General features: G+C 68.2%; 52 protein-coding genes, 1 tRNA gene and 1 pseudogene (2 of these 54 cut by a window edge). 26 read left to right on the top strand and 28 right to left on the bottom strand.

Annotation, left to right across the window (positions count from 1 at the left end; all coding sequences use genetic code 11):
- On the bottom strand, nucleotides 1-93 hold the 5' end (the start) of the coding sequence (locus L324_RS17260; RefSeq protein WP_173426378.1) for a TM0106 family RecB-like putative nuclease. It extends 1,590 nt beyond the left edge of the window; 93 of the gene's 1,683 nt are visible here — the first part of the coding sequence; the start codon lies at nucleotides 91-93; the stop codon falls past the left edge of the window.
- Nucleotides 94-147: 54 nt separating this feature from the next.
- On the opposite strand from L324_RS17260, the gene L324_RS17255 reads away from it, so the two are divergent.
- Nucleotides 148-612, top strand: coding sequence for a DUF6474 family protein (locus L324_RS17255; RefSeq protein WP_037308883.1), 465 nt, complete (start codon nucleotides 148-150; stop codon nucleotides 610-612).
- An 89-nt stretch (nucleotides 613-701) separates the two neighbouring features.
- Here the strand turns inward: L324_RS17255 and L324_RS17250 are convergent, their stop codons facing one another.
- From L324_RS17250 to L324_RS17235, 4 genes are read right to left on the bottom strand one after another with little or no spacing between them, the layout of a single operon-like run.
- Nucleotides 702-1,661, bottom strand: coding sequence for a glycine betaine ABC transporter substrate-binding protein (locus tag L324_RS17250; protein ID WP_037308880.1), 960 nt, complete (start codon nucleotides 1,659-1,661; stop codon nucleotides 702-704).
- A 1-nt stretch (nucleotide 1,662) separates the two neighbouring features.
- Nucleotides 1,663-2,439 carry an ABC transporter permease gene (locus tag L324_RS17245; RefSeq protein WP_037308878.1) on the bottom strand — a complete coding sequence of 259 codons (777 nt, stop codon included), beginning with the start codon at nucleotides 2,437-2,439 and terminating at the stop codon, nucleotides 1,663-1,665.
- Nucleotides 2,436-3,620 (bottom strand): ABC transporter ATP-binding protein, encoded by a 1,185-nt coding sequence (locus L324_RS17240; protein ID WP_438938457.1) that lies wholly within the window; start codon nucleotides 3,618-3,620, stop codon nucleotides 2,436-2,438. Before L324_RS17240 ends, L324_RS17245 begins: the two co-directional genes overlap by 4 nt.
- A complete protein-coding gene (locus tag L324_RS17235; RefSeq protein ID WP_037308875.1) occupies nucleotides 3,607-4,254 on the bottom strand; it encodes an ABC transporter permease in 648 nt (215 codons plus the stop codon). The genes L324_RS17240 and L324_RS17235 overlap by 14 nt, the downstream gene beginning before the upstream one ends.
- Nucleotides 4,255-4,557: 303 nt before the next feature.
- On the opposite strand from L324_RS17235, the gene L324_RS17230 reads away from it, so the two are divergent.
- From L324_RS17230 to L324_RS17205, 6 genes are all read left to right on the top strand, one after another.
- Nucleotides 4,558-5,049 carry a hypothetical protein gene (locus tag L324_RS17230; protein ID WP_152546890.1) on the top strand — a complete coding sequence of 164 codons (492 nt, stop codon included), beginning with the start codon at nucleotides 4,558-4,560 and terminating at the stop codon, nucleotides 5,047-5,049.
- Between the two features lie 68 nt (nucleotides 5,050-5,117).
- Nucleotides 5,118-5,882: a YcnI family copper-binding membrane protein gene (locus tag L324_RS17225; protein ID WP_037308872.1), complete on the top strand. Its 765-nt coding sequence runs from the start codon at nucleotides 5,118-5,120 to the stop codon at nucleotides 5,880-5,882.
- Entirely contained in the window at nucleotides 5,883-6,446 is a 564-nt protein-coding gene (locus L324_RS17220; protein ID WP_037308870.1) for a copper resistance CopC family protein, read from the top strand.
- The gene (locus tag L324_RS17215) at nucleotides 6,443-7,474 is read left to right on the top strand and encodes a CopD family protein (protein WP_037308867.1); all 1,032 of its coding nucleotides are present in this window, start codon (nucleotides 6,443-6,445) and stop codon (nucleotides 7,472-7,474) included. The genes L324_RS17220 and L324_RS17215 overlap by 4 nt, the downstream gene beginning before the upstream one ends.
- An 89-nt stretch (nucleotides 7,475-7,563) precedes the next feature.
- Complete coding sequence (locus L324_RS17210) at nucleotides 7,564-8,100, top strand: hypothetical protein (RefSeq protein ID WP_051173935.1); 537 nt, start codon at nucleotides 7,564-7,566, stop codon at nucleotides 8,098-8,100.
- A 350-nt stretch (nucleotides 8,101-8,450) separates the two neighbouring features.
- The gene (locus L324_RS17205; RefSeq protein ID WP_037308864.1) at nucleotides 8,451-10,532 is read left to right on the top strand and encodes an ATP-binding protein; all 2,082 of its coding nucleotides are present in this window, start codon (nucleotides 8,451-8,453) and stop codon (nucleotides 10,530-10,532) included.
- A 214-nt stretch (nucleotides 10,533-10,746) separates the two neighbouring features.
- Here the strand turns inward: L324_RS17205 and L324_RS17200 are convergent, their stop codons facing one another.
- Together L324_RS17200 and L324_RS17195 are read right to left on the bottom strand one after the other, a co-directional pair.
- On the bottom strand, nucleotides 10,747-11,634 hold the full coding sequence (locus tag L324_RS17200; protein ID WP_037308861.1) for an aminoglycoside phosphotransferase family protein: 888 nt from the start codon (nucleotides 11,632-11,634) through the stop codon (nucleotides 10,747-10,749).
- A gap of 10 nt (nucleotides 11,635-11,644) precedes the next feature.
- Nucleotides 11,645-13,054 (bottom strand): helix-turn-helix transcriptional regulator, encoded by a 1,410-nt coding sequence (locus L324_RS17195; protein WP_037308858.1) that lies wholly within the window; start codon nucleotides 13,052-13,054, stop codon nucleotides 11,645-11,647.
- Nucleotides 13,055-13,372: 318 nt separating this feature from the next.
- On the opposite strand from L324_RS17195, the gene L324_RS17190 reads away from it, so the two are divergent.
- Together L324_RS17190 and L324_RS17185 are read left to right on the top strand one after the other, a co-directional pair.
- Nucleotides 13,373-13,747: a hypothetical protein gene (locus L324_RS17190; RefSeq protein ID WP_034309365.1), complete on the top strand. Its 375-nt coding sequence runs from the start codon at nucleotides 13,373-13,375 to the stop codon at nucleotides 13,745-13,747.
- 13 nt (nucleotides 13,748-13,760) lie between these two features.
- Nucleotides 13,761-14,186: a hypothetical protein gene (locus L324_RS17185; RefSeq protein WP_037308853.1), complete on the top strand. Its 426-nt coding sequence runs from the start codon at nucleotides 13,761-13,763 to the stop codon at nucleotides 14,184-14,186.
- A gap of 353 nt (nucleotides 14,187-14,539) precedes the next feature.
- Here the strand turns inward: L324_RS17185 and L324_RS17180 are convergent, their stop codons facing one another.
- A complete protein-coding gene (locus tag L324_RS17180) occupies nucleotides 14,540-15,796 on the bottom strand; it encodes an MFS transporter (protein ID WP_037308850.1) in 1,257 nt (418 codons plus the stop codon).
- Nucleotides 15,789-17,111 carry a GH1 family beta-glucosidase gene (locus L324_RS17175; protein ID WP_037309018.1) on the bottom strand — a complete coding sequence of 441 codons (1,323 nt, stop codon included), beginning with the start codon at nucleotides 17,109-17,111 and terminating at the stop codon, nucleotides 15,789-15,791. The genes L324_RS17180 and L324_RS17175 overlap by 8 nt, the downstream gene beginning before the upstream one ends.
- 127 nt (nucleotides 17,112-17,238) lie before the next feature.
- Here L324_RS17175 and L324_RS17170 point away from each other — a divergent pair, with 127 nt between their 5' ends.
- Entirely contained in the window at nucleotides 17,239-17,883 is a 645-nt protein-coding gene (locus tag L324_RS17170) for a TetR/AcrR family transcriptional regulator (RefSeq protein ID WP_044849572.1), read from the top strand.
- 571 nt (nucleotides 17,884-18,454) lie between these two features.
- Here the strand turns inward: L324_RS17170 and L324_RS17165 are convergent.
- Nucleotides 18,455-19,639: an amino acid deaminase/aldolase gene (locus L324_RS17165; protein ID WP_037308847.1), complete on the bottom strand. Its 1,185-nt coding sequence runs from the start codon at nucleotides 19,637-19,639 to the stop codon at nucleotides 18,455-18,457.
- Between the two features lie 92 nt (nucleotides 19,640-19,731).
- On the opposite strand from L324_RS17165, the gene L324_RS17160 reads away from it, so the two are divergent.
- Nucleotides 19,732-21,036, top strand: coding sequence for a D-arabinono-1,4-lactone oxidase (locus tag L324_RS17160; RefSeq protein ID WP_037308844.1), 1,305 nt, complete (start codon nucleotides 19,732-19,734; stop codon nucleotides 21,034-21,036).
- Here the strand turns inward: L324_RS17160 and L324_RS17155 are convergent.
- The 5 genes from L324_RS17155 to L324_RS17135 form a co-directional block, all read right to left on the bottom strand.
- Complete coding sequence (locus L324_RS17155; RefSeq protein ID WP_037308842.1) at nucleotides 21,033-21,980, bottom strand: ribose-phosphate diphosphokinase; 948 nt, start codon at nucleotides 21,978-21,980, stop codon at nucleotides 21,033-21,035. The genes L324_RS17160 and L324_RS17155 overlap by 4 nt on opposite strands.
- A gap of 61 nt (nucleotides 21,981-22,041) precedes the next feature.
- A complete protein-coding gene (locus L324_RS17150; RefSeq protein WP_037308839.1) occupies nucleotides 22,042-22,692 on the bottom strand; it encodes an NAD(P)H-binding protein in 651 nt (216 codons plus the stop codon).
- A gap of 19 nt (nucleotides 22,693-22,711) precedes the next feature.
- Complete coding sequence (locus tag L324_RS17145; protein ID WP_037308836.1) at nucleotides 22,712-23,362, bottom strand: hypothetical protein; 651 nt, start codon at nucleotides 23,360-23,362, stop codon at nucleotides 22,712-22,714.
- 353 nt (nucleotides 23,363-23,715) lie between these two features.
- Nucleotides 23,716-25,986, bottom strand: a complete 2,271-nt coding sequence (locus tag L324_RS17140; RefSeq protein WP_235783555.1) for a serine/threonine-protein kinase — start codon at nucleotides 25,984-25,986, stop codon at nucleotides 23,716-23,718.
- A gap of 11 nt (nucleotides 25,987-25,997) precedes the next feature.
- Nucleotides 25,998-28,250, bottom strand: a complete 2,253-nt coding sequence (locus tag L324_RS17135; protein ID WP_037308830.1) for a protein kinase domain-containing protein — start codon at nucleotides 28,248-28,250, stop codon at nucleotides 25,998-26,000.
- Between the two features lie 117 nt (nucleotides 28,251-28,367).
- On the opposite strand from L324_RS17135, the gene L324_RS17130 reads away from it, so the two are divergent.
- The 6 genes and pseudogenes from L324_RS17130 to L324_RS43600 form a co-directional block, all read left to right on the top strand.
- The gene (locus tag L324_RS17130; protein WP_037308828.1) at nucleotides 28,368-29,438 is read left to right on the top strand and encodes an HpcH/HpaI aldolase/citrate lyase family protein; all 1,071 of its coding nucleotides are present in this window, start codon (nucleotides 28,368-28,370) and stop codon (nucleotides 29,436-29,438) included.
- A complete protein-coding gene (locus L324_RS17125; protein WP_037308825.1) occupies nucleotides 29,435-30,289 on the top strand; it encodes an HpcH/HpaI aldolase/citrate lyase family protein in 855 nt (284 codons plus the stop codon). Before L324_RS17130 ends, L324_RS17125 begins: the two co-directional genes overlap by 4 nt.
- Nucleotides 30,290-30,416: 127 nt before the next feature.
- Nucleotides 30,417-31,544 carry an AAA family ATPase gene (locus L324_RS17120; RefSeq protein WP_037308822.1) on the top strand — a complete coding sequence of 376 codons (1,128 nt, stop codon included), beginning with the start codon at nucleotides 30,417-30,419 and terminating at the stop codon, nucleotides 31,542-31,544.
- Nucleotides 31,537-32,202, top strand: coding sequence for a DUF4276 family protein (locus L324_RS17115; RefSeq protein WP_037308819.1), 666 nt, complete (start codon nucleotides 31,537-31,539; stop codon nucleotides 32,200-32,202). The genes L324_RS17120 and L324_RS17115 overlap by 8 nt, the downstream gene beginning before the upstream one ends.
- A 123-nt stretch (nucleotides 32,203-32,325) precedes the next feature.
- The gene (locus tag L324_RS42400; protein ID WP_152546881.1) at nucleotides 32,326-32,961 is read left to right on the top strand and encodes a hypothetical protein; all 636 of its coding nucleotides are present in this window, start codon (nucleotides 32,326-32,328) and stop codon (nucleotides 32,959-32,961) included.
- Between the two features lie 41 nt (nucleotides 32,962-33,002).
- Nucleotides 33,003-33,131 (top strand): annotated as a pseudogene (locus L324_RS43600) (CoA ester lyase); the annotation flags it as partial.
- Nucleotides 33,132-33,221: 90 nt separating this feature from the next.
- Here L324_RS43600 and L324_RS17110 read toward each other — a convergent pair.
- From L324_RS17110 to L324_RS17075, 8 genes are read right to left on the bottom strand one after another with little or no spacing between them, the layout of a single operon-like run.
- Nucleotides 33,222-34,601, bottom strand: a complete 1,380-nt coding sequence (locus tag L324_RS17110; protein WP_037308817.1) for an amidase — start codon at nucleotides 34,599-34,601, stop codon at nucleotides 33,222-33,224.
- A gap of 10 nt (nucleotides 34,602-34,611) precedes the next feature.
- Complete coding sequence (locus L324_RS17105; protein WP_037308814.1) at nucleotides 34,612-35,370, bottom strand: SDR family NAD(P)-dependent oxidoreductase; 759 nt, start codon at nucleotides 35,368-35,370, stop codon at nucleotides 34,612-34,614.
- Entirely contained in the window at nucleotides 35,367-36,785 is a 1,419-nt protein-coding gene (locus L324_RS17100; protein WP_037308811.1) for an aldehyde dehydrogenase family protein, read from the bottom strand. Before L324_RS17100 ends, L324_RS17105 begins: the two co-directional genes overlap by 4 nt.
- Entirely contained in the window at nucleotides 36,778-37,548 is a 771-nt protein-coding gene (locus L324_RS17095; protein ID WP_081736370.1) for an ABC transporter ATP-binding protein, read from the bottom strand. Before L324_RS17095 ends, L324_RS17100 begins: the two co-directional genes overlap by 8 nt.
- Complete coding sequence (locus tag L324_RS17090) at nucleotides 37,545-38,291, bottom strand: ATP-binding cassette domain-containing protein (protein ID WP_037308808.1); 747 nt, start codon at nucleotides 38,289-38,291, stop codon at nucleotides 37,545-37,547. The genes L324_RS17095 and L324_RS17090 overlap by 4 nt, the downstream gene beginning before the upstream one ends.
- The gene (locus tag L324_RS17085; RefSeq protein WP_037308806.1) at nucleotides 38,288-39,100 is read right to left on the bottom strand and encodes an ABC transporter permease; all 813 of its coding nucleotides are present in this window, start codon (nucleotides 39,098-39,100) and stop codon (nucleotides 38,288-38,290) included. The genes L324_RS17090 and L324_RS17085 overlap by 4 nt, the downstream gene beginning before the upstream one ends.
- Nucleotides 39,100-40,044 (bottom strand): ABC transporter permease, encoded by a 945-nt coding sequence (locus tag L324_RS17080; RefSeq protein WP_037308803.1) that lies wholly within the window; start codon nucleotides 40,042-40,044, stop codon nucleotides 39,100-39,102. The genes L324_RS17085 and L324_RS17080 overlap by 1 nt, the downstream gene beginning before the upstream one ends.
- Entirely contained in the window at nucleotides 40,041-41,531 is a 1,491-nt protein-coding gene (locus tag L324_RS17075) for an ABC transporter substrate-binding protein (RefSeq protein ID WP_037308801.1), read from the bottom strand. The genes L324_RS17080 and L324_RS17075 overlap by 4 nt, the downstream gene beginning before the upstream one ends.
- Nucleotides 41,532-41,591: 60 nt before the next feature.
- Here L324_RS17075 and L324_RS17070 point away from each other — a divergent pair, with 60 nt between their 5' ends.
- Together L324_RS17070 and L324_RS17065 are read left to right on the top strand one after the other, a co-directional pair.
- Nucleotides 41,592-42,335, top strand: a complete 744-nt coding sequence (locus L324_RS17070; RefSeq protein ID WP_037308799.1) for a FadR/GntR family transcriptional regulator — start codon at nucleotides 41,592-41,594, stop codon at nucleotides 42,333-42,335.
- A 54-nt stretch (nucleotides 42,336-42,389) separates the two neighbouring features.
- Nucleotides 42,390-43,433 (top strand): patatin-like phospholipase family protein, encoded by a 1,044-nt coding sequence (locus L324_RS17065; protein WP_037308797.1) that lies wholly within the window; start codon nucleotides 42,390-42,392, stop codon nucleotides 43,431-43,433.
- 79 nt (nucleotides 43,434-43,512) lie between these two features.
- On the opposite strand, the gene L324_RS17060 is transcribed toward L324_RS17065, so the two are convergent.
- The 4 genes from L324_RS17060 to L324_RS17045 form a co-directional block, all read right to left on the bottom strand.
- Nucleotides 43,513-44,115 carry a class F sortase gene (locus L324_RS17060; RefSeq protein WP_051173933.1) on the bottom strand — a complete coding sequence of 201 codons (603 nt, stop codon included), beginning with the start codon at nucleotides 44,113-44,115 and terminating at the stop codon, nucleotides 43,513-43,515.
- Between the two features lie 3 nt (nucleotides 44,116-44,118).
- Nucleotides 44,119-44,790 (bottom strand): hypothetical protein, encoded by a 672-nt coding sequence (locus L324_RS17055; RefSeq protein WP_037309006.1) that lies wholly within the window; start codon nucleotides 44,788-44,790, stop codon nucleotides 44,119-44,121.
- 657 nt (nucleotides 44,791-45,447) lie between these two features.
- Complete coding sequence (locus tag L324_RS17050; protein ID WP_037308795.1) at nucleotides 45,448-46,488, bottom strand: trans-sulfuration enzyme family protein; 1,041 nt, start codon at nucleotides 46,486-46,488, stop codon at nucleotides 45,448-45,450.
- 21 nt (nucleotides 46,489-46,509) lie between these two features.
- Nucleotides 46,510-49,746: a penicillin acylase family protein gene (locus L324_RS17045; protein WP_037308793.1), complete on the bottom strand. Its 3,237-nt coding sequence runs from the start codon at nucleotides 49,744-49,746 to the stop codon at nucleotides 46,510-46,512.
- Between the two features lie 141 nt (nucleotides 49,747-49,887).
- Between L324_RS17045 and L324_RS17040 the strand changes: the two genes are divergently transcribed.
- Nucleotides 49,888-50,262 carry an FKBP-type peptidyl-prolyl cis-trans isomerase gene (locus L324_RS17040; protein ID WP_037308791.1) on the top strand — a complete coding sequence of 125 codons (375 nt, stop codon included), beginning with the start codon at nucleotides 49,888-49,890 and terminating at the stop codon, nucleotides 50,260-50,262.
- A 190-nt stretch (nucleotides 50,263-50,452) separates the two neighbouring features.
- Here the strand turns inward: L324_RS17040 and L324_RS17035 are convergent.
- Nucleotides 50,453-50,535 (bottom strand) — tRNA-Leu (locus L324_RS17035).
- A gap of 129 nt (nucleotides 50,536-50,664) precedes the next feature.
- On the opposite strand from L324_RS17035, the gene L324_RS17030 reads away from it, so the two are divergent.
- The 6 genes from L324_RS17030 to L324_RS17005 all read left to right on the top strand — a co-directional run.
- The gene (locus L324_RS17030; RefSeq protein ID WP_037308788.1) at nucleotides 50,665-51,921 is read left to right on the top strand and encodes an FHA domain-containing protein; all 1,257 of its coding nucleotides are present in this window, start codon (nucleotides 50,665-50,667) and stop codon (nucleotides 51,919-51,921) included.
- Between the two features lie 160 nt (nucleotides 51,922-52,081).
- Complete coding sequence (locus tag L324_RS17025; RefSeq protein WP_007030429.1) at nucleotides 52,082-52,549, top strand: FHA domain-containing protein FhaB/FipA; 468 nt, start codon at nucleotides 52,082-52,084, stop codon at nucleotides 52,547-52,549.
- Nucleotides 52,546-53,943: a PP2C family protein-serine/threonine phosphatase gene (locus L324_RS17020; RefSeq protein WP_037308783.1), complete on the top strand. Its 1,398-nt coding sequence runs from the start codon at nucleotides 52,546-52,548 to the stop codon at nucleotides 53,941-53,943. Before L324_RS17025 ends, L324_RS17020 begins: the two co-directional genes overlap by 4 nt.
- Complete coding sequence (locus tag L324_RS17015) at nucleotides 53,943-55,421, top strand: FtsW/RodA/SpoVE family cell cycle protein (RefSeq protein ID WP_037308781.1); 1,479 nt, start codon at nucleotides 53,943-53,945, stop codon at nucleotides 55,419-55,421. Before L324_RS17020 ends, L324_RS17015 begins: the two co-directional genes overlap by 1 nt.
- Nucleotides 55,418-56,881 (top strand): peptidoglycan D,D-transpeptidase FtsI family protein, encoded by a 1,464-nt coding sequence (locus L324_RS17010; protein ID WP_037308780.1) that lies wholly within the window; start codon nucleotides 55,418-55,420, stop codon nucleotides 56,879-56,881. Before L324_RS17015 ends, L324_RS17010 begins: the two co-directional genes overlap by 4 nt.
- A gap of 3 nt (nucleotides 56,882-56,884) precedes the next feature.
- Nucleotides 56,885-57,671 carry the 5' portion of a protein kinase domain-containing protein gene (locus L324_RS17005; RefSeq protein WP_037308778.1) on the top strand. The gene runs 503 nt beyond the window's last position, so only the first 787 of its 1,290 coding nucleotides appear in the window; the start codon lies at nucleotides 56,885-56,887; its stop codon lies beyond the right edge, outside the window.

The raw sequence follows: 57,671 nt of genomic DNA, 5'->3' as shown, positions 1-57,671 counted from the left end.
CACGCGACGCCGGCAGCGGCTCACCGCTCCCGCGTCCAGTAGCACCTCGTTACTCACAGACAACACTCTAGAAGGCGACCGGCAAGCCGACATGCCCGCCACTTCGGGGACCAGTAAGTTCGTCTGTGACACAGCGTGGGAGGTGCCATGGCGCGCAAGGCCAAAGCCGTCGAGGGCGAAGGCAGGTTCACCCCGAAGAAGGCGAAAAACGCCGTCGCGGTGGCCAAAGTGCTCGGACCGGCCGTACTGCCGGTGATCGCGCCGTACGCCGTTCGTGCGGCGGGTGCCGCACGAGAGCTATACGACCGTTACCAGGCGAAGAAGCTCGGAGTCGCCGTCGACCAGCTCGGCGAGTACAGCGGACGCGGTGCCGCACTGCACGCGCGGATCGCGGGGTTGACGCAGGGACTCGCGGAGCTGAAGAAGTCCGCGAAGGCGACAGACGCCGACGTGGCCTTCGCGAAGGACACTCAGGGGACACTGGAGCAGCTTTCGGCGACCGTTCGTGCTTCGGAGCGGATGCCCGCCGCACGGCGCAAGGCGGCGCACCGGGCCGTGGCCGGGGAGCTGGACCAGCTGGAGGGGAAGCTGCTGCACCGGTTGGGGGTCTGAGCGAGCTGAAGGGAGCTTTCCCCGCATGAGATGCGAGGAAAGCTCCCTTCACCGCGTGGGATGCGGGGAAAGTCCCCTTCAGCTCCCGCCTAGGAGATGAAGCCCTTTTTCTTCATCCATTCGTAGGCGACCTCGCCCTGGTCACGGCCGTCGACGTCGACCTGTTTGCACAGTTCGATCATCTGCTCGTTGTCGATGGCCGCGCTGACGGCTTCGAGCGGGCCGCGCAGCTCCGGGTGCTGGTTCAGGAACTCCGTCCGCAGCGTCGCCACGGCGTTGTACTGCGGGAACGCCTTCTTGTCGTCTTCGAGGACGCGCAGGTTGAGCCCGGCGATACGGCCGTCGGTCGTGAAGATCTCGCCGATCGGGCAGGTCCCGCTCGCCACGGCCGAGTAGATCGTGCCGATGCCGAAGTTCTTGATCACCGGGTTCTGGAACCCGTACGCCCGCACGGCGGCGGGGAAACCGTCCTGACGGCTGGTGAACTCGGTCTCCAGGCAGAACACGTTCTGGTCGGGCTTCCCCTTCAGGAACGCCGCCAGATCCGACGTCGTCTTCAGGTTGTTCGCCGCCCCGTAGGCCTCGGTGACCGCGAAGCCGTACTGGTCGTTCAGCGGCGAGTAGTTCAGCCAGGTGATACCGAACTTCGCCTCGTCGGCCGCCTTCGTGGCTTCGTACTGCGCCTTTTCGCCGCCGGGGACGGGGAGTTCGTTGCCCTGGTAGTTGATCCAGCCAGTGCCGGTGTACTCCCAGGCGACGTCGGTCTGGCCGGTGAGCAACGCCTGGCGCGACGAGTTCGAGCCCTTGATGTCGGTCAGGTCGATGACGTCCGCGCCCGCCGCGGAAAGCGCCATTTCGGCCATATAGCCCAGAATGATGTTCTCGGTGAAGTCCTTGGAGCCCACCGTCACCTCGACGCCCTTGAGCGACGGGATGGGCTGGATCGAGCCGGGTTCGATCTTGTAGGGCAGCGCGGTGTTGACCTCGAGCCCGCACGCGGAAAGCGTGCCGCACAACAGGACCGCACCGAGAATCGCTTTCAGTCGCATGTCAGCGGAGTCCCTTCGGTCCGAAGAACTGTTCCGCGACCGCGCCCAGCCAGTCCACCAGCAGTGCCAGCGCGACGGCGAGCACCGAGCCGGTGATCAGCACCTTCGTCAGGTTGAGCTTGTAGCCGGTGTCGATGAGCAGGCCGAAGCCGCCGGCGTTGACGAACATGCCGAACGTCGCCGTGCCGACGGCCAGCACCAGCGAGGTCCGCAGGCCCGCCAGGATCAGCGGGATGGCCAGCGGGAACTCGACCCGCCACAGCACCCCGGTGGCCGACATGCCGATACCGCGGCCGGCGTCGATCAACGCGGGGTCGATCTGCTGCAGGCCGACCATCGTGTTCCGCAGCACCGGAAGCAGCGAGTAGAACGCCAGCGGCAGCGCCGCGACCCACAGTCCGCCGGTCGCACCGGTGACGATGAACCACAGCACCAAGACGCCGAGCGCGGGCGCGGCCTGGCCGATGTTCGCGACCGCCAGGAACACCGGCGCCGCCCACCTCGCCCAAGGCCGCGTCACGAGCACCCCGAGCGGTACCGCGACGGCGACCACGATCGCGGTGACCACGATGGTCATCGCGAGATGGTCGCGCAGCGCCGCGAGCAGCCCGGCGGCGTTGAGCGTCTCCTTCTCCGTCGCCGTCAGATCACTGGCGAAGACCCAGATCAGCACCCCGGCGACGATCAGCAGCACCGCCGCGGGCTGGGCGAACAGCCGGACCCGTTCGGCGCCTCTCGACGAGGATTCGGTGGAGAACCCGGTATCGACGGCCGTCATGCGGTCACCCCTTCCGCCGGGTTGTCGTCCGCGTGCTCCTCGCGCAGTTGCTGGATCGTCGAGATGACGGTGTCGAGCTCGATCGTCCCGGCGTACTCGCCGCGCGCGCCGGTCACCGGGACGCTGCCGCCCTCGGCGAGCATCGCCTCGAGCGCGTCCTGCAGCGTCGACTGGAGACTGACGTAGTCGCGCAGCGGTTTGCCCGCGGTGGACAGCGACGTCGCCTTGGTCAGGTCGCGCACGTGGACCCACCGCATCGGACGGCGGCGCTGGTCGAGCACCAGTACGAAATGCTTGCGCTGCTGAGTCAGCTTCTCCCGTACGGCCGACGGCGATTCGCTCACGGTCGCCGTCAGCGCGTCCTGCTTCAGCTCGACGTCGCGGACCCGCAGCAGCGTCAGCTGCTTCAGCGAGGCACCGGCGCCGACGAAACCGGCGACCGTGTCGTCGGCCGGGTTCGCGAGGATCGCGTCCGGGGTGTCGTACTGGAGGATCTTCGACTGGTCGCCGAGCACCGCGATCTTGTCGCCGAGCTTCACGGCCTCGTCGAAGTCGTGGGTGACGAAGACGATCGTCTTCTTCAGTTCGGTCTGCAGGCGCAGCAGTTCGTCCTGCAGGTTGCCGCGGGTGATCGGGTCGACCGCGCCGAACGGTTCGTCCATCAGCAGGACCGGCGGGTCGGCCGCGAGCGCCCGCGCGACGCCGACGCGCTGCTGCTGCCCACCGGAGAGCTGACGTGGGAAGCGGTCGCGGAAGTCGGCCGGATCGAGACCGACCAGGTCCATCATCTCCTCGACCCGGTCGTTGACCTTCTTCTTGTTCCAGCCGAGCAGTCCGGGCACCACCGCGATGTTCTGCGCGACGGTGAAATGCGGGAACAGCCCGGCCTGCTGGATCGCGTAGCCGATGCGACGGCGCAAGGTGTCGACGTCGAGCTTCAACGCGTCGTCGCCGCCGATGGTGATCCGGCCGGACGTCGGCTCGATCAGCCGGTTGATCATCCGCATCGTCGTGGTCTTGCCGCAGCCGGACGGGCCGACGAAGACCACGATCTTGCCCGCGGGCACCACCATCGAGAAGTCGTCGACCGCGGGCTCACGGGTGCCGGGGTAACGCTTCGTGACGTTCTCCAGCTCGATTTCGACGCCGGATACGGTTTCAGCGTGCTCAGCCACGGACACCCCTTGAGACGGTCAAACGGTTGATCAGGACGTAAACGGCGTCGAGGACCAGCGCGAGGACGACCACACCGAGCGTCCCGGTCAGCGCCTGGTTGAGGGAGTTCGTGCTCCCCGCGTTGGTGAGGCCGGAGAAGACCTCCGAACCGAGGCCTGGGCCCTTCGCGTAGGCCGCGATGACCGCGATGCCCATCAGCATCTGCGTCGCGACCCGCATACCGGTGAGAATGGCCGGCCAGGCGAGCCGCAGCTCCACCCTGGTCAGCACGCCGAACCGGCTCATGCCGATGCCGCGCGCCGCGTCACTGACCGCCGGATCGACGCCGCCCAGCCCGACGATCGTGTTCCGCACGATCGGCAGCAGCGCGTAGAGCACGAGTGCGATGACGGTGGTGTTCACCCCCAGGCCGAAGACCGGGATGAGCAGGCCCAAGAGGGCGAAGGAGGGGACGGTGAGGATCGTGCTCGCCAGCGCCGTGGCCACGGCCGACCCGATCGGGCTGCGGTAGACGGCGACCCCGATCACCACGCCCAGGACGGCGGCGATGATCGTGCACTGCACGACCGCGCTGACGTGGAGAAGCCCTTGGAGGGCGAGTCTGTCCCACCGATCCGAGATGTACTCGAAGAGGTTCATCGCGTGCTGGTTCTCCCGCCGCCTCTGAGTGAGAGTGCTCACCCATTCGGAGTAGCTGTATCGGGAGCCTGACTACCCAAAACCCGCGCGGTCAAACCCCGGTTTACCGCTTCTTTGCAGCCAACAGTTCCCCATTCGGCGTAAAGCGGCAACCGCACGCGTCGATCCGGCGGCCACTTTCCCACCGCTCACCAGCCGGGAGGACGTCGACCGCTCCGCCGCACGTCGCATACGCTTCACCCCGTGAGCAAGGGAAGTCATCGCCGAGGCGCGTTACGCGCTGTGCGTGGTGGCTTGCTCGGGGTGAGTTCCGCGGCACTGGCCGTGACCGCGCACGTCCTCGGGGACGGTGAAGTACCCGATACGGCGATGACGCTGTTGCTCACCGTGCTCATCGGCTGGAACGCCGCCGCGCTCGCCGCCAAGGCGCGGGGACCGGTGGCCACGATCATCGACCTCGGCGCCGGCCAGGTCGTGATGCATCTCGTGCTCAGCTCCCTGAGCAGCCACGAACTCGCCCACAACGCTCCCGCACCCGCCTCGGGCGGGCTCGCGATGACCGTGGCCCACGTCGTGGCGACGCTGGTCACCGCGCTGCTGCTTGCCAAGGCCGACGGACTGCTGCTCGGCGTCCTCGCCTGCCTGCGCGCGCTGGTCCCGTTCATCCTCGGCGCGCTTCCCGTTCCCGCCCGTCCGACGGCCCCGGTACTCGGCCGTCCGGCCGGCCCCGGTCACCTCGTCCGCGTGGACCTTCGCCGGGTCCACGGCAGGCGCGGTCCACCGCTCTTCTCCTGAATCCGGCTCATCCCCCGTAATCCGGCGAGGTCCCCGAACCCGCCGTTCGATCCTGTTCAGGAGTATTCGTGTCCAAGCACGTCTTCAAGCGCGCCGGTTTCCTGGCCGCCACCGTCGGTATCACCGGTCTGCTTTCGGCCGGGATCGCCTCGGCCCACGTCACCGCCAACGTCTACGGCCCCCAGCCCGAGAAGGGCGGCTACGGGTCGATCTTCTTCCGCGTCCCCAACGAGGAGAAGGACGCCGGCACGGTCAAGGTCGAGGTCACCATCAAGCCCGAGTACGCGCTCAGCTCGGTGCGTACCAAGCCGATCCCCGGCTGGAAGGCCGAAGTCGTCAAGTCGAAGCTGCCCGCCCCGGTGACCACCGCGTCCGGCACACAGATCACCGAGGCCGTGACCAAGGTGTCCTGGACCGCCGAGCCCGGCACCAAGATCGCCGCCGGTTCGAGCGAGTTCCAGGAGTTCCAGATCAGCGCGGGCCAGTTCCCCACCACCATCGACGCGCTGGAGTTCCCGGCCACCCAGACCTACGAGAACGGCAAGGTCGTCAACTGGGACCAGCCGACCCCGGCTTCGGGCGAGGAGCCGGAGCACCCCGCGCCGAGCGTGAAGCTCGCCGAGAAGAGCGGTGACGGGCACGGCGGCGGACACGGCTCCAACGCGAAGGCCGCCGAGGAGTCGCACGCTTCGTCGTCGTCCGACAACACCGCCCGCTGGCTCGGCGGCGCCGGTCTGGCCGTCGGCGCGCTCGGACTCGGCGTCGGCGCCGGGGCCACCCTGCGCGCCCGCCGCGCCACCGCCACCGCCAAGAACACCGAGGGAACCGAGTAAATGCGTAAGGCGCTCATCGCGCTGGCGATCACCGGGGTGGCGTGGCTCGCCACCGCCACCCCGGCGCTGGCGCACAACGTGCTGATCTCGTCCGACCCGGCGAAGGGCGCTTCGATCGCCACCGGGCCGGCGAAGGTCACGCTCACGTTCGACCAGTACGTCCAGAACGCGAACGTCAACCAGATCGCGGTCATCGGACCGGGCGGCGGCCAGTGGGCCGAAGGCCAGGTCGAGGTCCGCGACAGCGTCGTGACCGTCCCGCTGCGGCCGCTCGGGCCGGCGGGCGAGTACAAGATCGGCTACCGGATCCTCTCCGCGGACGGGCACGCCGTGACCGGCGAGGTGCCGTTCACCGTCACCACCGCGGGTACCGGGACACCGGCGACCGTGGACGCGGCCAAGAGCGGCGGCGGGGAAGCCGCGAAAACCCCGGCGACCGGCGGCGAAGGCTCGTCCGGGGTGCCGATCTGGGTGTGGATCGCGGGTGCCGTCGTGCTCCTCGCCATCGGACTGACCGTCGCCCTGCGCACCGGCGCCGGTGACAAGGAGAAGAGCGGGTCATGACCCAGGCCGAGACCACCTCGCGCGCTCGCGTCGCCGTCCTGTTCTGCGTGGTGACGGCGGGGATCGTCGGCGCCCTGATCGGCGTCGCGCTGACGGCCACCGCCCCGGTGCCCGGGGTCGCGCAGGTCAGCGAGGTGGTCTCGGTCGCCATCCCGATCGTGCGGGTATTGCTGGACATCTCGGCGGTCGCCACCATCGGGCTGGCGCTGCTTTCGGTGCTGGTCGGCTACGACCGGCCGAAGCTCTCCGAGCCGATCATGCGGCTCGCGCGGCCCGCGAGCGTCGCGGCCGCGCTGGTCTGGGCGACCACCGCGCTCGTCGCGCTGATCCTCCAGACCGCCGAATACCGGCCGGGCTCCAGCACGCTGTCGATGTCGGACGTCGGCGGCTACATCGCCGACGTCGGCGCGGGGAAGGCGCTGCTGATCGTCGCGGTGCTGGCCCTGCTGCACGCCGGACTCGGCATCCTCGCGCTGAAGCACGGCGAGAAGGTGCCCGCCGAGGTCCGCGTCGGGCTCGGCTTGTTCGCGCTGCTTCCGCTGCCGGTCACCGGGCACGCGTCGAACTGGAACTACCACGACTACACGATGATCTCGATGGAGCTGCACGTGATGAGCGCCGTCGCCTGGACCGGCGGGCTCGGCGCGATGGCGGTGCTGCTCGTCGGCAACCGGACACTGCTGGCACACGCGCTGCCGCGGTTCTCCAAACTGGCGACGCTCTGCCTGCTCCTCGGCGCGGCGACCGGCCTGTTCAACGGGCTGATCGAGATCACGCTCAACCCGTCGATCGGGTTCTGGGAAGGCCTGTTCACCACGCCGTACGGACAACTGGTGCTGCTCAAACTGTTGTGCACCGGCGTGATCGCGGGACTCGGCGCCTACACTCGCTGGAAGCTGATGCCGCGGATCATCCGGCACAACCGGACGGCGCTGGCCGCGTGGGCGACGCTGGAGCTGACCGTGATGGGGCTGGCGTTCGGTTTCGCCGTCGTCCTCACGCGGGCGCCTGTGGTGCCGACGACATAGCGGCCGTTCGCAGGTATCTCCACCAGTGGAAGAACGGCAGCCCCGCGTCGCTGAAAAGTGTTGTCAGGGCAGCCGCATACGCTCAGTGGATGTCCCCGCCGCAGGCCTTCGCCGACGAGTCGTTCCACGAGGACATCTTCGGAGGCTTCTACGTGCTCGCGGCTGCGGTCCTGCCGGTCGCCCGACACGCCGAGCTGCGCGAAGTGATGCTGGATGTTCGCGGTAGCCGTCGTAGTAGCAAGCTGCATTGGTATCCGATGGATCACCAGGAGAAGCTCGAGGTCGCCAAGCGCATCGCCGACTTCGATGAACTGCACGTGGTGACCGTCGGCACTCCAGTGCGGCCGAAGAGGCAGGAGCGCAGTCGCGCGATGTGCCTGCAGCGGCTGGTCGTCGAGCTGCACGGCGTCGGCGTCGACACCCTCGTCGCCGAGGCGCGGCAAGCCGACCTGAACAAGCGCGACATCGACAGCGTCCGGCACGCGGGCTGCACCTGCCCAAGTGGACGGCTTTTCGCATCGAACACCGCTTCGGCAAGGATGAGCCGCTGTTGTGGATCCCCGACGTCGTGGCCGGGGCGGTCCGGGCCAGGCTCACCGGCGACGACGCTTTCTTTCAGCCGTTGAGCGGCTGTGTGCACGAGGTCCGGCTGGATACGCCGACCTGACCGGCCCTGGGAATGCGTAAGGCCAGGCTCCCGGTCATGCCCCAGGTCACCTGGCCTTGCGACTCGCGCGACGTCCACGACGGCACGCTCTCAACGAGTGGGTACCAGCCCCTTGCTGTCGCACCGGCAAGCCGATCCGACGTGTCGAGCGTAGCTCATGAATGCGCGCATCTGCACTTCGTCCCGACGACATAGCTGTTACAGCCCTTGCTCCATCCGGCCGCATTTGGCCGGTTTCGCTGTCCTCTTCGGACCTCCGCCGGGATGCTCTACGCGATCGCTGGGGTTAACCCGAAAAGGGGATGGTAGATGGGCAGCCCGATGCCGGGTGACGGTGAAGTCAGCACGCCAGTGGTACCGCGCCAGCGTTCGGCGGCCCCGCTCACCAGGCAGGTGAGTTCGGGTCCGCGTCAGCTCCCGCCCGCACCGGCGCATTTCACCAACCGCGCGGCCGAACTCACGCGGCTCGAGAACCTGCTGGCCCAGGACGACGCCGACGTCGACCGGCCGTCGGTGCACCTGATCAGCGGCCAGGGCGGCATCGGGAAGACGGCGCTGGCGACCGCGTGGGGCCGCCGCCTCGGTGAGCGGTTCCCGGACGGGCAGCTCTGGGCGGATCTCGGCGGCTTCAGCACCAACGGCCCGCTCTCCCCTGGCGAAGCGCTCGGCCGGTTCCTGCGCGCTTTGGGCGTCCCACCGGAGGGCCTGCCCGCGGACGTCGAGGAACTCGCCGCCCTGTACCGCTCGACGACCGCCGACCGGCCCCTGCTCGTGCTGCTCGACAACGCGGGGTCGACCGAGCAGGTGCTGCCCCTGCTGCCCGCCTGCGGGAAAAGCCTCGTGATCGTGACTTCGAGGCGACGGCTGGGCAGGCTTCAGACCGAACATCGCGCGAAGCTGATCGAGCTGGCCCCGTTCGGCTCCGCGCACAGCGCCGAACTGCTGGACCGCGCGGTCGGCGCCGAGCGGATCGGTGCCGAAGCAGGCCACGCGCGCGACATCGTCGACCTGTGCGGCGGCCTGCCGATCGCCCTCACCACGATCAGCGCGAAGCTGGCAGGACGGCCGAAAATGTCGTTGGAGAAGATCGCCACCGAGCTGGGGAAGGAATATCGTCGACTGGCTACCCTCTCGACGAAAGAGGCCCAATCGGTGGAAGCCAGCTTCAACCTGTCCTATGACGAGCTCCCCTCCGACGCGGCCGCGCTGTACGCGGCGCTCGGCCTGCACCCCGGCCCCGACTTCGGCGTCGGTGTCGCGGCCGCTTCGATCGGCATCCGCCCCGAGGTCGCCGACGACCTGCTGGACCAGCTCGTCGACGTCGGGCTGCTGATCGACCGCGGCGACGACCGGTACACCTTCCACGACCTCGCGCGGCTGCACGCCAAGGAGAAGACGGCGGGCAATGAGCACGATCGCGAGATCGCCGTGCGCCGCATGCTCGAGTGGTACCTGTACACGGCTTCCGCGACCTCGAGCCTGACCACGCCCGACCAGGACGAGATCCCGTACGACTACGAGTACCGCCCGGCGACGCGGGTCAGGTTCGAGTCCTCCGAGGAGGCACTCGCGTGGCTGGAGCTGGAGCGCGAGAACCTCATCGCCGCGGTCAAGGCGGCCCTCGACGCGCAGCTTCCGGAGCTCGGCTGGCAACTGGCGGCCGCGATGTGGCCGCTTTTCCTGCTGCGCAAGCACTATCCGGACTTCCTGCGGGTGAGCGAGATGGGCGTCCAGTGCGCACGGGCCTGGGGCAACTCCTCCGCCGAAGCGCTGATGCACAACCGCGGCGGCGCCGCCTGCCGCGGCACCGGCCGCTACGACGACGCCGTCCGGCACTATCTGGCCGGACGCGACGCCGCGCGGGCGGGCGGGGATCACGTCGTCGAGATCCGGTCCGTGGAAGGGCTCGGCCTGGTCGCCCTGCAGCAGGGCAGGCTCGACGAGGCGATCGAGTGGTTCACCGAGGACCGTTCGCTCAGCGAGCGGCAGGACCGGCGGCACGACGTCGGGCTGGCGCTGATCAACCTCGGCGCGACCCGCGCGCGGATCGGGCAGGCCGAAGCCGCGATCGCCGACCTCACCCTGGCTCGCGACGTCCTCGACGGTGACGACTACAACGTGGCCCGTGCCCGGATCGAACTCGCCCGCGCTCTCACCGCCACCGGTGACCTCGCCGCCGCGCGGGCCGAACTCGGACCCGCCCGCGCCACCATGGAGGCCAGCGGGTCGAGGTTCGAGGTGGCCAGGGCGCTGTCGGCGTTCGGCGAGATCGCCGAAGCGGAAGGCGAACCCGAGGAAGCCCGGCGCCACTACGACCAGGCGTTGCCGATTTTCGTCGGACTCGGCCGCCCGGAAGCCGACGCTCTGCGTACACGTTTGGAACAACTGTGACCCGGCGGCACCGATCGGTGCACAACGACGAGGTGAACCACCATGCGCTAAATGACTGAGCGTAGCTGCAAGTTGCACATTTGGGGGAGCATTGATCCAATGGAAGTGATTAGCGCGGCCGAATTCGTCACCCATTGATCAGTGATTTCGGGCAAGCGACGAACGGTCATTTGCCGTCGGCGAATGCACGTGCAAGTTACCGTTCGCGGACGACTCACCGATACCGGTTCCATCGGGCGCCGGTGCGCCCATACCGGAGATCGTCCAATCGTTTTCGCAGCTCATCCCGCACGCTGGGATGACTCCGGAGAATCGGGAGGACACTCGTCGTGAGCTTCAGTTCACGGATGGCACGCAGTACCGAGAAGCCCGACCAGGTGGTCACGTCGAATCCGTACCGCTCGGCGAACACGCGATAGCGAGCCGGGGGATCACCGAACCGTTCGAGGCCGACGGCGAGCGGGGTGAGGTCCCATTCCGGCGGCCCGACACCGGACGAATCGAAATCGCACAGCACCGGTCCGTCCGGTCCCGCGATCACATTCCCGGGGTGCGCGTCACCGTGGATCAGGCCCCGGGGCAGGGGGAAGTCGAGTGTCGCGAGCGCGGCCTCGACCTCGGCACAGCGGTCGAGCAGGAACCGCCGGTCGCCGTCGGCCAGCTCCTCCGCGTCCGAAACCCTGGCCCGGACCGCGGCGAACGGTGCCCATTCGGCGAGGCCCTCGGGCGGCTCGAGCGCGTGGACCTGGCGAAGCAGCGCGGCGAGGTCCGCGGATTTGGCCTTCCGGCCGGTGGAGGGCACTTTCCACCACACCGTCACGAGATGTTCGCCGACCGGGACGGGCTGTTCGATACCGGGAAGCAACCGGATGGCCGGCACTCCGTGCACTTCGAGATGGCGCGCGACCCGCACGACGGTGCCGACGCGATGCCGTAGCTGGGTGGAGCCGACGATCCGGACGACGAACGGCGCGCTCGCCAGTGCGTAGACGGCGTTGTTGGTGAACCTCAGCAGCCGGGCGCCTTCGGCGTCCACGCCCAGCAGTTCGCACGTCCGCCGCAGGGCGTCGTGCAGTTTGCCGGGCGTGAACCGGCCGTCCAATCCGGTCCGCTCAGGCGGCGTAGAAGGAGTTGAGGCGATCGGCGAGGTCACGGGCGTCGGCGTTGTTCCGGCGGCGCTCCGCCTCGACCTGCAGCGGCCGCATGCGGTCCTTCACGCGCTCCGACTTGATGCCCTCGGCGCAGTCGACGGCTTTCGAGCCCACCTTGGAGCCATGATCGAGATCGCCTTCGAGCAGGTGATTCGTGGCCAGTGCGCTGAGCATGAAGGTCTTGCTGCGGGCCATGTCGTCGTCGTAGGACTCGACGGCCTTCGTCAGCGCCGGGATCGCGTACTTGGTGTGCTCGGCGTTCTTCGCGGCGAGCACCGTGTGCACGGTGCCGATCATGGCGTAGACGTCGGTCTCGGTGAAGAACTTGACCCAGGACTCGGCCTCGGCCAGGTTGGCGCGGGCGAACTCGTCCTTGCTCCGGCCGAGCAGCTTCACGGCCTGCTCCTCGTTGCCCATCATCGCGTAGGCCCACGCCTCGTTGGCGCAGAGCACGGCGACCGCCAGCTCGGAGCCCGATTCCTGGGCGGCGATCTGGCCGAGCTGGAACAGTTTCAGCGCGTCGTTCGGCGCGTCCTGGTGCAGGTAGACGCGGCCCATCCGGTACAGCACGTTGGCCACCAGCGGGTGGTTGTCGCCCTGTTTCGCCAGGTCCAGCGCGTTCGCGAAGTGACCACGGGCGGAGTCCATGAGACCGGTGTCGAAGGAGGTCCAACCGGCGAGGCTGTGCAGGTCGGCCAGCGCGACGTACAGGCGGTTCTTGACCATTTCGGTGCCGCTGGACTCGAGCATCTGCTGTCCCCAGGACAGCTGGGCGACCACGGCGTCGCGGCAGAAACCGCCGCCGTACTGGTAGTCGAGGGACCGGAGCGCTCTGGTCGCGGCTTCCACCTGGCGGACGTCGGTCATGCCGATCCGCCCGGGAGCGGGCGTCTTCGCCGGCCCCGCCGACCACGTACCCGATTCCGGACCGAACACCGCCGCACCCATCGTGACCTGGGCGGCGTGCGCGAGGAACCTCCGTCGCTTCACGGACTCGTCCTCCTCCGCCTGCTGGCCGTCGGCAGCGCCGACGACCTTTATCGCTGTCGCCTCGTCATAGGCGAGACCCATGTATCCCCTGGGGACACCAAGGCCGTCAGCGATGCGGGTGAGCACGTCGTACGCCATCACCTGGCGACCTTTGAGGATCTCGGACACCTCGGACTGCGACTGGCCGGTCATCGCGGCGATCTGGCGCTGCGAAACACCGTGCTTGCGCAACAGCCGGTACACGGAAGAGATCTCCCGTGTGGCCAGTGCGGCTCGCATCTCCGGCTGCTCCCAGGCATCCGGTGGCACGGGGTGACTCTGGCGGCCCTTGGCACTCGCGTCCGAGCCGGCGACAGCGCCGCCACCGATACTGGCGTCCATTGCGCCCCCTCACAGTTCCGTTGGGGTCGAGAAACAGCGTAGGCACACCTATTCAACCGCGCGAAACACCGGAATGCCCGCCGTGATCGGCCCGGCAGAAGTCGTTTGACCGCTTACCGTGAAACCTCGTCCGGTCACCGCTATGACGGCGGTTCGACCTTCTATCGAACTCGGTTTCACATCACTGTAGTTGTCAGATCTCCGTGACCGACCGGCCACCGGCAGCGATCACAGAGAGCTACCAAGTCTCCGAACCCCCTACAGGTGCGGATACGCGGTTACGAAGACGACGTGGAACGAGAGAGCGGAGAAGAGCCAGTGGAGTTCGTGGACTCGATCGCAACAGGCTCCATCACCGCGGGACGGCCCGGTATGGCCACGCGCCACCTGCGTGCGGCCGGCCCCGCCGGTCAGCAGGCGGTCGCCGTCGCCCCCGGTGCCAACCGTCCGGTCTCCCCGTCCGCCCCGGTCGACCCCCGTACCGCGAGTGTGCGCCGTTATGAAGGCGGACAACTGGTCTGGCGCGTGCAGTGCGGCGATCTCATCAGCCGCGAGCGCGCCGTCACCGTGTTCGTCGAAGACAACCAGGTGGTTCTCGTCTCGCCGCCAGGAGAGACCGCGCGCCTGACGTCCGGCCAGCTCGGACAGCTCAGGGCCGCGCTCAACGAAGCCGCCAAGATGGCGGAAAGGTAACGGTGAGTTCTCCGTGGATCAGGTCCTAGGGCAAGTCCTCCGCAACGCGGTTTGGGAACGCCTCGACATGCTCTCCGATCTCGCGACCCGGGCCGACGCGCAGTCGCTCGTGTCGGTCGCCCGCTCGGAGCTCCCCCGGCTTACCGAAGGCTGGCGCGCCATGCTCCAGGCGCACGAGCCCGACGAGCGCGGGGACTGCCCCACCTGCTCGACCCGCTGGCACAAGTGCAAGGCCCCCTGCTCGGTGTGGCAGGTCGCGCACGAGCACCTGGTCGCCGGTGGCCTCGCCCCCCAGCAGACGGCGGCCACCCAGGACCACCGGCGGGAGAGCCGACGGCGTCTCCCCGGGCAGACCCGCGCCGCCAGCGCGAGCGAAACCACCGGCAGGCACGCGCTGGTCACCCCGCGCAGGCCGGCCATCGGCGGCGTCCACGCTTAGAAAGCCGGGCGAGTGAACGGCGGTCCGAGCGCCCCCTCGGCAACCACGCCACGATCTCGCCCTCGCCGGCAGCGGTTCGCGCGTACCCCCGAACGCGACGAGACGCTCTCGGTAATCACTCCGGTCCCCACCGCGATTAATCGAAAATTATCGGCAGAACACCTAGCGAACGCAGTAATCGGTCGCTAAGTTGATGATCACAAACGCAGCGCGATTCCTGGTCAGGAGCCCGCTGCCATCCCCCGAACCCCGCGGGCCGGTGCCGTTGCACTCCCCTCCCCCGACCGGCACCGGTCCGCGGTCTCCACTCCGCTGATGGCTTCTCAGCGGGACGAAGAACTTCGAACCGCGGCTCAGCTGACCGCTTTCACCCGCGTGACCAGCACCGCGGCGAGGACGGTGGACAGCGCCGAAGCCGCGAAGAGGCTCGGATAGCCGCCCAGGTAGGCGAGAATCGGCGCGGTCAGCATCGGCGCCACCACCTGCGGCAGCGAGTTCGCGATGTTGATGACCCCGAGGTCCTTCGCCCGGTCCTGCGCGGCGGGCAGCACCTGGGTGAGCATCGCCAGCGCGACGGCCATGTACGCGCCGAAACCGACGCCCAGCAACGGTGACGCCGCGAGCGCGGCCGTCCAGTTCTGCCAGACGACCAGTACCAGCGCGGCGACCGCCATCACGACCGACGCCGCCAGGACGTACGGCTTACGCCGTCCGGACTTGTCGGAGAAATGCCCGGCGATGAGCGCGCCGACGATCAGCGCGGCCCCGTAGAGCCCCATCATGATCAGCAGGCCGGTGTCGGGGTCTTCGTAGTGCACCGCGTCCTTGAGGAAGAACAACAGGTACAGCGTTCCGAAGGCGTTGCCGAGGTTGATCATGAAGTGGCAGCCCCACGCCCAGGCGAAGTCGGGATGCCTGCGCGGGGAGATCCACAGGTTCGCCAGCACGTCCCGGGTGCGGACGGACGGCCGGAACTCGGCCGGCAGCCGCGCGTCCGGCGTGCGGAGGATGAAGGCCGCCGCCCCCGCGAGCACGATGGCCGCGCAGACCGCATAGCCCAGGGGTAGTCCGGCGACTTCGAGCATCACCACGACGACCACCGCGCCGAGTACGGTCCCGAGCATCTGGGCGATGCCGACCAGCCCGCCGACCTGCGCGCGCTGCGGCACGGGGACCCGGTCGGCGATGGCCGAAACCAGCATCGCGAGCATCCCGTTGAGCCCCGCTTGGACGAGGCACCAGCCGAGCACCATGACCGCGATGTTCGGTGCGAACGCGAGGACGAGGAGCCCGGCAGCGGCGACCGCCGCACCGGCCGCCGTCCACGGATGACGGCGGCCGCGGGCGGAACAGGTCCGGTCCGAGAGCAGGCCGACGGCGGGGTTGGCGATCAGCGCGATGACCGCGCCGATTCCGGTGACCAGGCTGAACACGGCCTCTTTGTTGGCCGCGTCCAGAATTTCGGCCTGCTTCGGCAGCAGGACCTGGATGGGCGCGTAGATCCCCAGCCACAGCGCGATGTTCGCGAAGAACAGCAGGCTCATCCACCCCGCGCGGACCCTGGCGACCGGTTCGGCGAGTGCCTCGGGCAGCTCCGTGACCTCACTCATGGCTGATCAGTTTCCGGTACCAGTCGAAGGAATCCTTCGGCGTCCGCTTCTGCGTCTCGTAGTCGATGTGCACCAGGCCGAACCGCGGCTGGTAACCCTTCGACCATTCGAAGTTGTCCATCAGCGACCACACGAAGTACCCGCGGACGTCGACGCCGGCGTCCATCGCCTCCCGGACCGCGACGAGGTGGCTGTCGAGGAAGTCGATGCGCTCCTGATCGTGCACGTGCCCGTCTTCGGCGACGACGTCGTCGAAACTGCAGCCGTTTTCGGTGATGTAGACCGGCGGGAGGTGCTCGCGGTAGCGCTCCTGGAAGCCGACGAGCAGTTCGCGCAACCCATGCGGGACGATCGGGGAATCGTTGGTGGTCAGGGGATATCCCTCGATCGCGCGAAGTTCGAAGGGCAGCGGATTGCCTTCACCGGGCGCGGCGACGCCCTGCGGCTCGTAGTAGTTCACGCCGTAGAAGTCGAGCGGCTGCGCGATGGTGGCCAGATCCTCCGCGAAGCCGGCGGGGAGATGCGGCACGACCTGTTCGGGATAACGGCCCAGCAGCACAGGATCGGCGTACGTCCGGTTGATGAGGGCGTCGATCCATTCGCCGGCGGCCTTGTCCTCCGGTGAATCGGAGGCGGGCCAGATCGGCGAATGGTTGTTGGCCGTGCCGACGCTGCCGGCACCCGCCGCGCGCAGCGCTTGGACGGCGAGACCGTGCGCGAGATTCTGATAGTGCGCGGTGGGCAAGGCGTCGAGCAAGAGGGTCTTGCCGGGGGCGTACTCGCCGATCGCGTATCCGAAGATCGACATGACCATCGGCTCGTTGAGCGGGATCCACATTTTCACCCGATCGGAGAATCGCTCGCCCACGATGGCGGCGTATTCGCCGAACCGCTCTGCGGTGTCACGGGCGAGCCAGCCACCCTTGTCCTCGAGCGCCTGCGGGAGGTCCCAGTGGAAGAGCGTCCCCGCCGGGCGGATACCGGCGGCGCAGACCTCGTCGATGAGTTCGTCGTAGAAGGCGAGGCCTTCCGCGTTGGGCTTTCCGTCGCCGTCGGGCTGGATCCTCGGCCAGGCGAAGGACATCCGGTAGGCGCCGACACCGAGTTCGGCCATCAGCGCGATGTCCTCGGAGTAGCGGTGGTAGTGATCGGCCGCTACCTTTGCGTGCTCAGCCCGCGCGATCTTTCCTTCCGTTTCGGTGAAGGTGTCCCAAATGGACAGTCCCCGGCCACCTTCTCCGGTCGCCCCTTCGATCTGAAAGGCGGAGGTCGAGACACCCCACAGGAATTCGGACGGGAAAGTCGGATTCTCCACCGGCGGCACACCTTTCCTCGGGACACTCGGACCGAACATGAAAAGTTCTCAGATACTATGCCTTCACTCGACCGTGGGGAACCCCGTCGGCACGATAAAGTCGCAGATCAGCGAAGGAGGAGCCCGCGTGTCCGACATCCAGGCCGCTAAACCGCAGACGGAGACGACTCCGCTCCGGCGGCAGCCCGTTCAGCAGCGCAGCGCCAAGCGGGTGGAGCAGATGCTCGACGCCAGCGCCCAGCTGATCGACGAGCTCGGTTACGACGCACTGACGACCACGCTGATCGCGAAGCGCGCCGGTGTGGCCGTCGGGTCGCTGTACCAGTTCTTCCCCGACAAGCGCGCCGTCGTGCAGGCGCTGACGCAGCGCAACCTCGAACGGTTCGTCAGCTCGGTGTCCGAAACGCTCAACCAGCTCGCGCCCGAGCACTGGTGGGACGTGGTGGACTCGATCCTCGACATCTACCTCGACATGCACCGCGAGGTCCCTGGGTTCTCGAAGGTCCACTTCGGCGATGTCGTGGACCGCCAGCTGCTCGACGAGACTCGCGACAACAACGCCGTCATCGTCGACGCGCTCACCGACGTGCTTTCGGCGCGGATCTCGTCACCGCCGGACGACATCCGGTTCGCGCTGACGATCGCCAACGAGACGGCCGACGCGCTGCTGAAGCTCGCGTTCCGCCGTGACCCGCGCGGGGACGAACGGATCGTGGCGGAGGCGAAGTCGGTGGTGAAGGGGTACTTGGCGAGCAAGTTCGGGGAAGCCTGAGTGGGGGCTGAAGGGGCCCTTCACCGCATCTGACTCGGCGAAGGACGCTTTCGTCGCGTCGGACTCGGTGAAGGACGCTTTCAGCCCGTACCTGTCCCTTGTGGACTCGCGACTCGCTGCCTGGACGTCGCGAAGGCCCCCTTTGCGACGTTGAGCGTCGCAAAGGGAGCCTTCGCGACACCGGTGGATCCCCCTGCTCCATTCGTGTCCACCGGCGCCCGGATCCCCTGCCCCAGCAGTCACACAATCCCCACAAGCCACGCCGCCACCCACCCTGACCTGGCTTTACACGGTTATCCACATAACTTGTCCACACCCACCCACAGTTGTGGACAACCGCGCCCCTCACTCCCCCGAAACCCGATTCCCGACACCCCCTCCCGATACGCTGGTGCAGGGCACGCCCCCCAGGGATGGGTGGGGGCACCGAGGGGTCCGTCTTGCAGGGCGACGATGAAGGAATTGGGACGTTGAGTGTCCCGATTCCTTCATCGTCGCGGGTTCGCATCCGTTCGCGAAGCTTGATCACCGGAACACCCCGGGTGTGGAGGTTTTGGGGCGTTCCCGGGGGTCAGCCGAAGTTTTGGTGTTCGCCTCGGTAGGTGGGGACGGTCCGATCGACGCGGTCGCCGATGACGACGTGGTAGTGCGTGAAGCGTTCGGCGAGTTCGCCCGCCTTCGCGTGGCGCATCCAGACGCGGTCGCCGAGCCGCAGGTGGCGGGCGGCTTCGCCGGAGACGGGGGTCTGGACTTCGCCGGCGCCTTCGAAGCCGAGCAGCGAAAGGCCTTCGGGCAGGTACGGGGTCGGGAGTCGCGAAGCCTCCGCTGGGCCCGAAGCGATGTAGCCGCCGGAGAAAAGCGTCGCGACCTTCGGCGCGGGGCGCCGGACCACGGGGAGCGCGAACATCGCGGCCGGTCGCGGCGAGAAGTGCGCGTAGCCGTCGAAGAGGGTGGGGCCGATGAGGCCGGAACCCGCCGCGATTTCGGTGACGGCGGCTTCGGCGCCAGTCGATTCGACGCTGCCGCTGCCGCCGCCGTTGACGAACTCCAGCTCCGTCAGCGCCCGCACCGCCCGCACGGCGGCCGCGCGGCGCTTCGCGATTTCCACAATGGACTTCCGCTGCATCCAGCCGACGATCGAGTTCTTGACGCCACTGCCCGCGGCATCGCCGAGACCGGCGATCTGGCCTTCGTACGCCATCATCCCGACGAGCCGGAAACCCTTGCGGGACAAGATGGTTCGCGCCAGATCCGCGGCCTGCCTCGGGCTGAACACCGGTGAGCGCCTGGTGCCGACGTGCACCCCGGGCAACGGCCGCCACGAGGCGTCGAGTTCGAGACAGACCCGGATCTCGGGGTGGTCCCGGCCGAGCGCGGCGTCGACCAGATCGAGATGTTCGGGTGAGTCGACCATGATCGAGATCGCCGCCCGCGCCTGGTCGTTCGCCGCCAGCCGTCGCAGCGCGCCGTGGTCGGCGGTCGGGTAGGCGACGACGATGTCATCGGTCGTCCCCTGCTCGACATGCCAGACGGCTTCGGCGAGCGAGTAGCACATGAGGCCCTCGAAGCCGGGCCGCGCGAGCACCCGGTCGAGCAGGTACCGGCAACGGACCGACTTGCTGACCACGCGGATCGGTTTGCCGCCCGCCCGCCGCAGCAGGTCGGCGCCGTTCGCGTCGAAAGCATCCAAGTCGACAACCGCGAACGGAGGATCCAGGTCCTTCGTCGCCAAGTCGTACACCGTCGCACTGGTCACCCGAACTAAGGTACGACAGAAGGGCTTGAAACGCGAATACTATTCACTTACTGTTTCGGCACTCACAAGAACACCACGGGTTAGGTGGGCGCATGACACGGTGGAGCAACTGGGCCGGCACCGCGACGGCGTCGCCGCTGCGGGTGCATCGGCCGCGCGACACGAACGAGATCGCCACCGCGATCGGCCGGACGGTCGCCGACGGACGGCGCCTGCGCCCACTGGGCAGCGGCCACTCGTTCACCGCGATCGCCGCGGCGAACTCGGACGCCATGGACCTGACCGGCTGGACCGGTATCGCCTCCGCCGACGTCGCGAACGGCCTGGTCACGGTCCGCTCGGGCACCACGCTCAAGCAGCTCAACGCCGAACTCGACACGCTGGGGCTGGCGATGACCAACCTCGGCGACATCGACGCGCAGACCGTCGCGGGCGCGATCTCCACCGGCACCCACGGCACCGGCGCCCGGCTCGGCGGCATCGCCACGCAGATCGCGGGGCTCGAACTCGTCCTCGCCGACGGCACCGTGGTCACCTGTTCGGCGGATGAGCGCCCCGACCTGTTCGCCGCCGCGCGAGTCGGCCTCGGCGCGCTCGGCGTCATCAGCACCGTCACCCTGCAGTGTGAACCGTCATTCCTGCTGTCCGCGCAGGAACGGCCGGAACCCCTCGAACAGGTTCTCGAAGGTTTCGACCAGTTCGCCGACGAGAACGACCACTTCGAGTTCTACTGGTTCCCCTACGGCAAGAACGCCCTGGTCAAGCGCAACAACCGGCTTCCGGCGGGCAGCGAGCGCCGCCCGCTGACCAAGCTGAAGGAATTCGTCGACTACGAGCTGACCGAGAACCTCGCGTTCGGCGGGCTGTGCCGCCTCGGCCGCGCCGTGCCGAAACTCGTCCAGCCGCTCGGCAGGTTCGCCTCGAACATCCTCTCCGCCCGCGAGTACAGCGACCTGTCGCATCGCGTCTTCGTGACCCATCGCGGGGTGCGGTTCGTCGAGTCGGAGTTCGCGATCCCCCGCGAGTCGCTGCTCGACGTCTTCGCCGAACTCCGTGCCCTGGTACCGAAGCTGGAGAACCCGGTCGCGTTCCCGGTCGAGGTTCGGGTCGCCGCCGCGGACGACATCTGGCTCTCCACCGCGAACGGCCGCGACTCCGCCTACATCGCGATCCACCAGTTCGTCGGCATGCCCTACCGCGAGTACTTCGCCGGGTTCGCGTCGATCGTCGGCGAGGTCGGCGGCCGCCCGCACTGGGGCAAGATGCACGACCTCGACTCCTCGATCCTCCGCTCGCGTTATCCGCGGTTCGACGACTTCACGCGGATCCGCAAGGAGGTGGACCCGGCCGGGGTCTTCGCGAACACCTACCTCGACCGGGTTCTCGGCACCGTTTAGGCCGTTTCGAACAACGCGCTGACCGACTCGCCGTTGTGGATCCGCCGCATCGCCTCCGCCAGCGCGGGCGCGATCGACAGGACCCGCAGCTTCGGGCTCTGCTCCTCCGGCGGGATCGGCACCGTGTTCGTGCAGACGACCTCCAGCACGTCCGGCTGGCTGCCGATCCGCTCGAGCGCGCCGCTGGAGAACAGCCCGTGCGTGCACGCGACGCGGATCGAGCGCGGCTTCAGTTCCCGCAGCTTGGTGAGCAGTTCGAGCACCGTGCTGCCCTTGGCGATCTCGTCGTCGAGGACGATCACGTCGCGACCGGTGATCTCCCCGATCACCGAGCTGATCTCGACCCTGTCGTCGGCGAAACGCTGTTTCGCGCCGGCGGCGACCTGAACCCCGAGCAGCCGGGCGAAATGCGCGGCCTCCTTGGCGTTGCCGAGATCCGGCGAGACCACGGTGGTCGCGGAGAGGTCGTACTGCCGGAAGTGCTTCGCCAGTTCCTGCAAGGCGTGCAGGTGGTCGACAGGCACACTGAAGAATCCGTGCACCTGCGGCGAATGCAGCGTCATCGCGAGGACGCGATCGGCACCGGCTGTCGCCATCAGGTCGGCGACGAGACGGCCGCCGATCGAGATCCGCGGCGCGTCCTTCTTGTCCGAGCGGGCGTACGAATAGTGCGGCATGACGACGGTGATCCGCTTCGCCGACGCGCCCCGCGCGGCGTCCAGCATCAGCAGCAGTTCGACGAGATGCTCCTGCACCGGCCGCACCAGCGGCTGGATCAGGAAGACGTCACGCTCGCGGCAGTTCGCCTGGAGCTGGACTTCGAGGCAGTCGTTGGCGAACCGCTGAACCCGCACGGGATGGAGCGGGACGCCCAGATGAGTACAGATCTCTTCGGCGAGCTCGGGATGTGCGCTACCGCTGAAAACCGCGATGTCCTCGCGCAAGGACCTACTCCGTTCACTTAACTGACGGATTACGTCCACACACTAGCCACGACCGGCGGTTTCACAGAGCGGAAACGGCCTGATCGATAGCAGTATCACCCGAGATCGCTTCGAGGACCCGGCCCGCCGTCGACGGGTTGTCGAGCAGCGCGACGAGGATCGCGGCGACGTCCTGACGCGGAATCGGCCCGCGCCCGGTCGCTTCGGCGATCAGGACCTTGCCGGTGCCTTCGTCGTTGGTGAGCTGCCCCGGCCGCAGGATCGTCCAATCGAGATCGCGGGCGCGCAGATCGTCCTCGGCGGCCTTCTTGGCCTTGAGGTAGATCCGGAAATCGTCCGGGACGTCCGCGGTCTCCCATTTGTCGGCCCCCATGGAGCCGACCTGGATGTGCCGCCGCGTGCCGGCCTGTTCCGCGGCCGCTGCGAAGAGTTCCGCGGCGGCTCTGTCCACAGTGTCCTTACGGGCCGTACCGCTGCCGGGCCCGGCGCCCGCCGCGAAGATCGCGGCGTCGGCGCCGTCGAGCACCTTGGCCACGGCGTCCACATCGGACTTTTCCAGATCGAGGACGACGGCTTCGGCACCGGCCGCCTCGAGATCGGCGACGTGATCGGGATTACGCACGATCCCCACCGCCTGATCACCGCGCGCGGCGAGGAGTTTCTCCAGTTTCAGGGCGATCTGTCCGTGTCCACCCGCAATGACGACCCGCATGGGACCGACAGTAGCCGGTTCAGTCCACTTCGGCAGGGAGCTCGGTGCCGCGCAGCAGCTGGTCGTAGACGATCTCGTTGACCAGGCGCGAGACCGGGTCCTCGTCCAGGATCATGCGCTCGTTGTGGCCCTCGAGGTCGAGGTCGGTGACGCCGTTGGGATCGGCGGTGGCGATGGCGAGCCCATAGGCGCGGGCACGCGGCAGGCAGTTGCCGACGTAGTCCTCGGTCAGTACGGCTGGCGATGGGAGCACCATCGCGGCCTCGCCGTAGCGTGCGAACGGGACCGCGGAGGCCATCGCGGTGCGCCAGTGCCGGGCGACCGCGAGGACGCCGATGATCTCGGCGGCCGGCGCGGGTGCGGTCGCGGCCAGCTCTGGCCATGTCCAGGTGTCGACGGTGGCGCGATCGACGACGGGACCCATGCCCATCGCGATGCGCTCCGCGTGCACGTCGGTGCGGAGCCGGGCGACCACGCAGATCTTGCGGCCGAGCACGGTGGTCTCCGGCAAGACGATGCCGTTCCAGCCGAGCAGGGCCGCCGCCTTGCGCGAAAGCTCCTCGACGCTCGCGGGCAGTTCGATCGGCGGCACCACCCGGCTCGGCAGTGACCGGCTGCGCTTCGCGCCACCGGCGACCGTCGAGCTCTCCATGTTCGGTGTAGCCGCCACGTTCCGCCTCCTTCGAACCTGGTTTCCCTAAGGCTCTTCATCCCCGTGCCACCTCGGTGGAAGCGGCACATGACCTGTCTAACAGGGCCGGAAGGCGGCGGCGCCGGACAACGGGAGTGGCTGCGATCGGCGGCGCCTTGCGATCGGTGACCGGTCGGTAGGCGGTCATCGGACTTCAGTCCGACCGTGCCGCCAACCGAGTGAGAGCGAGGTAAGTGGTGTTACCCGGCGTCTCCGAACGGTCACAGGGATGAACGGGCCGCCACCGAACAGTGGCGTGGCAACCGAAGTAGGGCACTAGTCCATTCAGCCCAGTGAATAGTCATTCCACAGTGGACCATCGCAGGTCAGGGTCAGGAGACGGTCGCGGTCCGGAGGAGTTCTTCGACGCCCGGGGTGCGCCATTCGTCCATCACCACGATTTGCCTGTCCGCAAGGAACCAGATCCGTTGGGTCACCTGCGCGTCGCCGCTTCCGCCCGTCTGTCCACGAGGAACACACTGGATCGTCCACTCCTCGTAGGTCGCCGTCGTCCCGCCCACCGGTGCGGTGGCGGAAGTCGTCTGGACGGCGTCACCCTCTTGGCGGAGGTCCTTGCGGCCGGCGGCGTTGCACGCCCGGCCGCCCGCGCTGCGCCGGTAGAAACCGCCGGGCCGGTAGGGCGGTTGCTCGGCCGACTGCTCGGTGTTGTCCGTGACCAGGAAGTACTTGCAGTTGAAGTACTTCTTCGGGTCCGGGCAGCCCGCGCCGACGATCACCTTCTCCAGTCCCTGCGACACGGCGGTCCAGCCGTCGGGCAGGTGCAGGGTCAGGGCGCCGACCTTGACGTCGGTGGTGGCTCCCGGCGCGGGCGCCGTCGTCGACGGGCCCTTGACGGTCTTGCCGCCGGTCAGCCCCGCGACGAGCTCGGGGTTCAACAGGTCGGCCAGTTTGTCGTAGGGCAGTTTCATGGTCTGGACGCCGCAGGCGGTCTCGAAACCGAGGCGGTTGTAGTTGATGGTGAGTTCGACCTCGGCGGGGGTGAAGGTCGGGAACACCTTGCGTTCCCCCGGTCCGGCCAGGTCGGCCGGTTTGATCGGCGTCCAGGTGGTGAGCGCGCAGCCCTGGTCGTGGTCCGGCCAGAGACGATCGCTGAGGGCCAGCATGCCCTGGTCCGTGAACATCCCGGGGCGGAACAGGTCCGCGGACGGGACCGCGGTCCCGCTCTTGAGGTCGATCAGCACGGCGGAGCGGCCCATGTTCCACGTCGAGTGCGGAGCGTTGTCGAGGCCGTGTTCGTAGCGGACGGAGAGGTAGCGCTCGTTCTGCATCCGCACGTCGGCGGTGGTGTTGAGGGCGTACGGCCCGCCACCGTGTTCGGCTCGCAGCCGCGCGGCACCCGGTCCGGTCTCGCGGTTCCATTCGTCGATCGGCGCGGTCAGCGCGTCGTTGACCCGCTTCGACCAGGCTTGGTCGGGCCCACCGGTCACCTCCGGGAACTGCCCGCGGAACGGGAGGTCGGTGCCGGGCACGGTCCCGGTCCGCGTCTTCATGGCGACCTTGAGCGCGACGGCCTGCTGGGTGGTCGGCGGCGCCTGCGGCGGCGGGGTGCTCGCGTCGGAGAAGACGACCACCGAGCCGACCACCGCGGCCGTCGCCGCGACGACACCGATGGCGATCTTCAGCCCGGCCGCGATCCCGCCGGTCGACGCGGCCACCGCACCCGTTCCGGCGGCGGCGACACCGGGCGCGGCCGCCGTCCCGGCGCCGAGCAGGGCCAACGGCGTCACCGCGGCGAGGACGCCCGTCGCCTTCGCGAGCCGTGACCAGCCCTTGCGCTCCCAGTCATCGCCGTAACCCGCACGGGCGACGCGTTCCAGTTCGCCGACGAAGGTGAGCGCGTCGGCGGGCCGTTTCGACGGATCCTTCGCCATCCCCAGTGCGACGATCTCGTGCACCGGTTCCGGGGCCTCGCCGAACGGGATCGGCGCGTGTTCGTGCAGCGTGCGGAGTACTTCGGTGTCCTCGGCCTGGTACGGCCGGTGTCCGGCGACGCACTGGAAGAACACGCAGGTCGCGGCGTAGACGTCGGTGGCGGGCGTGGCCTGTCCGCCCGCCCACTGCTCGGGTGCCATGTACGCGGGCGTGCCGACGGACGGGCCGCGTTCGCCCGCCAGGACGGCCGTGCCGAAGTCGACCAATTTGCTCTCGCCGGTGTCGGCGACGAGGACGTTGGCCGGTTTGTAGTCCCGATGGACGACGTTGACCGAGTGCGCCGCGGCCAGGCCGAGTAGCGAGCCCTTCAGTACCGCCAGGGCGGCTTCGGGTTCGAGAGCACCTTCGGCCATCAGGACCGAACGCAACGAGACGCCGTTGATCGCTTCCATCACGATCGCCGCGCCCTGCGGCGTCTCGAAGAACTCGTACAGCCGGACGACGTGCGGGCTCGACACCCGGTGCAGCGCCAGCGCCTCCTGCCGGAACGCGCCCAGGTACGCGGGGTCCGTGGCGAAGCGGGAGAAGAGGTACTTGATCGCGACGACATGGCCGGTGTTGTCCTGACGGGCCAGGACCACGCGGCCGAAGGTGCCCGTCCCGAGCTGCTCCAGCTCGGTGAAGCCGGGCAGTCTCCACTCGTCGCTCACGTCTTGAGTGTTCACTGCCACCGTGCCTCTTCCAGAATCTTGTCGAGTCCCGGAGTGTTCCATTCGTCGACGATCACGAGCTGCGTCTTCGGCAGGAACCACACCCGCTGGGTGACCGTCCCGCCGCCGGAACAGGTGAGCCGCCATTCCTCGTAGGCGGCCCGTTTCGTCCCGATCGGCCGGAGCTCCTTCTTCTGTAAGACGGGCGAACCCTGCGTTTCGTTAGGCGCCCCGATGGAAAGACACGGCCGCGGACCGAGCGAACGGTTGTAGGGCTTGCCCGGTTCGTACGCCGGAGTGGCCGGCTCGACCCGCGAGTTGTCGCTGAACAGGACGCCCGCGCAGTGGAACGGCTGCATCCCGGTGTTCGTGCACTGGTCGGCGGTCACCAGATAGCGCTCGATGGGCGCGCTGGAGAGCAGCCACCAGCTCTCCGGCGTGGTGATGGTGAACGCGCCGACGTTGTCCTCTTTGGTCCGTTTGCCCTGCGTGGCGCCGTTCGTGAGGCCGAGCAGGTTCATGACCGTCGGGCTCATCAGGTCGCGCAGACGGTCGTATTCGGTGGTGACCTCCGTCGGATCGCAGGCGCGCGGAAAGCCGAGTGCGGAGCCGTAGACGTAGAACCGCATCCCGTTCGCGGCGGGCGCCGCCTGCACGATGGAGTCGTAGTCGAAGGTGTAGCGCTGCGACAGCGACGTCGCCGGGAGATGCTCGGTGGAGCTCCGGGAGCCGGTGAGGCAGTCGCCGGGCTTCGCCGAATCGAGGAGGCGGTCTTCGAGCATCTGCATCCGCGAGGAGGTGCCGTCGACGTTGTCGAAGAGATGCGCGGAGGAGATCTGCTCCCCCTTCGTGAGGTCGATGACGACCGGGCGGATGCTGAACCCGCCGTGGTTTCCGAACTGGATGGAGTCGATCGAGCGCTTGTAGACGACCGAGAGCAGTTTGTCGTCTCGGCGGAGAACCTCGGCCTCGGTCTTCATGTGCGGGATGTCGCCGTCGGGTTCGCGCTGCGGCTGGTAACTGTCGGGCCAGAAGTTCTCGAGCCAGCCGTCGATGGGCGCCATCAGCGCCTTGTTGACCCGCTCCTCGGCGGCCTTGTCCTTCAGCCCGCTGATCCGGACGTACTTGCCGTTGTAGTCGTAGCCGTCGAGCTTCTCGGTGCGGGTGAGCAGGTCGACCTGCATCGCGGCGACCGTCGCGGTCTGTGGTGGCGCCGACGCCTGGTCGTCGCTGTTGACGTTGATCACCACGACCGTGCCGACCGCGGCCGCGGTGACGGCGGCGACCGCGGCGGTCACCTTGAGCCCGAGCGCGATCCCGCCACCCGTGGTCGCCGCGACGCCGCCCGCCGCGCCGCCCGCGATGACCGGCGCCGCGGCGGTTCCGGCCCCGAGCAGGGCCAGCGGGGACAGCGCGACCAGGACACCGGCGCCCTTGGCGAGCCAGTGCCAGCCGTTGCGCTCCCAGTCGTCGCCGTACGCCTTCCGTGCGGACGACTCCAGTTCGACGACGAACTCCGCCGCGCCCGACGGCCGCTGGGCGACGTCCTTCGCCATACCGCGCGCGATGAGGTCGCGGACCGGTTCGGGGACCTCGCCGAACGGGATCGGCGCGTATTCGTGCAGCGTGCGGAGCACTTCGGTCTGTTCGGCCTCGTACGGCCGGTGTCCGGCGACGCACTGGAAGAACACGCAGGTCGCGGCGTAGACGTCGGTGGCGGGCGTGGCGACGCCGCCCGCCCACTGCTCGGGCGCCATGTACGCGGGCGTGCCCGCGGCGACGCCGGTCTCCCCCGAGAGCACGGCGATGCCGAAGTCGACGAGTTTGCTTTGTCCTTCCGGGGTGACCAGGACGTTGGCCGGTTTGTAGTCGCGGTGGACGGTGCCCGCGGCGTGCGCGCCGGCGAGGCCGAGCAGCGAACCCTTGAGGATGGCCAAGGCGGCTTCGGGTTCGAGCTTCTCCTGGCGGCTCAGGATCTCTTTCAGGGAGACTCCGTGAACGGCTTCCATGATGATGGCGGCACCCTGTGGGGTCTCCACGAACTGGTGCAGACGGGCGATATGGGGACCCGAAACGCGGCTCAGGATCTGGGCCTCATGGCGGAATTCCGCCAGGCGTTGAGGGTCGGCCGCGAACCTCGTGTACAGGTATTTGATGGCCACGACCTGGGCCGATTCCTCGTGCCGCGCCAGCACGACACGTCCGAAACCACCCTCGCCCAGTGATCCCAGCTCGGTGAAACCCGGCAAGGCCCAGTCGTCCACAGCACCTCCGCGATTCCCGATCGTGTCCCCTTGGAGGTGAGCTGCGCCGCAGCGGTTCCCCGCCTTCCGGGTTTAGGGTTACTCGTCGGTCACTTAGCCCGTTGCGATGGAGGAACGATGCGTTCGCCGAAGGATTTCTTCGCCCCGCTCGCGGTGGGGGCGCCGGAACCGCTCCGCCAGATCCCCGTGCCTCCTTCGCGGATGATCCACTTCTTCGACCCCAGCAACGAGAAGATGGCCGCCAAGGTCCCCGATCTTGCCAAGAAGGTCGACGTCCTGCTCGGGAACCTCGAGGACGCGGTGCGCGCCGACCGCAAGGAGGCCGCGCGGAACGGGCTCGTCTCCATCGCGAAGGCGAACGACTTCGGCAAGACGCAGCTGTGGACCCGCGTCAACAGTCTCGACTCGCCGTGGGTGCTCGACGATCTGATCACACTGGTCACCGAGATCGGCGACAAGCTCGACGTCATCATGGTGCCGAAGGTCGAAGGCGCGCAGGACATCCACTACGTCGACAGGCTGCTCGCCCAGCTCGAAGCACGGGCGGGGTGGGCGAAACCGCTGCTGGTGCACGCGATCCTGGAGACGGCCAGCGGCGTCGCGAACGTCGAGGAGATCGCCGGCGCGAGCCCCCGGATGCAGGGCATCTCGCTCGGCCCGGCCGACCTCGCCGCCAGCCGCCGGATGAAGACCACCCGGGTGGGTGGTGGGCATCCCGGTTACCTGGTGCGCACGGACCCGACCGGTGAAGACCTGAACGAGGGACGCACGACGTATCAGCAGGACCTCTGGCATTACACCGTCGCGCGGATGGTGGACGCCTGCGCGGCGAACGGGATCCTGCCGTACTACGGGCCGTTCGGCGACATCCGCGACGTCGTGGCCTGCGAAGACCAGTTCCGCAACGCGTTCCTGCTCGGCTGCGTGGGTGCCTGGAGCCTGCACCCGGTGCAGATCGACATCGCCAAGAAGGTGTTTTCGCCGTCCCCCGAGGACGTGGCCTGGGCGCGGCGCGTGATCGCCGCGATGGGTGACGGCACCGGCGCCGTGATGATCGACGGGAAGATGCAGGACGACGCCTCGGTGAAGCAGTGCCGTGTGGTCGCCGAACTCGCCGACGCCCTCGCCGCCGACGACCCCGAACTCGCCTCCGCGTACGACGCGGCCAGTAAGGAGACTTCCGCATGAACCCCCGGCGTTCCGTTCTCTACATGCCCGGCGCGAACGAAAGAGCGCTGGAAAAGGCCAAGGCGCTCGACGCGGACGGGCTCATCCTCGACCTCGAAGACGCCGTCGCGCCCGACGCGAAGGAAGCCGCACGTGAACGCGTTTGCGCGGCCGCGGCGTCGAAGGAGTACGGCTCGCGCGAGGTGACCATCCGCGTCAACGGGCTCGACACGGAGTGGCACGACGCCGACCTCCGGGCCGCCGCGCAGGCCGGACCGGCCGCGATCGTGGTGCCGAAGGTGAACTCCGCCGCCGAGGTGCACAACATCGAGCGCGCGCTGGAACTCGGCGGCGCCCCCGACCACACGAAGATCTGGGCGATGGTCGAAACCCCGGTCGCGATGCTGCACGCCGAGGAGATCGCGGCGGCGTCCGAGCGGCTGACCGTGCTGGTCATGGGCACGAACGACCTGGCGAAGGAACTGCACGCCGAGTTCGTCCCCGGCCGCGCGCCGCTGCTCGGCGGGCTTTCGCTGGCGCTGCTGGCCGCGCGCGCGACCGGCAAGGCGATCCTCGACGGCGTCTACAACGACGTGAAGGACATCGAGGGCTTCGAGGCGGAATGCCTGCAGGGACGCCAGTTCGGCTTCGACGGCAAGACGCTGATCCACCCGAGCCAGCTGGAGCCGTGCAACCGGATCTTCGCGCCGTCCGACGAGGAGATCGAGCGGTCGCGGAAGATCATCTCGGCGTTCGAGGAGGCTCAGGCGGCCGGGCAGGGCGTCGTGACCGTGGACGGGCGGATGATCGAGAACCTGCACGTGGAGAACGCGCGGCGGATCCTGACGCTGGCCGAGGCGATCGGCCGCTGACGCATTTGGTCCTCTGGATGCGGTCGTTGCGTGGGCAAGTACCGTCTCCAGAGGACGAAATGCGGGTGGTCAGGGGCCCGGACGAGTGAATCGTCAACTTTCGCAGACGATTGCCTAAGCTGTGCGCATGACCCGACAGCGGCTGACGTCGATCGAGATCGAGGGGTTCACCTCGATCCGTTCGGCGCGTGTCGAACTGGGCGCGATGAACGTGCTCATCGGCGCGAACGGCGCGGGCAAGAGCAACTTCGTCCAGGCCTTCGAGCTGTTGGGCAGGATCAGCGAAGATCTGCTGAACCTGTTCGTGGGACGCAACGGCGGTGCGTCGGCGCTGATCAACGACGCCGCCGACACCCTGCGGATCAGCCTCAAACTGGAGGCACCGCCCAACAGCTACCAGGCCCATCTGGCGGCGGCACCGGGCGAAGAACTGATCTTCGACGACGAAGTCATCTCGTACCACGGCCCCGGCCACGAACAGCCCTGGACGAGGTCGATCGGACGCGGACATCGGGAAAGCCGCCTCAACGACGTCGTCGAAGAGCGCGGGAGCAACTCGGTGGCTTCGCACATCACCGAACTGCTTCAAGGCTGCCGGGTCTATCACTTCCACGACACGAGCGTCGATGCTCCGGTGAAACGGCTGGCTCCGACCGCGGACAACCTCGCGTTGCGCGCGGACGCGGGGAACATCGCCGCGGTGCTGCTGCGGCTCCGGGACAGCGAAGACCGGGCCGACAAGGTCGCGTATCGCCGGATCGTCGGCGCGATTCGCCTCGTCGCCCCGTTCTTCCGCGACTTCGTCCTCCAGCCGGACAGCACCGACCGCATTTTGCTTCGCTGGCAGCGGCAGAATTCCGAAACCGTCTTCTCGGCGAACCAGATGTCCGACGGAACCCTGCGTTTCGTCTGTCTGGTCACGTTGTTGTTCCAGCCGGAACTTCCCGCGCTCGTCGTGCTCGACGAACCGGAACTCGGTCTGCACCCGTTCGCCATCGTCCAGCTCGCGGACATGCTTCGGGTCGCTTCAACGCGCAGTCAGGTCTTGATCGCGACCCAGTCGGTGACCTTGATGAACCAGTTCTCCGCAGATGATCTGATCATCGTCGAGCAGCGGAACGGCGACTCCGTCTTCACCCGGCCCAACAAGGTCGCGCTGGAAACCTGGCTCGACGAGTACTCACTCGGCGAACTCTGGGAGAAGAACATCATCGGCGGTCAGCCGGGATCGCTGGGCAGCGTTCTCGATGCCTGATCAGAAGCGCCTGCACCTGTTGGTGGAAGGCCAGACCGAGGCGACCGTCGTCCGTGACCTGCTTTCCGGGCACCTTCAGCGTCAGGGCTGGTTCGTCACCTACTCGACGGTCCGCACTCAGACGTCGTCCGTCACCTACCGTGGCGGCGTCACATCGTGGCCGAAACTGTACCGGGAGATCAAAGAACTTCTAGCCAGTCCAAGGCTGACAGTGCTGACGACACTGTTCGACTACTACGGCTTTCCTTCCGACGCGCCGGGGATGGCGACTCGTCCGGCCGGTGGCGCCACCGGCAAGGTCGAGCACGTCGAAGAGGCGCTGCGAACAGCGGTGGGCGATCACCGCTTCGTGCCTCATCTCGTCCAGCACGAACTGGAGTCCTGGGTGTTCGCCGCAAGGAACCAACTCGCGTTCCTTCGCGACGATCCCGCGGTCGCCGAGCGGCTCGAACAGGACTGTGCCGCGGCCGGTGGGCCGGAACTCGTCAACGACGACCCGAAGAACGCGCCTTCGAAGCGCCTGGCCCGATACTGCCCTGGTTACGTGAAAACCCTCGAAGGGCCGCTGGCGATCGGCGACCTGGGCATCGAAGGCCTTCAAGCCCAGTGCCCGCACTTCGCCGGCTGGTTAGGGAAGCTCAGCGCCCCCATCGACTAGCAGCCACTTGAGTCTGGGACCGGCATCAGCCGCTGCGCATGCGGGTCCCATTTCTGACTACAGAACAGTTGCCGGAACGGCCAGGTTTTGCTTCACTTGCATCTGGCCAAACCGGGGGAGCCCATGAACGGATGGACCATCGCCCTCATCATCTATGTCCTTGCCTCGACAGGGAGCTTTGCGCCGGTCGCACGAATTCTTCTGAAAGACGTAGAGCTTCATCCAGGCGGGCCGTCATTCGATGATTCACCACACTTTTCCGATGATGCCAAAGTCCGACTTCAGCAACATTACGACCGGATGCACGGCGCCTTATCCTACTGGAAGTCACAGACCGCAAAACATAAGGCGTTCTATAATTACTGCCTTATCTGGATTACGCTAGCAACCGCTTCAGTTCCATTTCTGGCACAAGCCATAACCGGCGACCCTCAGTCGAAATGGCTGGTCACAACCATTGGAGCACATGCCGCAATCCTTCTGGCGTTTTCCCGGGCGTTCCGCGTCGAGAACAATTTCAAGGCTTTCCGACATGGCGAATCAGAGTTCTATGATCTTCGCAGGCGCCTACTGGACCGACCGGCCTTATTCGGCAAAACCGAAGCAGAACAACTCGACTCGTACTTCGAGCAGGTCGAGGTGATCCGACGGTCGATACGTGTCTCCGAAACCGATAATTTTCCGTCGATTGAAGACATCACGCCGGTGCGCCACGCCAACGGCGACTCGTCAACGCCACCGACACCACCCGGCGCCTGACCGAGGCTGCGCGGTCATTGTGATCATCGCGGCGTGTGAAGGCGTGTGAAGAAGCGCAGGCGGCCCAACAGGGATAGGGCGTCGTGACCGTGGACGGGCGGATGATCGAGAACCTGCACGTGGAGAACGCGCGGCGGATCCTGGCACTGGCCGAGGCGATCGGCCGCTGACGCGTTTCGTCCTCTGGATGCGGTCGTTGCGTGGGCAAGTACCGTCTCCAGAGGACGAAATGCGGGTGGTCAGGGGCGAGGGAGCGGGCGTCAGGGCCAGGGGCGGGGTGTGGGGCGAAGGGTTTCGTAGGCGGCAGCGACGCGAAGGACGTCGAGGTCGGCGAAGCGGCGGCCGCTGATCTGGAGGCCGATGGGCTGGTCGTCGCTCGTGTAGCCGCAGTTGATCGAGACCGCGGGCTGGCCGGACATGTTGTACGGCACGGTGAACGCGATGTGCTCGAAAGGCCGCCGAGGGTCGTTGGTCGGCGAAGGCCACTCCGCGGGCGGAGCCGAGACAGGGCAGGTCGGCGACAGGACGACGTCGAAGCGTTCGGTCGCGCGCAAGGTCGCGACGGCGATGGTGTCGATCTGCGCGAAGCCGCGATAGGCGTCGACGCCGTTGACGTCGGCGCCGCCCGCGGCCCAGTCGGCGATGTACGGCAGGACCTTCGCGCGGCGCTCCTCAGGGAGCGCGGACATGTCCGACCAGGCGCGGACACGCCAGAAGGTGTCGAGCCCGTCGAGCATCTCTCGCCGCAGGAACGGCGAAACCGGCTCGACCACGGCACCCGCCGCCTCGAACGCCCGCGCGGCGCCGGTGACGGCCGCGAGGATCTCGGGTGACACCGGGAGACCGACGCCGGGATCGAGGTGCAGCCCGATCCGCAGCCCCTTGACCTCGCTGGACAGCGACTCCCAGTCCAGCGACGACGGCGGCAGCGAAAGGTGGTCGCGACCATCCACACCGGACAGAACGCTCATCAGCAGCGCGGTGTCGGCGACGGTGCGCGTCATCGGCCCGGCGACCCGGCCGAGGAACGGCGGATCCACCGGAACCCGGCCGAAACTCGGCTTCAGCCCCACCAGACCGCACCAGCCGGCGGGCAGCCGGATCGAGCCGCCGATGTCCGTGCCGACGTGCAGTGGGCCGTAACCGGCGGCGGCCGCCGCACCGGCTCCGGCGCTGGAGCCGCCGGGCGTGCGCGCGAGATCCCACGGATTCCGCGACGCGGTGTGGAAACTCGACAGCCCGGACGTCAGCATCCCGTAATCCGGCATGGTCGTCTTGGCCAGCAGGACACCGCCGGACTCACGCACGCGGGCGGCCGCCGGGGCGTCTTCGGACGCGGGCGGGAGCGCGGTCGCGGCCGTGCCGAGCGGGACCGGCGTGCCTCGGGTCGCGATGTTCTCCTTGAGCGTCAAGGGAACGCCGTCGATCGGGCCGAGCGGTTCCCCGGCGTGCCAGCGGCTCTCGGATGACTTCGCGTCTTCACGCGCGCCGCTCGGGTCGTACGCGTAGAGCGCGTGCAGCTCGGGTTCGCGCGCCTCGACGCGAGCGAGGACCGCTTCGGTGACTTCGACCGGCGAAAGCGTCCCGGCGCGGTAGTGCGCGACCAGTTCGACGGCGGTCAGATCAGGCAACTCCGGCACAGCGGCCTCCTCACGTCGCGGGCGGTTCGAAGCGGCCGTCGACCGCGGTCCAGCCGCCGTCGACCGCCATGACGGAGCCGGTCACGAACGACGACGCGTCCGAGGCGAGGTACACGACGGCGCCGGCGAGTTCATCCGGACGCGCCCAGCGGCCGAGCGCGCCCTTGGTCGCGTAGGCGTCGTACCAGTCCGGATTCGCTTTGATCTGCGCGGTCAGCGGCGTTTCGACGACGCCGGGCGCGATCGCGTTCACCCGCACCCCGGCCGGGCCGAACTCGGCCGCGGCCGTGCGGAAGAGCTGCACCAGACCGGCTTTCGTCGCCGCGTACGGGCCCTGACCAGGCTCGACGGTGGTGCCGCGGATCGAGGAGAACCCGATGATGCTGCCCCGCCCGCGGTCGACCATCCCGGCGCCGAACGCGCGGACGACCTCGAACGTCGCGCCGAGGTTCAGCGCGAGCACCCGGTCGAATTCCTCGCGCGTGTACTCCAGCAGTCGTTTGCGCACGTTGGTCGCGGCGGTCAGCACGACGACGTCGATCTCGCCGAGTTCAGCGGCGGCACGTGCGGCGGCCCCCTCCGAGAGCAGGTCGATCTCATACGCCTCGCCCGCGCCGGTTTCCTTGGCGGCGGCGACATCGCGGTCGGCGACGATCACCTCGGCCCCGTGCGCGGCCAGCGCCCGCGCGGCCTCGCGGCCGATCCCGCTGCCGCCGCCGAGGACGACGGCTCGCTTTCCGTCGAGACGGAACAGGTTCTCATAAGTCACGGCCGCAGCACCGCCATCCTCGTCACGGTCAGTTCTTCGACCGCGAACCGCGGCCCTTCCCGCCCGATCCCGGAGTCCTTCACCCCGCCGTACGGCATGGTGTCGGACCGGAAACCTGGCACCTCGTTGACCACCACACCGCCGACCTCGAGTTCGTCGAGCGCGCGGAACGCCGTCTTCAACGACGTGCTGAACACCGAGGCGTGCAGCCCGTAGCGCGACGCGTTGACCGCGTCGAAGGCTTCGTCCACAGAGGACACAGTCCGAATGCAGACCACCGGGCCGAAGATCTCTTCGTCCCAGCATTCGAGGCCGTCGGGCACGTCGAGCAGCACCGCCGGGCGCAGGACCGCGCCGTCCACCCCGCCGCCGACCAGCCGCGCACCGGCCGAAGTCGCTTTGTCGACCCACTCCTGGACGCGTCGCGTGGAACCCGCGTCGATCAGCGCCGACACCCGCGTCTTGTCGTCGCGAGGGTCACCGGCGACGACCTCGCCGAGCCGCGCCAGCAGCCGTTCGGTGAACTCCTGGGCGACGGCTTCCACGACCAGGACGCGCTGCACCGAAATGCAGGCCTGGCCGGACGCGTAGAACCCGCCGCGCAGGACGGCGTCGGTGGCCGCGTCGAGATCCGCGTCGTCCGCGACCACCAGGGCGGCGTTGGAACCCAGCTCCAGCAATGTCTTCGTGGGCGCCGCGTCGCGCGCGATCCGGTGCCCGACCAGCGCGGAGCCGGTGAACGACACCGCGCCGACGCGCCTGTCCGTGACCAGCGCCGATCCGACCGCGGCGTCCCCGGTGACCAGCTGGACCATCGCGGGCAGATCGGTCAGCGAGCGGACGAGATGGACGAGCCACAAGGTCGCCAAGGGCGTCTGCGGCGCGGGTTTCACCACCACCGGGCAACCGGCCGCGATGGCGGGCGCGATCTTGTGCGACGCCAGCAGCAGCGGATAGTTGAACCCGGCGATGCCGACCACGACGCCGATCGGCTTGCGTTTCCAGAAGCCGACCAGCCCATCGCCGGACGGCAGCAGATCCAAGGGCACGGTCTCGCCGTGGAGCCGCGAGACCTCTTCGGCGGCGGCCTGCCAGGTGACGATCGTGCGGGCGACCTCGACCCGGCAGTCGACCAGCGGCTTGCCGGTCTCCAGCACCAGGAGCTGCTCGAATTCGGAGCGCCGCGCTTCCAGAGCGGCGGCGACGTCGTTCAGGAGCGAACGCCGGGTTCGCGACGGCAAGGCCGCGACCTGCTTGAACACCGCGACGGCCTCGTCGATCGCGCGCGTCGCCAGCTCCGGCGTCCCGACCGGCGCGCGGCCGATCTCGCTCCCGTCGTACGGGAACACCACCGGAGCGTCCATAGTGGACACCCAGCCGTCGCCGATCGGCAGCCCTTCCGGATACTCAAGCATCGTCCCCTCCCCGCAACCGCGCCAGCTCGGCCCGCAGATTCGGCGCGGCCGCCAGCAGTTCCCTGGTGTACTCGTGTTCCGGCGCGTCGTAGACCTGGTCGACGTCACCCAGCTCGACGATCTCCCCGCGCCGCATCACCGCGACCCGGTCGCAGACGTGCCGCACCACGCCGAGGTCGTGCGACACGAAGACCAGCGTCAGCGAATACAGCTCGACCAGCGACGCGAGCAGGTCGAGGATCTGCTTGCGCACCGAGACGTCGAGCGCGCTCACCGGCTCGTCCGCGATCAGGACGCTCGGATTCGGCGCGAGGGCCCGCGCGATCGAGATCCGCTGCCGCTGCCCACCGGAGAACTGGTGCGGATACCGCCCGGCGGCGTCTTCCGGCAGGCCGACCGACTTCAGCAGCTCGGAAACCCGGGCGGGATCCCGGCGCCCCAACGGTTCGGAGATGATGTCGCGCACCCGCATCCGCGGATCGAGCGAACCCATCGGATCCTGGAAGACGATCTGCAGTTCCGACCGCAGGAAGCCGAGTTTTCGTTCCGGCAGGGTGTCGATCCGCTTGCCCTGGAACGAGACGCTGCCCGCCGTGGGCTTGTCCAGCGCGGCCAGCAATCTGACCAAAGTGGACTTTCCCGAACCCGACTCGCCGACGATCCCGAACCGCTGACCTGCTTCGACGTCGAAAGAGACGCCACGCAAGGCATGCACATCGCGACGTGTGTAGCGACGTTCGAGGTTCCGCACCGAGATCATCATCGGCTCGCCTCCAGATCCGAAGCGGCCAAAAGCTTCTTGGTGTAGTCGTGCTGTGGCGCGGTGAGGACCTCGCGCGTGGTGCCGGATTCGACGATCTCGCCGTCCAGCATCACCAGCACCCGTTCGCAGACCGACGCCACCACGGCGAGATCGTGCGTGATGAACAGCAGCGCGCACTCCCGCTCACGGACGCCGTCGAGGATCAGGTCCAGGATCTGCGCCTGCACGGTGACGTCCAGCGCCGTCGTCGGCTCGTCGCAGATCAGCAGTTTCGGGTCGTTGGCCAGCGCGATCGCGAGGATGACGCGTTGCCGCTGCCCGCCGGACAGTTGGTGCGGATAGGCACGGGAGGTCTCTGGCAGACCCACGGAATCCAGCAACGCCTCGGCCGCCGCACGGTGGTTCCGGCCGCCGCGGTGGATCCGCAGTGGCTCGGCCACCTGCGCGCCGACCCGCATCGCCGGGTTCAGCGCGGTCATCGGCTCCTGGAACACCATCGACATCTCGTTGCCGCGCAGCCGCGAAAGTTCCTTCTCCGACGCGCCGAGCAGCTCGCGGCCGTCGAGCTTCACCGAACCGGACGCGGCGAGTTCCTCAGGCAGCAGGCCCATGATCGACAACGCCGTCAACGACTTCCCCGAACCGGACTCGCCGATCAGCCCGACCCGTTCACCGCGCTCGATGCCGAACGAGACATCGCGAACGAGTCCGCCGATGCCGAGGCCCTCGACTTCAAGGGTCATAGCCGGGCCGCCAATCGGGGGTCGAGACGATCGCGCAGACCGTCGCCGAGCAGGTTGAAGCCGAGGACGGCGACGGCGATCGCGATCCCGGGCACGAGCGCGAGCCGGGGATGCAGGGTCAGGAACATCTGGGATTCCTGCAGCATCCGGCCCCACGACGGCGTCGGCGGCCGCGTGCCGAAGCCGAGGAAAGACAACGCCGCTTCCGCGAGCACGGCGATCGCGAACGACACCGACGCCTGGACGATCAGCAGTCCCGAGATGTTCGGCAGCACGTGCCTCGCGGCGATGTTCAGCCGCGAACGACCGGCCGATCGGGCGGCCAGGACGAACTCACTGCTCATCACCTGCAGCGTCCCGGAGCGCGCGATCCGCGCGAACGACGGGATGGTCGCGATCCCGATCGCGACCATGGCGGTCAGCGTGTTCGCGCCGAAGACCGCGCCGAACATGATCGCCAGCAACAACGCGGGGAAGGCGAGCACGAGATCGTTGACCCGCATGACGAACTCGCCCAGCCAGCGTGACGACATCCCGGCGAGGATGCCCAGCGGCGTCCCGATCAGCGCGGCGATGCCGACCGCGACCACGCCGACGTACAACGTCGTCCGCGCGCCGACCATCAGCTGGCTGAGCACGTCGCGGCCGAAGCTGTCCGTGCCGAACGGATTCGAGCCGCTGAAGCCGTGCAGCCGGTTGGCCGCGTCGACCTTCACCGGGTCGAACGGCGTCCAGACGAACGAAAGCAGCGCGGCGAGCACGATCAGCGCGACCAGGACACCGCCGATGACGAGGCTGCGACTGCGCATCAGGAACCTCGCAATCTCGGGTCGAGCACCGTGTAGAGGACGTCGACCACGAAGTTCACCAGCAGTACGCCGACCACCAAGACCAGCACGATCCCCTGCACGGACAACAGATCCCGCGACGCCACCGAGTCGAGCAGCATGCTGCCCAGACCCGGCAGCACGAATACGCGCTCGACGACGACGGCGCCGATCAGCAGTGTCGCCAGTTGCAGGCCGAGCACCGTCACCACCGGCACGGCGGCGTTGCGCAGCCCGTGCCGGAACAACGCCTGGAACGGTCTGAGTCCCTTGGAACGCGCGGTGCGCAAGTAGTCCTGCCCGAGCGTGTCGAGCACGGCGGACCGCACATAACGGGTGAGCACCGCGCCCTGCACGAGTCCCAGCGACAAGGCGGGAAGGACGAGACCGCGGAGGAATTCGCCGGGGTCCTGCACCGGCGGTGTCCAGCCGCCGGAAGGCAGCCAGCGCAGCTGGACCGCGAAGATCTGCACCAGGATGATGCCGGCGAGGAACGCGGGGATCGCGACGCCGATCTGCGAGAGCCCGGAAACCGCGGTGCCGTCGGCCTTCCGGTGCCGCACCGCGGCGAACGTGCCCGCCGGTACGGCGATCAGCAGCGCCACCAGCATTCCGGCGCCGACCAGCCACAACGTCACCCCGAGCCGGTCGGCCAGCGCCGGCCCGATCGCCTCGCGGGTGACGTACGAGCGGCCGAAGTCGCCTTGCAGGACACCGCCGATCCAGTCGAAGTACTGCGTCACCAGCGGCCTGTCGATGCCGAATTCCGCGCGGGTCTTCGCGACCAGTTCCGGGGTCGCGTTGACGCCGAGCGCGACCTGCGCCGGATCGCCCGGCAGCACGGCCATGAACAGGAACACCACGATGGACGCGACCAGCACACTGGCCACGAGGATCGCCACCCGGCGCACGATCTTGACCGTCATCGCGGCGCCAATCCCGTGAGATCGAAGGACTCGCTGACCTGGTTGCGCACGAACCCGGTCACCTTGTTCTTCGCCACGATCACGTTGGGGAACAGGAAGAGCCAATCCGCGGCGGCGTCTTCGGACAGCCTCCGCGCGACCTGGCGCATCGCGTCGATCTGCTCCTGAGGCGTCCCGCTGTCGGCCTTCGCCAGGTTCTGCTGGACGGGTTTGCTGTCGTAACCCCAGTAGTACTTCGGCCTGCCGAAGGTCACGATGTCGCGCGCCTCGACGTGCTGGATGATCGAAAGGTCGTAGTCGTGGTCGGTGAAGACCTGTTTGAGCCACACCGCCGGGAAGTCCAGCGGCTCGATCGTCACCGTGACCCCGACGTCCGCCAGCTGCGACGCCACCACCTGCGCGGCCGAAACGGCATACGGCAGGTTGGGGATCCTCAGGCGCAGCGACGGATGGGGCTGTCCGGCTTCGGCCAGGAGTGCCTTCGCCTTCGCGGGATCGAACGGGTAAGCCCGGGAAAGGTCCTCGTACCAGGGATCGGTCGGCGGGACCATACTGCCGATGAGTGTGCCGCGACCCGCCCACGCGGTGTCCAGCAACGCCTTCCGGTCGATGGCGTAGGACAGCGCGCGCCGCACGCGGACGTCGTTCAGCGGCGGGCGGGTGTTGTTGAACGCGAGCGTGACCTCGCTGTTCGTCGTGCCTTCGACGACGGTGAACCGGTCGTCGCTCTGGAACTGCGGGATCGAATCCGGCACGGTGATCGCGGAGATGACGTCGATCCCGTTGCTGAGCAAGGCGTTGTTGAGCGCCGTCGGATCCTTGACGTACTTGAGGACCACCGTGGAGTACGCCGGCTTCCGGCCCCAGTACGCGGGATTCTCCTTGAGCACGATGGAATCCCCGCGCCGCCGCGAAGACACCGTGTACGGCCCGGTGCCGACGGGCTTGTTCGCCAGATCCGCGACGCCGGTGGGACTGAACATCGCCCCGAGACGGCTGGTCAGGCTGAACAGCCAGCCGTTGCTGGGTTTCGTGAGCACGACCCGCGCGTGATCCGGCGCCACCACGTCCACCCGGTCGACGACGTCCATTGTGGACTTGATCGACACGGTCCAGTCGGTCTTCACCCGCATCAGCGAGAACTTGACGTCCTCGGCGGTGAACGGGGCGCCGTTGCTGAACTTGGCGTCCTTCCGGAGCTTGAAGTCGTAGGTCTTGCGGTCTTCCGAGACCGTCCACGATTCGGCCAGCAGCGGCACGATCTTCGCGTCCGCGTCGAGTTTCACCAGGCCCTCGTAGACGTTGTAGAGCAGGGCCTGCGGGATGGCGGCGCCGTCGGTGCGGGTGAAGTCGAAGTTCGCGGGTTCGGCGGTGTACCCGACGGCGAGGGTGCCGGGATCCTTGGCGACCGTGGCACTCGAACCGGCGGAGCAGCCGGACGCCACCAGCAGCGACACCCACACCGCCGCGTGAATCCGGGCTTTCATCCTGCCCCCTGACCGGTAGACTGGTCTGACCAGTAAACCAGACGAGACGGCAGGGTCAAGATGGAATTCGAGCCGGTCGCCCCTGTCCGCGCGTACCAGCGTGTCGTCGAACAGATCGAGGAAGCCGTGATCAGCGGCCGGATCAAACCGGGTGACCGGCTGCCGAGCGAACGCGAGCTGATGGTCCAGTTCGACGTCGGCCGCTCGACGGTGCGGGAGGCGTTGCGTGTGCTGCAGGCGGCGGAAATGATCCGTTCGCGGCCTGGCGATCCCCGCGGCCCCGAGGTTCTGGCCGCTTCACCCGCCGCACTGCACCGGTCCATGCACCGGCTGGCGCGGGCCGACCACCTCGGGCTTTCGGAGCTGCTGCAGTTCCGCATGATCCTCGACGGTTCCGCACACCTGCTCGCCGCGCAGCTCAGGACCGAAGAACATCTCGCCGAACTGGACGCGGCGCTGGCGGCGATGCGCGCCGGGGTCTCCCGGGGCTTCGCCGAATTCAGCCACGCGGACGTCGCCTTCCACGAGGCCATCGCCCGCGCGACGGGGAATCCGCTGCTGGTGATCAGCGGCGAGGTCGTCCGCGGCGTCGTGCTGGAACTCATCGAGGACAAACTGGAGCACGCCGACGACCGGACGGAGTTGATGCGCAACTGGCTGGCCCATCACGAAGAGGTGCTGGGCGCCATCCGGGACTCGGACGGCGAGCGCGCCTCACGGCTGGCGAAGCAGGCGCTGTACGACAACTACGCCGAATATGTCCCTGAAGAACAACGTCGTCTCTTGATGCCTCTGTTGTCGTAACGGCTCACTGCGTTCGGGCGACTCCCTCTTACACTCGCTCAAGTGGGGGATGCCATGGAGCCTTCTACGACCCGCCAGGGTGTCGGCCTCGCCCTGTCCGGCGGTGGCTACCGCGCGATGCTGTTCCACACCGGAGCCCTGTGGCGGCTCAACGAACTCGGCTGGCTGTCGAAGATCTCGACCTTTTCCAGCGTCTCCGGCGGCTCGATCGCGGCCGGGGTGCTCGCGCACGCCTGGTCGGATCTCGACTTCGAGAACGGCGTCGCGAACAACTTCCGTGACGGGGTAGTCGACCCGGTCCGCGATCTCGCGCGCACCCGGCTCGACATCCCGGTCACCTTGCTCGCCATGGCCATGCCGTGGCGAAGCGCCGGTGAGGAACTCGCGCGGGTGTACGCGAAGCACCTGTTCGGCGACTGCTGCCTCAGGGACCTCGACCCGGCGGGCCCGCAGTTCGTGTTCACCGCGACCAACCTCCAGGACGGCGCGCTGTGGTGGTTCTTCCGGCAGGACGGACCGCACGGCGACATCCCGCTCGCGACCGCGGTGGCCGCGTCGTCGGCGTTCCCCCCGATGCTCTCGCCGGTGGTCATCCACGATCCGCTTTCGGCCGATCCGGGCAAGAAGATCGTGCTGAGCGACGCCGGCGTCTACGACAACCTCGGCCTGGACCCGGTCGAGGGGCACGCGACGGTGCTGGTCAGCGACGCGGGCAAGCGGATGAAGATCAAGCAGAAGGTGAAGCGCGACTGGGGACGGCAGCTGCTGCGCGTCCTCGACGTGATCGACAACCAGGTCCGCGAGCTGCGGCGCGGCGCGCTGCTGAAGTCCTATGTGGAGAAGGATTTCGCGGGCTCGTACTGGGGAACCTACGTCGATCTGGAGAACTTCGAGCTGGCGGATTCGCTGGCGGCGCCCGTCGATCTCACGCACAAGCTGGCGGAGACGCCCACCCGGCTGACGAAGCTGCCGGAAGTTTCACAGGAGCGGTTGATCAACTGGGGTTACGCGGCTTGCGACGCCGGGATGCGGAAGTGGGTCGACACCGAGGCGACCGCTCCCGCCGGGTTCCCGTACCCGGAGTCGGGCCTGGGCTGAAAGCGTCCTTCACCGAGTCAGATGCGACGAAAGCGTCCTTCACCGCGTCAGATGCGGTGAAGGACGCTTTCAGCCCAGGTCAGGCGACCAGGTTCGCGTAGACGATGATGTTGTCCTTGTAGCTGTGCTCTTCCTTGTCGAAGACACCGCCACAGGTGATCAGCCGCAGCTGCGGCTTGTCCGTGTTGCCGTAGACCGCGTCCTCGGGGAACTGGTCCTTGGGCACCTGGTCCTTCTTCTCGACCACGAACTTCAGGCTCTTGCCGTCGCTACGGTCGACGAGCACCTCGTCGCCCGGGTTGACGTCCTTGAGCTTGTAGAAGATGCCCGGCTGCTTGTTGCCGTCGACGTGGCCGAGCACGATCGCCGGGCCGACGTCACCGGGCACCGGCGAAAGCTGGTACCAGGCGGCCTGCATCGGCTTCTTCGCCGAAGGGACGGCCATCTTGCCGTCCTTGTTGACCGCGACCGCGATCAGATTCGACTCGGCGCCGATCTTGGGGATCTTCACGTTCGTCGGACGGGTGCCGCTGAACGGCTTCGTGACCGGGACGGTCGATTCCGGCGGCGCCTGCTGTGCGGCGGGCGCGGGCTCGTCGGTGCCGCAACCGGTCAGCGCGAGGGAAAGGATCAGGGTGGCCGCGACCGCGCGGCCACCCCGCCTCGGAAACTTCGTCGACATCGATCAGGCCGCGGTGGCGCCGAAACCGGTCTCGATGCCGCCCTTGGGCGCGTACTTGACCTGCTTCTCCGGCTTGCCGGGGGTGCCGGCCGAGCCGCCGCCGATGGGCGCCTCGAACTCGATGTCGCCCTTGCCCGGCTTGCCGTCACAGGTCCAGGTGAAGGTGCTCGAGTTGCCCTTAAAGGACTTCTTGACCTTCACGATGTAGACCCAGTAGCGGCCGTCGTCCTCGGCCTGGTTGCTGTCCACGACGTCGAAGTCCGGCGCCGAAACGGCGGCGGGCTCGCCCGACGCGCAGGCGATGACCAGCGCGCCGACACCGTTCTCGCCGATGTAGCCCGCGCCGACGTTGTCGACGTAGGGCTCCTCCGGCGGGGTGGTCGGCTTCTCCGAGGTGGAGGTGGTGGTCGGCGACGGCTTGCCGGAAGTCGGCTTGCCGCTGGTCGGCGTCGGCTGCTGCGACGAGGACGAGGCGGGGGCGCTCGACTCGGGCGAGCCCGAGGTGACCGGACCACCCGAGTAGGACGGCTCCGCCGGGGCCGACGACGAGGTCTCGGTCGACGGCGCGGGAGGCGTGGTGGTCGTTTCCTGCGCCATCGCGGCAGGCGTCACGGCCAGCGAGATGACGGCGCCGGCCAGCACCGCGCCCGCGAGGCGGCCCAACGTCTTCTTCAAAGTGATCTCCCAGTGAGAGGCATCGCAACGCATGGTGACCCCCACCATGCGACCACCCGGGGGTAAATCCCACGTTCGGGTGACAGCGCGATCCTGCCCGAAATCGCCGCACGACAGTAGCGAAAGGACAGTGACAAAAACCACCGGGAAAACCGGTAACACCGAGGTGGCTCGACCCGATACAAGGACCCGAATGTCGCTCTACAGAGGGGAAAGCCTCGCGGCGACGAAGGAATGTTAACACCCGAACGGCCGGAACGGTTGCCTTGCGGAAGTATTTTTTCCGCTTTCCCGGTGGCGCGCGGAAAGGCCCGTTTTCCTGGGCGGACCCGCGTCGCATGGTGATTACTCAGGCGTTTGTTACCGCCGGGTTCACACGTTCGGAGTACCCACCGGTGAGCTACTGACCGGATGGTGGCGAAAACGGGTGCCCGCCAACGTGAAGGTCACGATCAGAACACCAGGAACAGGGACACGGCGAACGAGAGCGCGCCGAGGAACCCTCCGGCGAGCAACCAGGGCTTGGGCGACGTCCGTTTCCGCAGCGCCCGGCCACCGCCGACGACCGCCGTCAGCAGCCCGGCACCGAACCCGATCGCGGGACTGACCGAGCCGCCGGGGCGGTTTCGTCTCCTCCACGCGCTCCACGTTAAGACGCTAACCGAGCGCCGACGCCAGATCCGTCCAAAGATCTTCCGGATCTTCCAGCCCGACGCTGAACCGGACCAGCCCGGCGGGCACGTGGGCGTCCCCCGCCAGCCAAGCCCGCCGTTCGACCAGGCTCTCCACCCCGCCGAGGCTGGTGGCGGCGCGGATCAGCCGCAGCGAGCCGATGACCTTGTCCGCGGTCTGGGCGTCCGGGAGTTCGAACGCGATCATCGTTCCGGAGCCGGGATACCGCACCCGGGTGATCGCGGGATGGTCGACCAGCCGCGCGGCGAGCAGCGCCGCCGTGCGGGTCTGCTCGGCCAGGCGGACCGGCAGCGTCCGCAGTCCGCGCAGCGCCAGCCAGGCTTCGAGCGCACCCGGGGTCGCCCCCATCCTGGTGCGGGCGTCGCGCAGATCCTTGGCGACGGCTTCGTCGGCCGCGATCGTCAGCCCGAGCAGCAGATCGCTGTGGCCGCCGATGAGTTTCGTCGCGCTGTGCACGACGATGTCGGCGCCGAGGTCCAGCGGCCGCTGCCCGAGCGGGGTGGCGAACGTGTTGTCGACCGCGACCAGCCCGTTCGCGGCGGCGGCGATCGTCTCGATGTCGATGACATCGAGCGTCGGGTTGGTCGGCGATTCGAGCCAGAGGAGATCGGCGTCCGCGGCGGCGACCCACGCGTCCGTGTCCTCCGGCGCGATCTCGGTCACCACCAGGCGGCCGATGCGGTGCGCGTGCGCGAGCAGTCCGCGAGACCCGGCGTAGGAGAACGTCGGGACGCAGACCTTCGCGCCGACCGGCAGCGTGTCGACGACCGCGCTGAGCGTGGCGATCCCCGAAGCGAACGCGGTGGCGTGCCCGCCTTCGAGCGCGCCGATGGCCGCTTCGAGGGCTTCCCAGGTCGGCGTTCCGTCTTCCCGCGAATACGCGCGATCGGCACCGGCGTCGAAGGTGCTCGCCGCGACGATCGGCACGTTCAGCGGTTCGCCGGGGCCTTCCGGACGGCCGGCGGCGACGGCGAGGGTGCGGGGTGACCAGTCGTTCGTGTCCACCCCGCCACCGTAAGGGGCGAACTAGTGGGCGTACACCTCGAACTCGTAGAGGGAGTAGCCGTACTTCGTCCCGCGCTGCACCCCGGCCATCCGGACGAACCGGCCGTCCACCGTGCCGAAGGCGACGTTGTCCTGCCCGCCGTCTCCGTCCACTATGGACGCCGCGTCACGCCAGTTCGTCCCGTCCGGGGAGACCTGCACCTTGTACGCCTTGCCGTAGGCCGATTCCCACCGCAGGATCACCCGGGAAACGGGCTGCACCGAGCCGAGATCGACGGTGATCGACTGGGCGTCGCTCCAGTCGCTCGCCCAGCGGGTCGAGAGGTTCCCGTCGATCGCGTTGGACGGCGGCGAGTTGTACCAGCCGGTCTCGTGACTGGTCGCGGTGACCGACCGGCCGGTGCTGAGGTTGGCGATGTTGTCGCCGCGCTTCGCCGGGAACTCCACGACCTGCTGGAAGGTCGGCCGGTTCTGGGTGCTCATCTTGTCCTGCGTGATACCGCCGAGCGCCCGGTGGATGATCGTGTCGGCGCACCACTGGTCGCCCGCGGCGCAGTCGCCGTCGCCGGGGTACACGGTGTTGGCGGGCTGCGCGGCCGCCTGAGTCAGCGAGTCGAGCAGGATCTGACGGCAGGCGTCGACGTTCCCGCCACCGCAGTACTTCGCGCCCAGCGGTCCGGCGACGTTCTGCCCGAGTACGGAGCGGATGTCCTTGTGCACGTAGCCCCACCAGCCCGCCTGGTACGACGAACCCGCGTGCGGCTGGCCGACGTGCTTGCCGGGAACCTCGTTCTGCCAGCCGGAAGGCGACTCGTTGATCTTCAGCACGCCCACCATCGCGGCGTAGGCGGCGTCGCCCATGCCGGGTTTGAACTGGGCGTTGACCAGCAGCGGCCACCAGGCGTCCATGATGCGGATCGCGTCGGCGTTCGCGTAGGCCTTGCTGCCCGGCGACGTCTCCGAGCGCAGGCCGCCCGCCGCGAGCCAGGTCTTCAGCTTCGCCACCGCGTCGGCGGCCGGACCGGTCACCGGCGCCTTGTCGATCACCTTGAACAGTTCCGGCAGCACCTTCTCCGCGCGGAGGTCGGCGAGCGCCGCCTCCTCCATGGCCTGCGTGAGGTTCACGCGGGTGACCCTGGTGCCGTTGGAGATCATCTTCTTGACCCGCGCGTCGATCAGATCACCGCGGTGCACGGAACTCTTGTCCGCGCCGCTGGCCGCGTACCCGTTCGCCTGCGCGTTGTTCCAGCTGATGTAGTAGTCCTGGTTGATCGACTGCGGATGCTGCGACGACGGCGTGTAGTTCGCGATGTTGCCGTCGGGATTCCAGCCCTGCCAGTCGAATCCGGCGTCCGCCTTGACCGGCATGGCCGGGTCGACGTTCGGGTTGCGGACCGGGTTCGAGCCGGAGTTGAAGTAGGCGACGTCACGGGAATCGGCGTAGAACCAGTTGTAGGTCTGGTTGACGTCGGCCGCCGCGAGCTGGAAGTCCCGCGCCGATTTGATCGCGTCCGGGTCGTTGAACTTCTGGAAGCCGATGATCGTGTCGATCTCGTGCTGGAAGGTCGACCGCAGCGACGCGTACGCCACCGGTTTGCCGCCGACCAGCGCCCGGCTCGTCACCGGACCGTACTTCGTGCGGAAGCTGCGCAGTGTGTACGAACCTTCCGCGGTCCCGTCGGCGACGGTGGGCTTCCAGGCGTTCTTGCGCTCGACGATCTCGAACGGCAGGCACTGGCCGCGGAAGCGGTAGAAGTTCGAGTTCTTCGTCGGCGCGGAACCGTTCTGCTCGCACAGTTCGACGGCGTAGGTGTCGATGATGTCCTGCGACGCCGAAGTCGCGCTCCACGAGTAGTCCTTGCCGCGGCCGAGGAGCACGTACATGCTGATGCCCGCGAAGGAGGCGCCGCGTGCGCTGATGCCCGGCCCCTGGAGTTCTTGCAGCATCAGCAGTTGCGGGGCGAAGTACCCGGCCTGCGGGCCGAAGACGGCGACGGGGTGACCGCTCGCGGTCTTGGCGCCGGAGACCACCAGCGCGTTGGACATGCCGTGCTTCTCCGACAGCATGTTGCCGGGCAGTACGCCGTCGTCGAAGATGCCGCGGACGGCCTTCTGGTCTTCGGGCGCGGGAACCTCCACCTTGGCGGGCGTGGCCGTCCCGGCGGAACCGGTCGGGTCGAAGACCAGCTGCTGCCCGGAAACCGTTCCCTTGTCCGGCATCGCGGCGCCCTGCGGCGTCGCCGGCGCCTTGCCGTAGTCGAAGGTCTGTCCATTGTGGAGAGTCTTGACGGTCTCGGGGTCGTCTTCTGAGCGCAGGCTCTTCCAGACCTTGTCGCCCTGTTCGAGACCGTACTTCTCCTGCATCGCCATCTTCGCGATGGCGTTCTGCACCTCACCGCCGCCACCCGCGCCGAACTGCGCGCCGACCACCGCGGCGAGCACGACCAGGTCGGTCAGCTTGAACGGCTCGATCGTCCCGGCGTTCGTGATCGCGTCGACGTGTCCGGTGAGGACGTACTCGCCGGGGAAGTAGCGGCCGCTGTGCGCGTCGGAGATGTACTTGTTGATGCCTTCGACGTAGGCCTCGGCGTCGGCCTTGCCCTGCGCGCCACGCGGGCCGCTCGCCGCGGCGTCGTCGATCTGCTTCTGCAGTTCCTGTTCGGTGTAAGGCGCCGAAGCGAAGAAGCTCTGCTCGAGTTCACGGTTCCCCTGCGCGCCCCCGGCGTACGAGGTCAGCTGGCCGCGGCCGACGCGGCGCATGATGTCCATCAGCCACAGCCGGTCCTGCCCGGCGGCGTATCCCGCGCCGTACATCGTGCCCGGTCGCGTCGTGCCGACGATCCGGGGGACGCCGGTCGCCTTGTCCCGGGTGATCGTCACGTCCGGGCGCGGTTGGATCGTGCTCTCGACCTGCCCGGACTGGACGCCGTACGAGGCGTCGTTGAAGAACTGGTTGATCTTGTCCGTGGTCAGCGTCTTGTAGCCGTCGGCGAGCGAGGCGTACTTGCCGAGCTGGTCGGCGGAATGCGCGGGCCGGGTACCGAAGGCCTTGTGCGCCAGGATCTCGGCGAGGGTGGCGTTCCCCTTGGTGCCGGGCGGCAGGATGTCGCCGCACTGACCGCCGCAGTAGTCGTCGAGCGCGGCCGCCACCACCGACTCCGCCGGGGCTTCCGCGGCGTTCGCCTGCAGTGCCGGAACCGTTCCCGCCACGAGGGTCAGCCCCGCCAGCGTCGTCAAGACCCGTATGCCTCGTCGCATGAAAGACCTCCGTCGTCGGAGAGTGACGAGGCGCACACTACCCACGGGTATCCAAATTTGTGAAGACTATTCGCGTTCTTGCCACCGTTCGGGGGAACACTCGCCCTGCGGACCCCGGACCTGCATAGGTAGTTTGGGGACATGTCTTTGGAAAAGCCCCAGATCGACCGCCCCGAGGGGCCCGCGCCCTCCGAGCTGAAGACGACCGACATCTCCGTCGGCGAAGGCCAGGAGGCCAAGGCCGGCGACACCGTCACGGTGCACTACGTCGGTGTCTCGCACTCGACCGGCGACCAGTTCGACGCGTCGTGGGACCGCGGTGAACCGCTTCGCTTCGGCCTCGGCAAGGGCCAGGTCATCCCCGGCTGGGACCAGGGCGTTGCCGGGATGAAGGTCGGCGGCCGCCGGCAGCTGGTGATCCCGCCGCACCTGGCCTACGGCGAACGCGGCGCCGGTGGCGTCATCAAACCGAACGAGACCTTGATCTTCGTGGTCGACCTGGTCGGCGTGAACTGACCCACACCCCCGCACCACCAAGACCCGGCCCCGGCCGGGTCTTTTTCTTTGTTCTTTCAGGCACCCGCCCGCCAACCGCCGCCCTCACGCACCGTGGGGGTCCGGGGGGCTCGGCCCCCCGGGAACCGACGAGCGACGACAAACGCGAAAGAGGCCCCGTCGCGCTAGCGAAGGGGCCTCTGACTACAAGTGGGCGAGGAGGGAGTTGAACCCTCACGTCCTTTCGGACACACGGACCTGAACCGTGCGCGTCTGCCATTCCGCCACTCGCCCGAGTGCTTCGTTCTCTGACAGCTCGCAAAGCGTAGCAGGCTGATTTCACGGGTTTCACCGGGGGCCGTGTCCGACTGGCCGTACCCGGATAGGATCGACGGGGAAGCACACGTGTGAGGAGGTTGCCCGGTGGGCCGCGTTGAGCGCTTTGATAGGCGGCTCGAGAACCTCGTGGGCAATACCTTCGCGCGCATGTTCGGTGGCAACGTCGTCACGCAGGAAGTGGCGGTGGCGCTTGAGCGCGAGAGCGAGGAGAACGTTCGTGAGCTGGCCGGTGGTCGACAGCTCGCTCCCAATCACTACATCGTGTCGTTGGGGCAGGCTGATCACGAGCGCATGGCCGGAGACGAACGTCGGGTCACGTCGGTGTTGGCGGAGGCGGTCAAGGAACACCTCGCCGAGCACGGTTGGGACACCTATGGTGACGTCGTAGTTTCGCTCGAGCGCAACGAGGCGCTGCATACTGGACAGTTCAAGACCCGTTCGTCCGTCGATCCCGATGTCAAGCCCCACGACGCCGCGGGTTCGTCACGGTCGGCACGACCCAGCAACGCAGGAGACCCAGCAATGAGCCAGCCCCCCGGCTACGGCCAATACGACCAGGGTGACCCGTACGGCCAGCAGGGCCAGTACGGCTACGGACAGCAGGCTGGCCAGCAGCAGCCCGGGTACGACCAGGGTTATGGCGGCCAGCAGCAGGGCGGCTACGACCAGGGTTACGGCGGCGCGCAGCAGCCGGGCTATGACCAGTACGGCGGTCAGCAGCAGCCTGGCTATGACCAGGGCTATGGCGGTGCCGCACCGCAGCCTGGGTACGACCAGTACGGCGGTCAGCAGCAGCCTGGGTACGACCAGGGTTACGGCGGCGGCGCACAGCAGCCCGGCTATGACCAGTACGGCGGTCAGCAGCAGCCCGGTTATGACCAGGGTTACGGCGGTGCCGCACCGCAGCCCGGGTACGACCAGGGTTACGGCGGCGGCGCACCGCAGCCTGGGTACGACCAGTACGGCGGCGCTCAGCAGGCGTACGGCCAGCCCGCGGCGGATCCGTACGCGCAGGGTGGTGGCTACGGCGGCCAGCCCGCGGCCGGCCGTCAGCTCGCCGCGAGCCTGCAGCTGGACGACGGCTCGAACCGCTCGTACTCGCTGAAGCAGGGCGGGAACGTCGTGGGGCGCGGTCAGGACGCCGACTTCAGGCTGCCGGACACCGGGGTCTCCCGTCGTCATCTGGAGATCACCTGGGACGGCCAGAGCGCGACGCTCGCGGACATCGGTTCGACGAACGGGACGACGGTCAACGGCACCCCGGTGCAGACCTGGCAGCTCGCCGACGGCGACGTGATCCGCGTGGGCCACTCGTCTCTCGTGTTCCGTACGCAGGGCTGACCGGCGGCGTCTGGAGGCGGTACCGCAGAATTGCGGTGCGGGACCTGCGGTGGATCGGCACCCCAGGTCGTATGCGGAGAGCAAGGCTGTGCGGAGCCGACCATCCCGGACGGCCCGGTCTCTCCGCGGCGCACAGGAGAAACGGGAGCGGACACAACAAGTGCCAGAGCTGGTCGTTCAACTCACCAGAGTGGGCTTTCTCGTGCTGCTCTGGCTCTTCGTGTTCGCCGCGTTGCGCGTCGTCCGTTCGGATCTGTACGCGGCTTCGGGGCTGCGAGTGGCCGTCCCGACGTTCGGTCGCAAGAAGAAGGAAAACAAGAAGCCGCGCGGCGGGAAGTCGCCGCAGCAGCTGCTCGTCACCCATGGCGCACTGGCGGGAACCAGGATCGCCCTGGACGGCAGGCCGATCCTGATCGGCCGCGCCGACGACTCGACACTGGTGCTGGACGACGACTACGCGTCGACCCGGCATGCCCGGATCGCCCTGCGCGGGGAGGATTGGTACGTGGAAGATCTGGGCTCGACGAACGGGACGTACCTCGACCGGGCTAAGGTCACGGCACCCCTCCGGGTCCCGCTCGGAGTCCCCATCCGGATCGGCAAAACGGTGATCGAGCTTCGCCCATGACTCTCGTCCTCCGCTACGCGGCTCGCAGCGACCGGGGCCTGGTGCGTTCCAGCAACCAGGACTCCGTGTACGCAGGACCCCGCCTGCTCGCCCTCGCCGACGGCATGGGCGGCCACGCCGCCGGTGAAGTGGCCAGCAAGGTCGTCATCGCCTCCCTCGCCCCGCTCGACGACGACGAGCCGGGTGACGATCTCCTCGCCCAGCTGCGTGAGGCCGTCCAGAACGGCAACGCGGCCATCGCCGAACTGGTCCAGCAGGATCCGGATCTCGACGGGATGGGCACGACCCTGACCGCCGTGCTGTTCGCCGGTTCGCGGATGGGCGTCGTGCATGTCGGCGACTCGCGGGCGTATCTGATGCGCGGCGGGCAGTTCTCGCAGATCACGCGGGACGACAGCTTCGTCAACGAACTTCTCGAACAGGGCCGGATCACGCCGGAAGAGGCCGCGGTGCACCCGCAGCGGTCGCTGCTGCTGAAGGCGCTCACCGGCCACGAGGTCGAGCCGAGCCTGACCGTGCGCGAGGCCCGCGCCGGCGACCGCTACCTGATCTGTTCGGACGGTCTGTCCGGCATGGTCAGCGACGAGACGCTCGCCGAGGCGATCCAGATCCCGGATCCGCAGGCCTGCGCGGACCGCATGATCGAGCTGGCGCTCAAGGGCGGCGGCACGGACAACGTCACGGTGATCATCGCCGACGTCGTCGACGTCGACTTCGGTGAGGACGCCCCCATCGTGGGCGGCGCCGCCGGGGACGGCAGTGACGAGTTCCATCAGGGCGACTCCCCCGCCGCCCGCGCCCGCGCGCTGACCCAGCCCGCGCCGCAGCCGCGGCCCGAGGTCCAGCCACCACAGGAGGACCCGAAGGTCAAGCGCCGGAGGCGATTTCGCTGGCTGGCGGGAGCAGTGGTCGTCCTGATCGTGCTGGCCGCGGCGGCGATCGCCACGCGGTATTTCGTGCTGAGCCAGTACTACGTCGGCGAGGGTCCCGGCGAGGAGGTCGTGATCTACCGCGGCGTCCCCGGCAGCATCCTCGGCATCGACCTGCACTCCTACGAGCAGGGCTCGTGCCCGCCCGGCGGCCTGTGCACCGACAAGCTGCTGGTGCCCGCGCTCCAGGAGGACGCGCGCATCGCGGTGAAGAACGGCGTCAAGAAGGACAACCTCGACGACGCCCGCAAGTACATCGACGACTTCCTGCGTCCGCACAAGCAGCTGGCCGACTGCAAACCGGCCACCAGTTCGACTTCCACGCCGCCTCCCGCGTCGTCTGCGCCGCCGGTGTCGTCTTCGGCGGCTCCCCCTTCTACCCCCGCCTCGCCGAGCTCGGCGAACCAGCCAGCGGGGAGGGACTGCTCGACGCCGGCCACGGCAGCACCAGGGGGCGGTAACTGATGAGCACGCCGCTCGCCGACCCGGCTTCGGCCCAGTTCGCCACGAATCCTCCGCGCGAGCTGCCCAAGCGGCGCGGGACGGAACTCATCCTCCTGGCGTTCGCGACCTTCATCGTCACCGTCGCGCTCGTGCTGGTGGAGGCGAACCAGGAGCAGGAACTCACCAGCTCGATCATCTGGCTGGGGCTTTCGTACCTCGCGGTGCTGACGGCGGCGCATCTGGCCGTCCGTCGCTGGGCGCCGTACGCGGACCCGGTGATCCTGCCGTGTGTCGCGCTGCTGAACGGGCTCGGCCTGGTGATGATCCACCGGATCGACCTGGCGCTGGCGGAACGCGCCGTCCAGCAGGGCAAGGAGTACACGCCGGACGTCTCCAAGCAGGTGCTGTTCACCGCGATCTCGCTGGTGCTGTTCGTGGTGGTGCTGATCGTGATCAGCGACCACCGCACGCTGACCCGCTACGGCTACACCTGCGGCCTGGTCGGCATCGTGGCGCTCGCGCTGCCCGCGGTGCTGCCGTCGAGCCTTTCCGAGGTCAACGGCGCGAAGGTCTGGATCAAGCTGCCGTTCTTCTCGATCCAGCCGGGTGAGTTCGCGAAGATCCTGCTGATGATCTTCTTCGCTTCGTTCCTGGTGACGAAACGGGACCTGTTCATGGTCGCGGGCAAGAAGATCGTCGGCGTCGAACTGCCGCGCGCCCGTGACCTCGGCCCGATCCTGATCGCGGCGGCCGCCTGCCTCGGCGTGCTGGTGTTCGAGAAGGACCTCGGGACGTCGCTGCTGTTCTTCGGCGTCACGCTGATGATGTTGTACGTAGCGACCGAGCGGGTCATCTGGGTGGTACTGGGCGTCGGGTTCTTCGCCGTCGGCGCGATCATCGCCTACAACCTGTTCACGCACGTCCAGCAGCGCGTCCGCAACTGGATCGACCCGCTCGCCACCTACGACGACGCGGGCGGCGGGTACCAGGTCGCGCAGGGTCTGTTCGGACTCGGGACCGGCGGGGTCGGCGGCACCGGCCTCGGCGCCGGACGGCCGGACATGGTCCCCGAGGCCAAGACGGACTTCATCACCACCGCGATCGGCGAGGAACTCGGTTTCATCGGCCTCGCCGCGATGCTGATGCTGTACCTGATCCTGGCGATGCGCGGCATGCGCAGCGCCCTCGCCGTCCGCGACACCTTCGGCAAACTCCTCGGCGGCGGCCTGTCGTTCGCCCTGGTCATGCAGATCTTCGTCGTCGTCGGCGGCGTCACGAACCTGATCCCGAACACCGGGATCACCGCCCCGTTCCTCTCCCGCGGTGGTTCTTCACTGCTCGCGAACTACATCCTGGTGGCCCTCCTGCTCCGAATCTCCGACGCCGCCCGCAAACCCGCGGTGCGGCCGAAGCCGCAGCAGCCGCAGACCCCCATCGCGGAAGCCCACACGGTGATGGTCCAGCGGCCGCCCGCGACCGGTGAGGGGAGCCCCTCGTGAACACCCCGCTCCGCAAGGTCGGCGTCGCCATGCTCGTCATGGTGGTGCTCCTGCTGGCCAACGCCACCTACATCCAGGTGGTCAAGGCCGACGACTACCGCACGGACTCGCGCAACCTGCGCGTGCTCTACGACGAGTTCTCCCGCCAGCGCGGGCTCATCGTCACCCCCGACGGCGCCGCGCTCGCGAAGGTCGACCAGTCGAACGACAAGTACAAGTTCATCCGTACCTACGTCGACGGCCCGATGTACGCGCCGGTCACCGGCTACTACTCGATCAACTACGGCTCCGGCGGGCTGGAGCGCTCCGAGGACGACGTCCTCAACGGCTCCGACCCGCGGCTGTTCGTCCGGCGCCTGTCGGACATGGTCACCGGCCGCGACCCGCGCGGCGGCAACGTGCGGCTGACGATCAACCCGGCCGTGCAGAAGGCCGCGTACGACTTGATGACGCAGAAGGGCTACACCGGCTCGGTGGTCGCGATGGAGCCCAAGACCGGGCGCATCCTGGCCATGGTCTCGACGCCGTCGTACGACCCGAACAAGCTCGCCTCGCACGTCGGCAAGGAACAGATCGCGGCGTGGGGGCAGTGGCGCGACGATCCGAAGAAGCCGATGCTGAACCGCGCGATTTCGGAGACCTACCCGCCGGGTTCGACGGCCAAGCTGCTGGTGACCGCGGCCGCGCTCGAAAACGGCAAGACGGCGGACATGCCGGTCAACACCGCGCCCAACGTCAAGCTCCCCGGTACGCAGACGACGCTGGAGAACTACGGCGGCGCGGCCTGCAAGGGCAGCACCTTGAAGGAGGCGCTGCGGTACTCCTGCAACGTCCCCTTCGCCGAACTCGCCGGTGAACTCGGCAAGGACAAGCTCAACGCGACGGCGAAGAACTTCGGTGTCGGCGAGGACCTGACCGTGCCGATGCGGGTCGCCTCTTCGTCGCTCGGTCCCCTCGAATCGAAGGCGGCCCTGTTCCAGAGCGCCATCGGACAGCGCGACGTGCGCCTGACGCCGCTGCAGGACTGCCTGCTCTCGGCGACCATCGCGAACAACGGGATGGCGATGAAGCCGCAGCTCGTGCAGTCGCTGCTCGCGCCGAACCTGTCCACCATCGAGGACTACACGCCGACCGAGCTGACCGGCGACGCCGCGCTGTCCAGCGCGAACGCCGCGATCCTGCGCGACATGATGCTGGCGTCGGAGGAGAACACGAAGGGGGCCGGCAAACGCGCCGACATCCAGATCGCCTCCAAGACCGGCACCGCCGAGCACGGCAACGACCCGAAGAACACCCCGCCGCACGCCTGGTACACCGGGTTCGCGCCGGCGATGGACCCGAAGATCGCCGTCTCGGTGGTCGTCGAGTCCGGTGGTAACCGCGGGCTCGAGGCGACCGGTGGCACCGTGGCCGCGGAGATCGGCCGCGCCGCCGTCAACGCCATGCTCGGGGGTGGATAGCGGATGCTGTCCTCGGGTCAGCTGCTGGCCGACCGGTACAAGCTGACGAACCGGATCGCCGTCGGCGGGATGGGCGAGGTCTGGCAGGCCAGTGACACGCGGCTGGACCGGACGGTCGCGGTCAAGATCCTCAAGGCGGAACTGTCCGGCGACGCGGAGTTCCTGCACCGGTTCCGGACAGAGGCGCGGATGACGGCGTCGCTGAACCACCCCGGCATCGCCGCGGTGCACGACTACGGCGAGACGGTCGCCGACGAGCTGTCCATCGCGTATCTGGTGATGGAGCTGGTCGAGGGCGATCCGCTGGCCGCGATCATCACCCGCGAGGGACGGCTGAACGCCGAGCGCACCCTGGACATCCTGGAGCAGGCGGGCAACGCGCTGCAGGCCGCGCACGAAACCGGTCTGGTGCACCGCGACGTCAAACCGGGCAACATCATGGTCACCCTCGCCGGACAGGTGAAGATCACCGACTTCGGCGTCGCGAAGGCCGCCGACGCGGCGCCGGTGACCAGGTCCGGCATGGTCATGGGGACGGCCCACTACATCGCGCCCGAGCAGGCGCTCGGGCACAACGCCGAACCGGCGAGCGACGTCTACTCGCTGGCCGTATGCGGCTACGAATGCCTCACCGGACACCGGCCGTTCCTTTCGGAGAACGCGGTGACCGTCGCGATGATGCACATCCGCGACATCCCGCCGCCGCTTCCGCCGGACGTCCCGCCGGGTGCCCGCGCGGTCATCGAAGCGACCCTGATCAAGGATCCGAGACAGCGGTACAACAGCGGCG

It is taken from the genome of Amycolatopsis orientalis DSM 40040 = KCTC 9412, assembly GCF_000478275.1.
Lineage (GTDB): Bacteria > Actinomycetota > Actinomycetes > Mycobacteriales > Pseudonocardiaceae > Amycolatopsis > Amycolatopsis orientalis.
The sequence above is the reverse complement of the archived record's forward strand: the minus strand, read 5'-3'. Positions and strand labels throughout refer to the sequence as shown.

Coding starts and splice junctions, on each gene's coding strand:
- L324_RS17040 (WP_037308791.1), top strand. CDS start 49,888: ATGTCTTTGGAAAAGCCCCAGATCGACCGCCCCGAGGGGCCCGCGCCC.
- L324_RS17160 (WP_037308844.1), top strand. CDS start 19,732: ATGACACGGTGGAGCAACTGGGCCGGCACCGCGACGGCGTCGCCGCTG.
- L324_RS17095 (WP_081736370.1), bottom strand. CDS start 37,548: ATGATGATCTCGGTGCGGAACCTCGAACGTCGCTACACACGTCGCGAT.
- L324_RS42400 (WP_152546881.1), top strand. CDS start 32,326: ATGAACGGATGGACCATCGCCCTCATCATCTATGTCCTTGCCTCGACA.
- L324_RS17015 (WP_037308781.1), top strand. CDS start 53,943: ATGAGCACGCCGCTCGCCGACCCGGCTTCGGCCCAGTTCGCCACGAAT.
- L324_RS17100 (WP_037308811.1), bottom strand. CDS start 36,785: ATGCTTGAGTATCCGGAAGGGCTGCCGATCGGCGACGGCTGGGTGTCC.
- L324_RS17090 (WP_037308808.1), bottom strand. CDS start 38,291: ATGACCCTTGAAGTCGAGGGCCTCGGCATCGGCGGACTCGTTCGCGAT.
- L324_RS17125 (WP_037308825.1), top strand. CDS start 29,435: ATGAACCCCCGGCGTTCCGTTCTCTACATGCCCGGCGCGAACGAAAGA.
- L324_RS17130 (WP_037308828.1), top strand. CDS start 28,368: ATGCGTTCGCCGAAGGATTTCTTCGCCCCGCTCGCGGTGGGGGCGCCG.
- L324_RS17085 (WP_037308806.1), bottom strand. CDS start 39,100: ATGCGCAGTCGCAGCCTCGTCATCGGCGGTGTCCTGGTCGCGCTGATC.
- L324_RS17220 (WP_037308870.1), top strand. CDS start 5,883: ATGCGTAAGGCGCTCATCGCGCTGGCGATCACCGGGGTGGCGTGGCTC.
- L324_RS17075 (WP_037308801.1), bottom strand. CDS start 41,531: ATGAAAGCCCGGATTCACGCGGCGGTGTGGGTGTCGCTGCTGGTGGCG.
- L324_RS17080 (WP_037308803.1), bottom strand. CDS start 40,044: ATGACGGTCAAGATCGTGCGCCGGGTGGCGATCCTCGTGGCCAGTGTG.
- L324_RS17210 (WP_051173935.1), top strand. CDS start 7,564: ATGTCCCCGCCGCAGGCCTTCGCCGACGAGTCGTTCCACGAGGACATC.
- L324_RS17065 (WP_037308797.1), top strand. CDS start 42,390: ATGGAGCCTTCTACGACCCGCCAGGGTGTCGGCCTCGCCCTGTCCGGC.
- L324_RS17060 (WP_051173933.1), bottom strand. CDS start 44,115: ATGTCGACGAAGTTTCCGAGGCGGGGTGGCCGCGCGGTCGCGGCCACC.
- L324_RS17235 (WP_037308875.1), bottom strand. CDS start 4,254: ATGAACCTCTTCGAGTACATCTCGGATCGGTGGGACAGACTCGCCCTC.
- L324_RS17070 (WP_037308799.1), top strand. CDS start 41,592: ATGGAATTCGAGCCGGTCGCCCCTGTCCGCGCGTACCAGCGTGTCGTC.
- L324_RS17250 (WP_037308880.1), bottom strand. CDS start 1,661: ATGCGACTGAAAGCGATTCTCGGTGCGGTCCTGTTGTGCGGCACGCTT.
- L324_RS17180 (WP_037308850.1), bottom strand. CDS start 15,796: ATGAGTGAGGTCACGGAGCTGCCCGAGGCACTCGCCGAACCGGTCGCC.
- L324_RS17120 (WP_037308822.1), top strand. CDS start 30,417: ATGACCCGACAGCGGCTGACGTCGATCGAGATCGAGGGGTTCACCTCG.
- L324_RS17045 (WP_037308793.1), bottom strand. CDS start 49,746: ATGCGACGAGGCATACGGGTCTTGACGACGCTGGCGGGGCTGACCCTC.
- L324_RS17215 (WP_037308867.1), top strand. CDS start 6,443: ATGACCCAGGCCGAGACCACCTCGCGCGCTCGCGTCGCCGTCCTGTTC.
- L324_RS17115 (WP_037308819.1), top strand. CDS start 31,537: ATGCCTGATCAGAAGCGCCTGCACCTGTTGGTGGAAGGCCAGACCGAG.
- L324_RS17205 (WP_037308864.1), top strand. CDS start 8,451: ATGGGCAGCCCGATGCCGGGTGACGGTGAAGTCAGCACGCCAGTGGTA.
- L324_RS17255 (WP_037308883.1), top strand. CDS start 148: ATGGCGCGCAAGGCCAAAGCCGTCGAGGGCGAAGGCAGGTTCACCCCG.
- L324_RS17195 (WP_037308858.1), bottom strand. CDS start 13,054: ATGGACGCCAGTATCGGTGGCGGCGCTGTCGCCGGCTCGGACGCGAGT.
- L324_RS17020 (WP_037308783.1), top strand. CDS start 52,546: ATGACTCTCGTCCTCCGCTACGCGGCTCGCAGCGACCGGGGCCTGGTG.
- L324_RS17245 (WP_037308878.1), bottom strand. CDS start 2,439: ATGACGGCCGTCGATACCGGGTTCTCCACCGAATCCTCGTCGAGAGGC.
- L324_RS17150 (WP_037308839.1), bottom strand. CDS start 22,692: ATGCGGGTCGTCATTGCGGGTGGACACGGACAGATCGCCCTGAAACTG.